A 57,671-nucleotide genomic window follows, 5' to 3' on the forward strand; every position below is an offset into this window, starting at 1 on the left:
CGTTCAGCTCGCCGTACGTCCATTTCGCGCCGTTGTATGCCACAGCCGGACGGTTCGCGTGGCCGGCGGCCGTTTCTTCAAAGAGACGGTGAACCGTTTTGTCCCGCGGCACAGAGAGTGTTTTTCCATTCCATGCGTCAAGGAGGGCTTGTTTTTCTGTTTCATTCACCAATGAAAGCTCAGAAAGCTTCGCGGCCGGATTTTCCGCAGCGGCTTCTAACAGATGAAGCCAATAATGCTTCCACGTCTCTGCCGTTTCCGGTTTAAACAGTGCAGTGTTATATTCAAGCACAAACGTTAAGCCTCCGTCTGTGTCATCAGCCGTCATCGTCAGATCAAACTTGGCTGTTTTTCTGTCAAACGGATGGTGCTTCAGCTCAATTCCTTCCATGACCAGATCTTCAGCATTTGCGTTTTGCATGGAGAATACCGCATCGAACAGCGGATTTCGGCTCGTATCACGCTGCACCTCAATCTTTTGCAGAAGGTCCTCAAGCGGATAATCCTGCGCATCAAATGCACGTAAAGCGGTTTGTTTTACTTCTTCAAGATAATCTGTGAACGTTTTGTCCGCTTCCGGATACGACCGAAGCGCGAGTGTATTCACAAACACACCGATGACGTTAGCGAGATCCGCATGTGACCGTCCCGCAACCGGAGAGCCGACAATGATGTCATGCTGTCCGCTCAATTTTGAGAGAAAAGCGCTGTATGACGCCAGCAGCACCATGTACATGGTAGAATCCGTTTGTTTCGCAAGACTGCGAAGAGCCGACGTCTGTTCTTCAGTCAGTGAAAAGACCAGCTTGTCTCCTTCAAAGGTTTGCACAGCCGGACGGCTGTAATCAGCCGGCAGCGTCAATACCGGAAGCTCGCCGTTAAGCTCCCGAAGCCAATGCTCCTCCTGCTTGCGGTACTGCTCTGATTGAATAAATTTCTGCTGCCATACCGCATAGTCTTTATAATGAATCCGCGGCTGCTCAAGCGTTTCGCCGCCATACAGGCGGGACAGTTCATCTATCAGCACGCCGACTGAAGCGCCGTCCGAAATGATATGGTGCATGTCAAACAGCAGCAGGTGATCATGTTCAGCCAGCTTAACCAGCCCCGTTCTGACGAGAGGAAGCTGATCCAGACGGAACGGCCGGATAAAGCTCTGAATAATTTGTCCAGCGTCTTCCTCAGAGGCTTCGTAATATTCCATGTCAATATCAGCTTCGGCCCATATACGCTGAACCGTTTCTCCATCCTTTATGTCAAACGTCGTTCTGAAGGCTTCATGGCGTTCTGTCAGCTGTTTCATGACAGATTTCAGCTTTTCTGCATCTAGCTTCCCTTTTAAGCGGAGCACAGACGGCATGTTATAGCTTGTTTCAGCGCCTTCCAGCTGCTGAAGCACGAACATCCGCTTCTGCGGTGAAGAAACCGGATACGTTTCCTGCACAGCCGCCGGTACGATGCTTTCAGCCGTCTTCCGCTCAGCGCCTTCAATCAGCTGCGTCAGTCCCGCAACCGTCGGAGAAGTGAACAGATCCTTTAATGTAAGCTGCACGCCGAATGTCTTCTGGATGAGAGCAAGCAGTTTCATTCCCGCTAACGAATGGCCTCCGATCTCAAAGAACTGATCGTGCACGCCGACCCGCTCCATTTGCAGCACCTCAGCCCAAATATCCGCCAGTTTTTGTTCTGTTTCATTGCGCGGCGCCGTATATGACACAGCATTCGCTGCGGTCACATCAGGCATCGGCAGCGCCCGTCTGTCGATCTTCCCGTTTCCTGTAAGAGGCAGTTCATCCATTTGAATAAAGACGGCCGGAATCATATAAGCCGGAAGATCCTTCGCCGTATGCTCCCTCAGCTCCTGGGAAGAGATTTCTCGGAGGCCGACAAAATACGCGCAAAGAAGTTTGTCACCCGCTCCCTGGTCCACAGCGAGCACGATGCATTCCTGAATCAGGTCATGGCTTTGGATCTGGTGCTCAATTTCGCCAAGCTCAATCCGCTGGCCGCGGATTTTCACCTGATGGTCGATACGTCCGATAAACTCGATATCGCCATTCGGCAGCCATCTGGCCAAGTCGCCCGTTTTATACATCCGTTCCCCTTCCTTAAACGGATGCTTTACAAATTTTTCTTCCGTCAGTTCAGGACGGTTGTAATAGCCTTCCACGAGACCTTCCCCGCTGACGCACAGCTCGCCCGGGATACCTGCCGGCTGCATTCGTCCGGCCGTGTCCATGATGAAGATTTCCGTATTGCTGACCGGTTTTCCGATCGGAACAGAGAGCGTATCCTCTTCAATCACATCCACCGGATGGTATGTCGCAAACACCGTGCTCTCAGACGGACCGTACATATGAAGCAGCTTTCCTTTTCCGACTGCCGCAAGCGCCTTTTTGACATGCTCAACAGACGCCCTTTCGCCCCCGAACATGATTTTCCGAAGCGTCGTCAGACAGGACGGCTCCATATCAACAAGCAGGTGGAACAGGGCCGTCGTAATCATCAGAATGCTTACATTCTCCCGTTTGATCACGCGGGACAAACGGGTCATGTCCAGCACCGTATCTTTCGGGACGATCACAAGCTTTGCACCGTTTAACAGCGAACCGAACATATCAAACATAAAGGCGTCAAAGACGTAGTTTGACAGTCCGAGCACAGTATCTTCTTCAGAAACGGTCAAATAGTTCGTGTTCTTTACCGTCCGCAAAATGTTGGCATGTGTGACGATGTTTCCTTTCGGCGTTCCCGTCGTTCCTGATGTATAAGTGAGATTGGCAATCGTCTTGGAGTCAAACGGCAATGCTGGATTATGAGAGTCCTTTTCATAGCTTTCCTCATCATCAGCAAGCACAATGACGCCTTGAAAACCGGCCTTTTCCGCAAGCGGCTTGAGGCTTTGCTGAGTCAGGAGCACATTCGCCCCGCTGTCGCGGAAGAAATGCTGAATCCGCTGAACCGGATGCTCAGGATCAATCGGCACATAGGCAGACCCCGCTTTTAACACAGCCATAATGGAAACAATCATGTCCATTGACCGTTCACATAAAACAGCCGCGGTTTTCCCGCCGCCTCCGACCGAAAGAATATGCCGCGCAAGCCTGTTGGCGCGTTCATTCAGCTGCTGATACGACAGGGTTTCCCCTTCGAACTGAAGAGCCGTCCGGTCAGGGTTCTTTCGGGCCTGTTCTTCAAAGATCTGCACGATCGTTTGCTCTTTCGGGTACACTGTGCGTTCCGGATTGAACCGCTGTAATTGATTCAAAGCCTCCCGTTCAGAAAGCAGATCATATTCTCTGATTTTCGCATCCGGCTGAGCTGCCGCACTCTCCAGCAGGCGGACATAGTGCGCAAGCAGGCGATCCGCCGTCGAACGCTTAAACAGCTTCGTGCAATAATCCAAATCGAGCGCAATGCCTTCCGCTGTTTCCCGGGCCTGCATTGTCAGATCGAATTTGGCGATATTGAAGTTGGTTTCATGAAGAGACAGCGTAAGATTGCCGATTTCCGGAATTCCGTTCGAAGCATTTTGCAGACTGAACATCGTATCAAATATCGGATGCCTGCTCATATCCCGGGGCACATTCAGCTCCTCGGTCAGCCACTCAAACGGATAGTCCTGGTGAGAAAACGCGTCCAGCACCTGCTTGCGAACATGACCTAACAAGTCTGTAAATGTCTGATCCTGCTTCACGGAGCTTCGCAGCGCAAGCGTGTTGACGAACATCCCGATCAGTCCCTCGGTATCGGAATGATTTCTTCCCGCCGATGGTGTTCCCACGATGATGTCTTCCTGTCCTGAATATTTAGAAAGCAGCGTATAATATGCCGATAACAGCACCATATACAGGGTGGCTCCGTTTTTCCCGGCGAGCTTCTGCAGCCGGTCCCGCAGCTCTTTCGGCAGCTTGACTGATACGCGGTCACCTTCAAAGCTTTGCACCTGCGGCCGCGGGTAATCAGGGAGCAGCTGAAGCACCGGCAGTTCGCCGCTAAAGACTTCTTTCCAATACGCCCGCTCTTTCTTGTAGCCTTCTTCCGCCCGTTCCGCTTGCCAGACGGCGTAATCTTTATATTGAATATGCAAGTCAGGCAGCTGTTTTCCGCTATAGATCTCTGCCAGTTCCTTCAGCATGATGGAAATTGATACTCCGTCTGAAATCAGGTGATGCATATCAAACAGCAGCATATGGCGATTGTGATCGAGCGTTTGCAGGCCGATTCTGAACAAAGGCGCCTCCGCCAGCTCAAAACGGCGCACAAAATCCTTCATTACCTGTTCATTCGTTCTCCCGCTCGCTTCGATCATTTCAATATGAAACGGAACATGCTCGTGAATCACCTGTCTCGGCGTGCCGTCCTCTGATTGAAACGATGTTCTGAGCGCTTCATGCCTGCTGATTAAGACAGAAAATGCACGCTCAAGTTTTTCACGGTCTAACGCGCCTTCGATAACGGCTGCTGCCGGCATGTTATACCCGACCCCCGCATCTTCAAATTGGCTCGCGATATAGATGCGCTGCTGGGCGAGCGAAAGCGGATAGCTCGCCTGCTTCTCAGCCGGCTTAATCGCACTGTAATCCGGCCCTTCGTTTCGGCTTACCGCATAATCGGCAAGCGCCGCGATTGTCGGATGCTCAAACAAGTATTGCAGCGGGATTTCCACGCCCATTTGCTTATGAATTTTCGTCAAAAGCGTCATTGCCTTTAAGGAATGACCGCCAGACTCGAAGAAATGGTCATAAATACCCGCCTTGTCCATTCCGAGGACTTCCTGCCAGATGACGGCGAGCGTTTTCTCCGTCTCATTTCTCGGCGCCGCATACTCTGACGAACTGACAGCCTGCACATCAAGCGCGAACAGCTTTTTGCGGTCTGCCTTCCCGCTCGGCGTAAGCGGAATTTTGTCCGTTTTTGTAAAGTAAGCGGGCACCATGTAATCAGGAAGGTGTTTGGACACATACTCCCGGTACTCGGCAGGGTGAAACTCAGTTCCTTTTTCTTGAACGATATATGCGCAAACATCTAAGCTGCCCTGCTGATCCGGCCGTGCCAGTACGACGGCCTCCGCCGCGCCCGGAGCTTTTCTGAGCACCGTTTCAATTTCTCCCAGCTCAATACGGTAGCCGCGGACTTTCACTTGATCGTCTTCTCGGCCGATATATTCGATTGTTCCGTCCGGCAGCCAGCGCGCCATATCACCCGTGCGGTACATGCGGCCGCTCTCGTTAAACGGATCCTGCAAAAACTTCTCTGCGGTTAAATCCGGAAGATTTAAATAGCCGCGGCCTACACCGTCTCCCGCGATATACAGCTCACCGGCCGTGCCGTCGGGCTGAAGCCGTTTGTGCTTATCCAATATATACAGCCGGGCGTTGCCGAGCGGTTTTCCGATCGGAACGTACGCCGCCTGCTGATTCATTCCGTTATCTTGTGACACCTCATGCACGGACGCATCTACGCACGTTTCCGTCGGCCCGTAGACATTTGTCAGCCGCGGCACTTTGCCCGATTGATGAAAGAGCGCCATCAGCTGTTCAGCAACAGCGGCGGACAGGCCTTCTCCCCCAATGAGCATGTGGCGCAGTTCAATTCCGCTGACATCTCCCGCCGCAACCATCATCTGCAGATGCGCAGGCGTTCCGTCAGTGGCTTCAATCCGGTTTTGACGATAATAGTCCAGCAGTGAAGAGCCGTTTGTTACAGTTGTTTTCGGCACGATATAAAGCGTCTGACCTAAAAGAAGCGAGGCGAAAATCTGTTTAACGGACGCATCAAAATGAAACGGGGCCAAAAGCGCCATTCTTAATGTCTGTTCACCGCACTGATAAATCTCCTGCTGCAGTGATTGAACCAGGTGATGAACTTGCCGGTGTTCAATCATCACGCCTTTCGGCCGCCCAGTTGTACCGGACGTATAGATAATGTAAGCCAGCCGGTCTGATTGTGTGCAGACACCGTCAGCGGCTGTCTCATATTGAACGGCCTCATCAAAATCAATCTGTTCGGCATTCGTTTCAGGCGCCTGTATTCCCGCCTCTGTCAGAACAGCCTTCGCTCCGCTGTCCTCCAAGATGTACTGAATCCGATCCGCCGGAAAGTCAGGATCAATCGGCACATATGCACCGCCCGCTTTCAAAATTCCCAATATTGCCGCAATAACACGGTCAGATCGGCCAAGCAGCACAGCGACAGGAGAATCGGCTGATATCCCGGCTTTAAGAAGGCGTCCGGCGATACGGCCTGACTGTTCATGCAATGTGCGATAGGACAATGTCCGGCCTTCATATACAACCGCGGGTTTGTCAGTCAGTGCCTTCGCTTTCTCTTCAAACAGCGCCGGAATCGTCATCTCCTTGCGATAAGCGACCGGATTGCCGGAGGCACGCTTCAGAAGCAGCTCTTTCTCGGATTCTGAAAGAAGAGCCAGCTCATCAATTACACGGTCAGGAGATGATATCGCATCTTCAATCAGCGTGATCAAACGTTCAGAAACAGAAGCAATTTCGTCCGCCTTAAATATGTCACTGCGATAGTCAAAATCAATCGTCAATTTCCCAGTGTCCCATCGTTCCTTCACGTGAATCGATATATCATTTGTTCCGCTTCCGCTAAAGATCGGGTCTGTCAGGAAGGACAGATTCTCTTTTTTCTGCCACTGCATCACTTGATACTCCAAAGCCACCGTAAACAATCTGCTCAGCGAACTTTTTGAAGCACGCAAATCATTGACAAGCAGGTTATATGGATACTTTTGGTGGCGGAGAATTTTCATCAGATCCTTCATCCGGCCTTTGACGAATTCCAAGAACGGCTGGCTTCCGTCAACGCTTGTCCGCACAGGCACCGTGGATACGAACATCCCGAGCATCTGCTTTTCTTTCGCATTCGTCCGGTTTCCCATAAACGTACCCGTGACGACATCATCCCGGCCTGTCACTTTGTAGAGATAAGCGATCAGAGCTGACTGGAACAAGGAAAGAACGCTGACTTTATGCTCCCCGCAAAATGTTTGAATCCGGCCGTACAGGTCATGAGGAATTTCTTGAGAAAACCGTTTCGCATCAAGACCCGCATCTGCCTGGCTCCGTTTTAAAGACACAAGCTCCGGTACGGTCTCAAACTGTCCGTTCCAAAAATCCCGATCCTTTTTAAACCGCTTCGACTGCACATATTCCTGCTCTGTCAGCACATGCTCGATAAAGGAAGGAATCTCCGCCTCGTTCTCACTTGCTCCGCCCGAAAGCTCCAAATAAATATCAGTAATCGTATTGCCCAGAATCGTCATGGAAATTCCGTCTGAAATAACGTGATGCACATTAACGTAGAACCAGACCTCATTTTCGCTGATGGTGTACACGGAAAAACGGAATAAATCCTGATCATATAACGCCAGAGGTTTGCTTGCCTCGTCACGTCCCCATTTTGACAGCTCTTCCGCAGAGCAGCCGGCTTGCCTGATGTCTGTATGCTCGATCGTCAGCGGATGGTATTCGCTCACATATTGAACGGGCTCTCCCTCATCATCAAGCCGAAGACGGATTCTCATCGACTCATGACGACGGACGAATTCCTGTATCGCTTTCTCAACGATATGAGCTTGTACGCCGTCCTCAGAAATGAGCTTTCCGAAACCCGCAAGATTTGAAATACTTGTGTTCGGATAGAATTTTTCTGTATACCAGATACGTTTTTGTGCATTTGTTAAAGGATAAAAAGTTATTTCCATATGTGTGCGCCTCCCCTTTTTAAGATAAATTTGTCAGTTCTCCCTTAGAAACAGCCTCCCTCAATGTCCCTAACTCATTATCAAGCCAAAAGAACCACTTACCTCCAAAACGATCCCTATTTAATCACCGCCGAAATCCGCAATCCATTCACCCGCACAGTCCGAAATTCGGCTCAAATTTATGAGAAATCAAGACAAGAATCCAATGTTTGTAAGCAACAGGGTTTACCTATTTCTTCATGAATTACTATATATCTACTTACGTTCACTTTATATGAAATTATTGTTTTTATCACCGAAAAATGGGTGAAAAGTTTCATGCGGCACACCGAAAAAAATTCCGACAATTCCAGAGGGTATTTTGCGGCATCCCGCAATTTATTTTCAAAAATATTATTTATGTAAAATTAAAAATCTTTAAACTATAGTATAAATCTTTCGAATATCCAGTTATGGCAGAATGAAAATAGTTTTCATATATTAGCTGACGGGGAAAAAACAGCGCAAGAACCGAAACAGGAGATTTAATCGTTCGCAATATGATTTCATTAAACCGCGCAAAAAAAAGCGCCCTATTTTCCATAGAGCGCTTCAAAAAGATTCCTTTATTGCAGTTTTATCAATGTTGATTAATTCCATATATTCTTTTCCCCACTTATACATAGCATCCAAAATCGGCATAAGGGTCTCTCCTTGCTCCGTTAATGAGTACTCCACTTTCGGGGGAACAACAGGGTAAACTTCCCTGTGAACGATCAGATCCTGCTCCAGCTCCCTGAGCTGATTCACAAGAATTTTGTGCGTAATATCAGGAATTAAAGCTTTCAGCTCATTAAATCGTTTTGTCCCTTCTTTTCCCAAGTGCCACATAATCAGCATTTTCCACTTCCCGCCTATCACGGCAAGCGTCAATTCCTTTTCGCAATTAAACGTTTTCTTATCCATTCGGCTCACGGGCTATTCTCCTTCCTCTCACTTTTCGTACGTTGATCATCTATAAACACTTGCTTACTTTTTCACAGAGCTTTCATCCATTTATACTACCACGCAGTTTTGCTGAGACAAAACACATTGCCTGCGGGGGACAGTATCCTCAAAGTAACTATTAGACTTTAAAGTGCGTACTTTTCAACATGCAGGGCACTCTATAGAATGTAGATACATTAAGAAGAGGAGTGAATATACAGTGGAATTACAGCTGGCATTAGACTTAGTGAATATCCCTGAAGCAATTGAACTTGTGAAAGAGGTCGAACAATATATAGATGTTGTAGAAATCGGCACTCCCGTCGTCATTAATGAAGGACTGAAAGCCGTGCAGGAAATGAAAACAGCCTTTCCTCACCTGAAAGTGCTTGCCGATCTTAAAATCATGGATGCAGGCGGTTACGAGATTATGAAAGCGGCAGAAGCAGGCGCCGACATCATCACCGTTTTAGGGGCGACAGATGATTCGACGATCAAAGGAGCGGTTGCCGAAGCAAAAAAACAGCAGAAAAAAATCCTCGTCGATATGATCAACGTAAAAGACCTTGAAACACGGGCAAAAGAAATTGACCAACTCGGTGTTGATTATATTTGTGTCCACACAGGTTATGATCTTCAAGCAGAAGGAAAAAATTCATTCGAGGAACTGACGGCGATTAAAAAAGCAGTCAAGAGCGCTAAAACCGCAATTGCCGGAGGCATTAAACTTGATACGCTTCCTGAAGCCATCAAACAAAACCCAGATTTAATCATTGTCGGCGGAGGCATTACGGGAGCTGACAATAAAGCGGATACTGCTTCTAAAATGAAACAGCTGATCACACAAGGATCATGAAAACGACGGAATACTTACATGAAATCCTAAATGAATTATCCCGTACTGCAGCGTTAATAGCCGACAATGAAGCTGACAAGCTTGCGGATCAGATTTTAGCTGCAGATCAGATCTTCACGTCCGGAGCGGGCCGTTCTGGTTTTATGGCTAAAGCGTTCGCCATGAGGATGATGCATATCGGGCTGAACGCTTACATCGTCGGTGAGACGCTTGCCCCTCCCCTCAAAGAAGGCGGTCTCGTCATCATCGGCTCAGGCTCAGGCGAAACAAAAAGCCTGCTTCATACCGCTGAAAAAGCCAAAAGCCTTAATGGCACCATCACTGCATTAACGATTAATCCTGACTCGAGTCTCGGCAGACTTGCGGATCTTACGATAACGATTCCCGGCTCTCCTAAGGATGAGACCGGCGGAGACAGAAAGACGATTCAGCCGATGGGCTCTTTATTTGAACAGACTCTCCTGCTGTTTTACGATGCGGTTATTCTAAAAATCATGGAGAAAAAAGAACTGAATTCGGCAGACATGTTTGCAAATCATGCAAATCTGGAATGATATACTGGCGGCCTTCTTATCAGATGGCCGTCTTTTTATCGTCCTGCGGCGCTCGATTACACCCGGCCAAGTCTTCACCCGGAAACTCGCTGACGAAGATACCCTGCCGGTGAGCTTATCGCTATAATAGCCAATTATTCAGACGGCCGCAATCATTCATTTCTGAATAGAGAAACTGCGAAAAAGACTTTCTGACCGATTTTTTATTGGATAAAACTGATTTGTGCAGACGGTTTTACAGATATTCAGTTGAATTAAGGTTGAAAAATATTTTTTAACAGCTTTACAGCGGGCCGATTCTGCTTTATTCTTGGACCAGCTTTACAGCAATTTAAAACTGGAGGTGATTGATACTCTTGAAAACATTAAAAGCACTGCTGCTTGTTCTTATCATCATTGCCGGAGCAGTTGCGGCCCTGATCAAGGGTGATATTTTCTCAGATAACGAGCAGACCGTTCAGAAAAGCGATTACGACAAAGTAATCCTATTTCCGTCCGATCGATATCCGGAAACAGCAAAGCATATTAAGGGCGCGATAAAAGAAGGACATCCCAGCATATGCACCATTGACAGAGACGGAGTACATAAGCGGCGTGAGCAATCTCTTAAACATGTGCCTGTAAAAACGGGGTACGATAGAGATGAATGGCCCATGGCGGTTTGTAAACAGGGCGGAAACAATGCCTCCGTAGAATATATTTCTCCGGCAGACAACCGCGGGGCCGGCTCTTGGGTCGGACACCAGCTTACCAATGATCCAGACGGAACGAGAGTATTATTTAAAATCAAGTAACGAAACAGGAGGAGCAGCGCATTGATTAAATCATGGAAACCGCAAGAACTTATCATTTCTTATCATCAATTTACAATCTTCCAAAAAGATTCCGAACCGCCTGTTATCGATTGGACGGATGAAGCTATTGAAAAAGGATTTGCGGAGGCTGACGGAGCTGTTTCATTTGAAGCAAGGAGAAATACGAAGGCATTTATTGTCCTCAGGCTTAATACAAATGAACCGGTACCATCCTATGAGAAAAAAGCGGCTGTTTCATTTGAAGCTGTAAAAGATGGAATTGAGATTGAAAGCGTGATGTCAAAACGGCTTTTCTTCGATCTTCCGAAAGGCCGATACAGCCTTACTTGTTATTCAGTGCCTGCCGAATTATCCGATCTGCATGCAGATACGTATATTATCGATGCGGCCTCAATGTAAAAGAAAACCCTGAGAGAAACATATTTCTCTCAGGGAACTCTTATAAACTCTTACCGTTTGTTTCGATCACGTTCCGATACCAGTAAAAACTTCAAAGGTTTTGTCTTCTGGGTGACTTGTAAGCGGATAAGCCGGTGAATAATCGAAGCTTGGAAAAATCCTCGGCCAGCTGACAGAAAAGCCGTAAGCTTTCAAACCCATTTCTGCCATCAAGGCGACATCTTCTTTATAACGTTCATAATGGCCGGCTGCTGTATCGCCGTTTGAGCCTTTAAACGTTTTACCTGATATTTTTGTGAAATGGTCCCAGACTAGGGACCCTTACCGTCTGTATTCCAGGCTCCCTGCAACCCGATAGGCAGTTGATGCCGATCCCCATAGAAATATATCCGGGAAAAACCCGTTTTTTCATGTATCATGTGTTTCATCCTCCTGATGCGTCTGATTTGATATCATAGGTGATGAAACGCGTTCCAGAGCAATCCCGATAAAACAAAAAAAAGCACCCATCTTGCCGGATGCTTAAGAATGATGATGCCGCTTCTCCAATTTATGAGGGGGAGGCTTCGGGATAAAGCCGTTTTGTTTCATCATGTTAAAGCGCCTGTCCATATGCTGTTTAATATGCTCTGCTTTTTCTTTCGGCAGGACACCGTATTCAACATATTTGGAAATGACATGTTTACGTTTTTCGAGTATTTCCTTTTCAAGAGATTCAATTTCTTTTTTCTGCTGTACTGTAAGTGACATTGTTGAAGGCATTTTTGTTTCAGCGGCATGTGCCGGCATTATGAAAATCATTGCCGTAATGAAAAACGCAGCCAATGATAACGCAGCTTTTTTCATGACTTTTTCCTCCTTTAGCGTTTGTTATATGTTGTGCCTCCATCCAGTTTTTATGCAAAAAAAGAGCGAAATTATTCGCTCTTTTCAATCGATTCGTCCGGCAATGCGTATGTAACATACGTTCCTGCCACAAAATCATGGATCGACCGTTTGTCTTCTCTCATTCCGACCATAAATGCGCTCACGATCACACCGATTCCTAACGTCACACCATAAATTAAGGCGCCCACAAGCACTCTTAAAATCATAGTGAGAAAGCCTACCTGAGTGCCGTCTTTTTTGACGATGCGGATACCGCAGATCTTTTTGCCGATAACATAACCGTTCCAGTATACAGGAAGCAAGATAGAATAAAGAGTCAAAATGATGCTGATCATTGCGCTCTCCTCCGGATCTTTTCCCGTTGCCAGCATATAAATAATCGCCAAAGGCACTGAAATAATTAAATAGTCGAGTACTGCGGCTCCCAATCTGATCCAAAATCCCGCCGGTCTGTAAATATTCATTGTGTTTCCCCTCGCTCTATGGCTTCAAAATCACTTTAATGTTGCCATCTTCTTTTTTGTCAAATATATCATATGCAGCAGGGGCTTCCGCAAGACTCATTTTGTGCGTAATAATATCCGTCGGATCAATTTCATTTTGTTCGACCATTTGATACAGCATCGGCATCAGATGGATAACGGGTGCCTGGCCCATTTTTAGAGAAACGTTGCGCGTGAAAAAATCACCGATCGGAAAACCGTCCGCTTCGGAAATATATGCGCCTGTGAGCTGAACAGTACCGAACTTCTTAACGGCTTCTGACGCTGTCAGAATCGGACTGATGGTTCCGAACTGATTCGGTTTTTGCTTTTCTTTTTCTTTTGAAAGCGGCGTGCCGTCCATTCCGACACAATCAATCACAACATCCGCGCCCCCTGACGTTTGTTCATGCAGCAGTTTCCCGATCTCTTCATGCTCTGAAAAATTGAAGGTCTCTGCTCCGTTTATGCGTCTCGCATGTTCAAGGCGGTGCGGGACTTGATCGACTGCGATGACCCGCTTTGCGCCTTTTTTCCAAGCGAATTTTTGCGCCATTAAACCGATCGGACCTGAGCCCAGAATAACGACTGTGTCTCCTTTTTTCACTCCGCTGTGCTGAACGCTCCAAAAGGCGGTCGGCATGACATCTGACAGAAGCAGTACCTGTTCATCTTCTAGCTCGCTGTCTGCCGGAACCAGAAAAGAAGAGAAATCAGCATAGGGCACTCGTAAATATTCAGCCTGCCCGCCGGGATAATTACCGTTAAACTCCGAGAAACCGAATAAGCCGCCGGCATCTGTATGAGGATTGGGATTTGATTCATCACACTGGCTTTCCATCTGGTGCTTGCAATAATGACATTCTCCGCAGCCGATGTTAAAAGGAATCACGACCCGGTCGCCTTTTTTCAGCTTTTTCACTTGACTGCCCGTTTCTTCAACAATTCCCATTGGCTCGTGTCCAACGATATAACCCGGATCAGCGGGTATTCCGTTTTTATATAAATGAAGGTCTGAACCGCAAATTCCGGTTGCGGTGATTCGAACGATGACATCCCTCTCATCTTGAATGACGGGTGCAGGGACTTCTTTCACTTCCATATGTTCTTTTCCTTGGTATGTCAGTGCTTTCACATTGTTCAGCTCCTTTTTCATCACTCCTTCCCTTCTCACATGCTTCTAAACTTGGCCGGTATGTTATTCAGCCCGCTGAATATCCCATTGAAAAGGATCTTCAAATTGAGACCAGTCAGAATCGAACTCAGACGGCGTGAGCAGACACTGATCTAATTCCTTTGTAATGGCTGCTTCATCTAAATCAATCCCGATAAATACCAGATTCGTATGACGGTCTCCGAATTGAGCGTCCCAATCCTCCAGAATCTCCGGTTCCTGCTGTTTGATCTGCTCCTGCTCAAGTTTCGGCATCGCCGCCACCCAATAAGAGACAGGCTCAACTGAGACCGCCGGACCCGCCCGAGACATCAGCAGCGCGAAGCTGTTGTGGGTTGCGCACCAGGCAATTCCCTTTGCGCGCACAATGCTGTCAGGCATTGAGTGATGCAGCCAGCTGTCAAAACGAACGGTATGAAACGGCAGACGCCGTGAATACACAAACGAAGTGATTCCATACTCTTCTGTTTCCGGAGTGTGCGCTTCATGGCCTGCCGTCAGCTCCTTTATCCATCCTGCTGATGAACTCGCTTCTTCAAACTCAAATAAACCGGTATTCAAAATGCATTCGGCAGGCACTTCTCCGCGGACGGATCGGATCAGCTTGGCACGGGGCTGTAATGCGCGAAGAACTGTTTCAAGCTGTTCAAGCTCTTTTTCGCCCACCATGTCGCACTTATTTAAAATAAGCACATCACAAAACTCAATTTGATCAATTAATAGGTCGGCAATCTCCCGTTCAGCCTCTTCTCCCGCAGCTTCTTTCCGGTCAAGGAGGCTGTCACCGGACTGGAAGTCATGCCAGAAGCGGTTTGCATCTACCACGGTAACCATTGTGTCCAGCCTGCAGAATGTTGTCAGATCAATGCCCATTTCTTCATCTATATAAGAAAATGTCTGGGCAACGGGAATCGGTTCACTGATCCCTGTTGATTCAATCACGATATAATCAAACCTGCCGTCTTTGGCGAGTTTCTCAACTTCGACTAATAGATCCTCACGCAGCGTGCAGCAGATACAGCCGTTGGATAATTCTACGAGTTTTTCGTCTGTCCGTGATAAGCCCCCTCCCTGTTTCACCAGGCCCGCGTCTATGTTTACTTCGCTCATGTCATTAACGATGACAGCAATTTTTAAACCGTTGCGGTTTTGTAAAATATGATTCAAAACTGTCGTCTTTCCAGCACCAAGATAGCCGCTCAATACTGTAACCGGAATTTTCTCCATAAAAATAGCCTCCTAATAAAATAGAATGATTACGATTTATTATCTGTGACTGTCTCTGTTCAACTAATATGTACAGTGTAGTAAATCGTAATTGTTACTATTTATTCTGTTGCATTCTCTGTTTAAAATCAAGTAAAAGTCAGACATCATACAATGTTTGTCCCCATCCATTGGTCTGACACGCAAAACGTCAACGATTTAATTGGTGAAGCCTTGAATCCGGACTGTAAAAATGCCCGGTTTTAAGATGTGCGCTGCACGTATCAGACCAATATATTTTTCATAAAATTTTTAGATTTTTTAGTATTTTTTGTTACATCTCATAACATGTATCTTAAATATCTGTTTTCGCTGTGCTACGCTAAAGAAAACACAGGTAAGGAGCGGATCATCTGATGGGAAAAAAACAGCTAGTCCTTGTTGGAAATGGAATGGCCGGGGTAAGAGCGATTGAAGAAATACTGCGTGTTTCAAAAGACGAATTCGAGATTACAATATTCGGGGCCGAACCTCATCCCAACTATAACCGAATCCTTCTGTCAAAAGTGCTTCAAGGCGATACAGATATTAAAGATATTACATTAAACGATTGGGACTGGTACAAAGAAAACAACATTCAGCTGCATACCGGTGAAACAGTCATCAAAGTGGACCAGGATAGCAAAACAGTCATTACAGATGCAGACAGAATCCAGCCCTATGATGAACTCATCCTGGCGACAGGCTCTGTCCCTTTTATCCTTCCGATTCCGGGCGCAGATAAAAAAGGCGTCACGGCATTCCGGGACATAAAAGATACCGACACAATGCTTGCCGCGTCAAAACAATATAAAAAAGCAGCCGTCATCGGCGGAGGACTGCTTGGTTTGGAAGCCGCTCGCGGGCTGCTGAATCTCGGAATGGACGTGTCTGTCATCCACCTCGCTCCATACCTGATGGAACGCCAGCTTGATCCAACTGCAGGGCGCCTGCTGCAAAACGAATTAGAAAAACAAGGCATGACCTTTTTACTTGAAAAGCAAACCGAAGAAATTGTCGGTACTGACCGTGTCGAAGGCGTACGCTTTAAAGACGGCACAAGCATCGAAGCTGATTTAGTCGTCATGGCGGTCGGCATCCGCCCGAATACACAGCTTGGCGCGGAAAGCAGCATTCCGGTTAACCGCGGAATCATTGTTAACGATTATATGCAGACTGAAATCCCGCACATTTACGCTGTCGGTGAATGTGCCGAGCATCGCGGAATCGCATACGGTCTTGTGGCGCCGCTCTATGAACAGGCAAAAGTGCTGGCCAAACATATTTGCGGCATTGAAACAAAACCGTATGAAGGCTCCGTTCTCTCCACTCAATTAAAGGTATCAGGCGTCGAGGTATTCTCTGCCGGTGACTTTAACGAATCAGAGGAGAAAAAAGCGATTAAAGTTTTTGATGAGCAGGACGGCATCTATAAAAAAATCGTCCTGAGAGGCAATCAAATTGTCGGCGCTGTTTTATTCGGAGACAGCAGCGAGGGCAGCCGCCTGTTTTCAATGATTCAAAAAGAAGCCGATATCTCCGAAACTTCCAAGATATCCATCTTACAGCCTCTTGACCAGGAAGCAGGCGCAAGCATGACCGCGGCGATGAGCGGCGATGAAATCATCTGCGGCTGCAACGGTGTATCAAAAGGCGCGATTATTCAAGCCATTCAGGAAAAAGGCTGCACATCAACGGACGAAATCAAAGCATGCACTGGGGCATCCCGTTCCTGCGGAGGCTGTAAACCGCTCGTGGAAGACATTCTTCAATATACACTGGGCTCAGAATTTGACGCATCCGCGCAAAAAGAAGCGATTTGCGGCTGCACCTCGCTTTCGAGAGATGAAGTCGTAGAAGAAATCAAAGCCAAAGGGCTATCACATACGAGAGAAATCATGAACGTGCTCGGCTGGAAAACGCCGGAGGGCTGCTCCAAATGCCGGCCTGCCCTCAACTACTACTTGGGCATGATCAATCCGTCTACATACGAGGATGACAGAACATCCCGCTTTGTGAACGAACGGATGCACGCCAATATTCAAAAAGACGGAACATACTCAGTCGTGCCCCGGATGTACGGCGGCGTGACCAACTCTCAGGATCTCCGCAAGATCGCCGATGTCGTCGACAAATATGAGATCCCGCTCGTTAAAATGACAGGCGGCCAGCGAATTGATCTCATCGGCGTCAAAAAAGAAGACCTGCCGAAAGTATGGGCCGAGCTTGATATGCCTTCAGGCTACGCGTACGGAAAAACACTCCGCACGGTAAAAACGTGTGTAGGCGAACAATTCTGCCGCTTCGGCACGCAGGACTCCATGGCACTGGGCATTGCGCTAGAGAAAAAATTCGAAGGGCTCAATACGCCTCATAAGGTCAAAATGGCCGTGTCTGCCTGCCCGCGGAACTGTGCGGAGTCCGGCATTAAAGACCTTGGTGTTGTCGGCATCGACGGAGGCTGGGAGCTTTATGCCGGCGGGAACGGCGGAACTCATTTGCGCGCCGGTGATTTGCTGATGAAAGTGAAAACGAATGAAGAAGTCTTAGAATATGCAGGCGCTTACCTTCAGTACTACAGAGAAACGGCTAACTACTTGGAGCGCACATCCGCATGGCTTGAGCGCATCGGTTTATCCCATGTCCAATCTGTATTGAGCGATCCGGAAAAACGGCAGGAACTCAACGACAGAATGAATGAAACACTCTCTGTTCACAAAGATCCGTGGCAATATTTCCTTAAAGATAAAAAAGCTTCTAAAGATTTATTTGAAAATGTCGTCACGACTTCATAAAACAGTAAGGAGGAACGGACATGGTTAATAAAGATATGACAAAGGTTTGCATAGGCAGGTTAAACGAATTACCTGAGGAGTTAGGAAAAACCGTATATATAGAAGAGAAAGAGCTTGCCGTATTTAAGCTTTCTGACGGAAGCGTCCGCGCCGTCGAAAACCGCTGCCCTCATAAAGGGGGCGTCCTGGCTGAAGGCATCGTCAGCGGAGAATACGTCTTCTGCCCGATGCATGACTGGAAAATTTCCTTAGAAGACGGAAAAGTCCAAGAGCCGGATCATGGCTGTATTAAAACATACGAAACACTGATCGAAGGAGAGAATGTATACCTCCTGTATTGATCAAAGTGTCGGATCACTTTTTAAACAGATGAAGGGATGACGTCATCATGAGAAACGGAATTGTATATTTTGTCGGTGCCGGACCTGGAGACCCGGGGCTGATGACAGTAAAAGGGAAACAGGTTCTGGAGAAAGCGGATATCATTTTGTATGACCGGCTTGCAAACCCAATATTTCTTGAATATGCCTCTCCAGACTGCCGGTTCATTTATTGCGGAAAACTGCCCGATCGCCATTTTATGAAACAGTCGGAGATAAATGCCCTGCTGATTGAAAAAGCGGCGGAAGGCTTCACCGTAGTCCGCTTGAAAGGCGGAGACCCAAGCGTGTTCGGCAGAGTCGGCGAAGAAGCGGAGGCGCTTCATCGGCACGGCATCCGCTACGAGATGGTGCCCGGCATCACCTCGGGAATCGCGGCGCCGCTGTATGCGGGCGTCCCCGTCACCCATCGTGATTGCGCTTCGTCCTTCGCCATGATCACTGCTCATGATACATCATTACAAGGCCGGCCGAATCTCGATTGGGAAGGGCTGGCTCGAAGCGTTCAAACGCTTGTGTTTTACATGGGGGTTAAAAATCTGTCATTTATATGCCGGCAGCTTATGGAGCACGGGAAATCCCCCTCCGTCCCCGTACTCGTCATTCAATGGGGAACATGGGGGCGGCAGCGCAGCGTAAAAGGAACGCTTCAGGATATTTATGAAAAAGTACAAAGCCAAAACATCACCAACCCCGCCATTATCGTCATCGGAGATATCGTAAATCTTCAAACATATAGCTGGTTTGAAAGCAAACCGTTCATCGGGCGGCATATCATGGTGGTCACTCATGGCGATGATGAACATACATTGACAGGCAGGCTGCGCGAGTATGGCGCTGATGTTATCGAATGGCCGAAGCGGATTGTTAAAAAAATGCCCGCTAACGAAAACATCCTGAAGCGGATCAGCACTTTTGAACAGATCTTTTTCACATCACGCCACGCGGTCTGTGAATTTTTTGACACACTGGCTTTCAAGCAGATTGACATCCGCCGGGTGACAGCAAGCCTGAATGCGGCGACTGAAGCGGCAAAGACGGAACTGACAAAACGGGGCTTCCGCCTATCCGGCCATCAAGGTGATTCTCCGCATTCGCTCATTGTCGGAAGCCGTCAAGCGGCAGAAAACATGCCAGACTCAGTATCATGCCCGTTTTATATCACTCATGAACATATCGCAGATGAGCGGTTCACTTCGATGATCGAACGCACAATCAGTGAGTCTCCTCTGCAAATGATTATCTGTCCGGGCAAAGAATCCGCTCAGCATTTGCTCAGCGCCGGAAAACAGATCGGCATATCACTGAATCCGACAGCAAACCGCCCTCCCGTCATCTGCATCGGTGAAGACATACCCGCCGGTTACGGATTTACCGCCGTGAAAAATCAGGAACAGTTATTTGCGTTTATACAAAATGAAATGAAAGACATGCTCGTTCACAGCTGACCCCCGGCTCAACATCGGGGGCCATTCCCTTTTTTATTGTGTCACCAATTTCTTATGATGAGTCGAATACATCGCCATCTGATCCGCCTGCGGGTCCAAATAGGCTTTGGCGCTGTTCACGGCGGTCGGTCCCTCCGTGAAGCCGCCGGCAATCAATCTGAGCTTGCTTTCATAATGGGCGGCGTCACCTGCAACAAACACGCCCGGAAGATTCGTCCGCATATGTCTGTCGGCTTTAATCCTGCCTTCTTCTATCTCAAGCCCCCAATCCTTCATCGGGCCGAGATCAATTTTAAACCCGTGATTGATAATGAGCTCATCAACCTTGATGTCTTCAGAATGGCCAGACTCGGTATGACAAACGGTGACGCTCTCGATCCGTTCCCCGGTGCCGTTGAGATGCTTCAGACGATACGGCGCAAACACCCGCACGGAAGACCGCTTCATTTTCGCCACGCTGCTTTCTAAACCGCCGAACTCCTCACGGCGGTGCAAGACGGTAACAGACGCCGCAATCGGTTCCAGCTCATTCGCCCAGTCAACCGCGGCATCTCCCCCTCCGGAGATCACGATATGCTTACCTTCAAACGCATCCAGCTTCTCCACTTTATAATGAAGGTTTTTCCCTGAATAACGGCTCGCATCCGCGCTGTTGAGCTCATTGACCTCAAGTGTTCCCATGCCGACAGCCAAAATCACGGTGCGTGTATAGTGCTTTTCCCCTTCGGAACTTTCCAGCACAATGGTCCCGTCATTCAGCCGCTCAAATCCGGTCACCCGCTGATTCAACACGATATCCGGCTCAAATGTCGCCGCCTGCTCCTTCAGCTGCTTAATCAGCTGTTCCCCGGTGATCCCCGGAATTCCGCCGATATCACGGATGATTTTTTCCGGGAAAAACATAGACACTTTCCCCCCGAGCCGCGGCAAAAATTCAATCACTTTCGTTTTCAGCTCGCGCATCCCGCAATAAAAAGCCGTAAACAGGCCGATCGGGCCCCCGCCTATAATCGTGACGTCATACACCTCATGATTTTCCGCCATTATTCTGCCTCCCGTTTATATCTATACTTCAAACATTTTCAATTGAGAATCAATATCAATAAAAGTATACCATACATCGGGAAACAGTGTTTGTTCAGTTCTCATCTTGCGGAAAAGGATGGAGATTCAAGAAGCACGGTCCAATGAGATGTTGAGGTTGAGGAGGGTATTAAAGCTGAAACCAGTACGGAGACTGGTTTCTTTTTTATTTCTTTTTCATCAGCATGATATCAAGATACAGCTGGCACCTTGTCCTGAAGTCGTTTAAATTAATTGATGTCATGTCAAGAATCTGTTTGATACGGTAGTTCAATGTGTTTTGATGAATAAAAAGCTGTTCTGCGGCTGGTTTTGTTTTGCAGTTATTGAGGAGATAGATTTCTAACGTTTTCAGCAGTTCGGTGCTGCTTTCTCTATCCTTGGCTTTTAATAAAGCTAAATCATGGTTTACATATTCCAGTGAGGCGTTTTTTTCTTCGATGCTTTCAAGATAGCGGTAGATCCCGAGCTTGCTGTATTCATACGGGATATTTTCCTGGTTTCCGGTAATTTCTGCGGCCTTTATGACTTCAAGGGCTTCTATATAACTTTTCCCGAGCTTCAGGATGCTGCTGTATTCATTGCCGATTCCGATATAGATGGGAGTGGGGATCTTCTGAAAGTGAAAATGAGTCAGCAGTTTGTGGATGAATTCAGATGCTGCCGAAGTGCCGGAGCTTTTTTGCGAGAAGCTTGCGACGACGATGACAATATTGGAATCAATGGTTAAGACGTGACTGACTTTATCCCGCAAATTCAAGTACGATTTGATATTTTCCTTCAAATCTTCGACTGCCTCCCCATCCCCATTTGCGGCATGCAGGACAACCACCGAGAAAACCGACGGCAGCACGGCGTTCATCTTTTCCGCCTCCCGCCTGAACTCCTTTTCAGACGAGAATTGCTGAAAGATCGCCCGTTTCACCAGGTCTTCCGCTCTCTCTTCCTTTTCCTGTTTCAGCCGGTTCGTTTTATAGATGATTTTTCCGACATGGAATGAGGTTTCATATAAAAAGTCGAGCTCCTCGTCCGTCAAGTCGCGGTCGAGCTCCTGAATCCAGATGTAGCCCATCACTTCCCCTTTATGTTTTGCGCTTACGACCACTCTCTGATTCAGCCCGATACTGTCTATTTTTTCAACACGGAACGGTTCAGGAACGGTTTTCAGTTTTTCGATCACCCCGTCCTTCAGAAACCTCTCAAAAATCTGCACGGGGCATTTTTTTGAAAATATCGTCTGCTGGTTGGCGGAGTCGAAGTGATTAATGTAATAAGAATTATAGGCAAGCAAAAAGAAATCCGCACTTTCCAGAATGACGGGCTTCTGCAATTCGTAACTGATGAAATCAATTAATTTATCAATGTCCGTAAATGAAAAAACTCTCTCTAAAAGCTCTTCCATACCTATTTCTCCTATGCTCTTTTTATCTTTATCATACTCTGAGGGGTGACTTTTTGTATAGAAAAAAATTCATATATTCCCAAAACGGCATAATCCGGAATTCTGTATCGTGAAAAGAGGAAAAAGGGCGGTCCCTTCTTCCTCTCGTTCCTTGCTTTTATTGAGAAAGTGTATCACGGTACTCATGAAACTGATCTGTGACATCTTTTGACGGAGCCTGTGTCAATAAGCTGACGACAAATACAGCGGCAAGGCTTACAGCAAACCCCGGAATGATTTCGTACAAAAAGTCTGAAAGACCGGCATTCGCCCAAATGATTACGGTAATCGCTCCCGCAATCATGCCGGCGAGTGCCCCCCATTTCGTCATCCGTTTCCAAAATAAACTGAGCAGTACGACCGGCCCGAATGACGCGCCGAATCCCGCCCATGCATAGCTGACAAGACCTAGTATCGTGTTGTTTTTCTCCCAGGCGAGCACCAAGGCGATGATTGACACCGCAAGCACTGCCATTCTCCCCAGAAATACGAGTTCCTTATCAGAAGCCGAACGTCTGAACATGGACTTATACAAATCCTCTACTAAAGAACTGGACGTAACGAGCAGCTGAGACGAAATCGTACTCATAATGGCCGCTAAAATCGCAGAAATGAGAAATCCCGTAATAATCGGGTGGAACAGAATGTTGCCGAGCTGAATAAAAATGGTTTCCGGATCAGCCAGCTTCAGTCCGTGCTGATGGTAATACGCGATTCCCGCAAGACCCGTAAACAGCGCGCCTAGTGCAGACAAAATCATCCATCCCATGCCGATCCGTCTGGCGCGTTTGATTTCTTTCACAGATGTGATCGCCATAAAGCGCACAATAATATGCGGCTGCCCGAAATAGCCGAGCCCCCACGCAAATAAAGAAATAATGCCAAGGACGGTCGTTCCTTTGAACATGTTAAACAGTTCCGGATTGACGGAACGGATATCGGCAACGGTTTCTCCCGGGCCGCCCGTATGAAAAATCGTCACAATCGGCACGAGAATAAGCGCCGCAAACATGATGATCCCTTGGACAAAGTCGGTCCAGCTTACCGCCAAAAAGCCCCCGAACAAGGTGTACGCGACAACGACGCCTGTCACAACCCACAGGCCGGTGTGATAGTCCAACCCTAAAATGCTGTTGAATAAGACGCCTCCTGAGACCATGCCCGATGATACGTAAAATGTGAAAAAGACGAGAATGACAAGACCCGAAAACAGTCTGAGAAGCTTCGTATGATCACCGAAACGATTTTCAAGGAAACCCGGAATGGTGATGGAATTCCCCGCTTTTTCAGTATACGTTCTCAGTCTCGGCGCCACGAAAAGCCAGTTCGCCCATGCTCCGAGCACAAGGCCGATGACAATCCAAGCGCCGCTTAATCCCGTCGAGAACATGGCGCCCGGAAGCCCCATCAAGAGCCATCCGCTCATATCCGCCGCTCCCGCGCTGAGCGCTGTGACGGCAGGACCTAAAGAACGCCCCCCGAGCATGTAATCCGTCAGATTTGACGTCCGTCTGTAGGCGAAATAACCGATAAACAGCATGCCCGCCATATAAATACAAATGGATATAATCAACTGAATGTTTGCTATGGCATTTCCTCCTCCGCTTTATATGTTTATGGTGAAATGGACACCCCCCGCGAGGAGGATGCCCATTCAGTCCCTCTTAAAACATTTCACTGATTGTTTTCGCCTGCATGTGGAGGGCCAAATAATCCGGGCCGCCCGCTTTTGAATCAGTGCCGGACATTTTAAAGCCTCCGAACGGATGGTATCCGACAATCGCTCCCGTACAGTTGCGGTTGAAGTACAGGTTGCCGACATGGAATTCCTGTTTCGCCCGTTCAATATGTTTGCGGTTATTTGTAATGACCGCTCCTGTCAAACCGTATTCAGTGTTGTTTGCCACTTCCAGCGCTTCATCAAAGTTTGATACTTTAGAAAACCCGACGACCGGCCCGAAAATTTCTTCCTGCATGAGTCTGGCTTTCGGATCAAGGTCAGCGAAGATCGTCGGCTTGATAAAGTAGCCTTTTGAATCATCGCCGGTGCCGCCGCTTACTAAACGGCCTTCTTCTTTTCCGATTTCAATGTAGCTCATGATTTTATCGTAAGAGCCTTGGTCGATGACAGGCCCCATATACACGTCAGCGCTGTCAGGGCTTGCCGTCACTTTTGATTCAGTGATTTCGATGACGCGCTCCAGAACGGCATCGTATACTTTTTCATGCACAACCGCACGGGAACCGGCAGAACATTTTTGTCCCGCGAAGCCGAATGCTGATGTGAAAATGGATTGCGCCGCCAATTCAATGTCCGCATCTTCGTCAACGACAACCGTATCTTTACCGCCCATTTCAGCAATGACGCGTTTCAGATGTTGCTGGCCCGGCTGCACTTTCGCCGCGCGTTCAAAAATTCTCGTACCGACTTCACGTGATCCCGTAAATGTAATGATGCTTGTTTTCGGGTGATCGACGAGATAGTCTCCCACTTCCGCTCCGCTTCCCGGCACAAAGTTGACAACGCCCTTCGGAAGGCCCGATTCTTCAAGCACTTCTACGAATTTCGCCGCGATGACCGGTGTCGCGCTAGCCGGTTTTAGAACGACCGTGTTGCCCGTTACGATCGGTGCCACCGTCGTACCCGCCATAATTGCAAAGAGGAAGTTCCATGGCGGAATGACGACCGTTACGCCTGTCGGTGTGTAGACATATTGGTTTTTCTCGCCTTCGCGGCTGTTGACCGGCTTGCCTTTTGCCAGTTCGATCATTTGGCGCGCATAGTACTCCATGAAGTCGATCGCTTCAGCGGTATCCGCATCAGCTTCGTTCCAAGGCTTTCCTGCTTCTTTTACAAGCAAAGCGGAGAATTCATGTTTTCTTCTGCGGACTTTGGCAGCCGCGCGGAACAGGACAGCCGCTCTTTCTTCAGGAGATGTGTATCTCCACTCTTCGAACGCTTTCGCAGCCGCTTCAATCGCTTGCTCAGCATGCTCTTGAGAAGCTTTTGACACTCTGCCGACAACTTCTTCTTTATCAGCCGGGTTGATTGAAACGATTTTCGCTTCTGTTTCCACTCTTTCACCGTTAATGACAAGAGGATAATCTTTTCCCAGATACTCGCTTACCTTCGCAAGCGCTTTCTTGAATTCTTCAACGTTCGATTGATCTTGGAAATTCGTGAATGGTTCGTGTTTATAAGGTGTAGTCATTGTCATCTCTCCCTTTTTACTTCTTAGTCATCCCTTTAAAGGCGAATGCGATATTTGAGGGGCGTTCAGCGAGCCGTCTCATGAAATAGCCGTACCAATCATCGCCGTAAGGCAGGTAGACTCTCATGTTGTATCCTTCTTCTACTAGGCTGAGCTGGGTTTGCGAACGCATACCGTACAGCATCTGAAACTCAAAGCGGTCGTTTGGAATGCCGTGCTCTTTGACAAGCTGCTTTGTAAACTCGATCATCTTGTCGTCATGCGTGGCAATTGCCGTATAATGTCCCTTTAAAAGCTGTTTGCGGATGAGTCTTTTATAATTTTCATCTACATCGCTTTTTTCAGGATAGGCCACCTTTTCCGATTCTTTATAGGCTCCCTTGACAAGGCGCAGAAACGGATTCAGCGGGTCAAGATCATCAAGGTCCTTCTCCGTTCTGTACAGATAAGCCTGCACCACGGTGCTTACGTATTCATACCGGCTTCGGAAGTCTTTAAAGATATCCAGCGTTTTCTGGCATCTCGTCTCATCCTCCATGTCAATCGTCACCATGACTTTATGTTTTTCCGCCGTCTGGAGGATTTTCGTCATATTTTCATAGACGAGATCGAGATCTATATCAAGACCTAAAGACGTCATTTTTAATGACACTTGGGAATTCAGCTGTTCATCAGCGATTAAAGCGATGGTCTGCATGCACTCCTCGGTGCGTTCTTTCGCGACATCACCGCTGTTGACAAATTCACCCAAATGATCGACAGTAACTGACAGCCCTTGGCTGTTCAAATGTCGGATTGTCGGGATAGAACTGCGGATATCCATTCCTCCGATGATTTTGCCGGCTGCCACACGGCTTCCCCAGCCTCGCGCCATCTTATTGAGAAAGCTGCTCTTGGATAAAAATAAGAAAAAATCTCTTGTAATCACTTCCAACCTTAACACCCCGCAATCTAAGAAGTATTTGTATGAGTCTATTGTAAATGGACAAAACATCCTCTCACAATATTCTAAAAATACAAAGATTCTGATAAATTTTTGTGGTTTTTCCACAATCAGCTTCTTAGAGAGCAGGCGGATCATGCCGAAAAAAGGCGGGCGGAAATGACAGAAATCGTCAATTCCCGCCTTTTTCTTCCCAAGCCTCTTCGAGAGTCTGAATCAAAAGCTGATTCAGTTCGTCCGTTATATCCTGTTTCGGTGTTTTGACCGTTTTGGCATACTGTCCGATGCGTTCTATTTCCTCTTCTATAAAGGCATGAATAATCGTATTTCCGGGTTCCGGAGCCAGTTCCTGTCCGCTTTTTTTCCTTGTAAGCAGTGTGCTGATTTCAGAAATGAGCGCTTCATCCGTCAATAGGGCATCTGCCATTACTGGAAATGACATCGGCGGTACGGTGCCGAACGTTTCAATCCACTTGCAGGCAAGGAGAGGCCGCAGGACATAAAAATACTTTTTAATCTTCACTGCACTGCCCCGCAATTCCGTTTTTTCATTCCGCTTTGCCATATTAAGATAATGATAGAGGGATGCTTCGGGCGAAAAGGCGCGGGTTTTCAGTTTTCGGAGCTTTTCAGCCGCTGTGAAAGCCTCATAATAGATCATCTCAGAAGAAAGCCATTCCAAAAGAGGCGGATTTGATTTTTTAAAGAGCCGCAGGGCTTTTCTCAGTTCCCAGCCGCTGATGTCAAGCATGTCATGGATCGGCTCTTCTATGACATCCCTATGCGGTTCAATGGAAAAGTACCATTCTTTTTTCGGCACATAGAGAAACCGTACATCGTAGTCGCTTTCGCTTGACGGAAATCCCCATGCGCGGCTTCCCGATTCTACGGCGTAGAGCACCTTAACGTCGTGCTTTGCCTCAATTCGTTTTAATTCTTCGATGATCCTTTGTTTCATTTGTATCCGTCCTTTTCCGTCATCATTCATGAAAAAAGCCCAAGTACTTGGGCTTTTCACTGCTGTCAGCCTTTCAGATGCGCTTTCAGAAAGGCCAGCTTCTCCGTATGGAAAGAAGGTATATATTCATGGCCGAAATACCGGTAAACCTTCAATTCTTTTTCCGTTTCCAGATGATTGTAGGCGGCAAATACCGTCGACGGCGGAGTCACCCGGTCAATCAGCCCGATGGACATGAGAACCGGCACCTTTACGCGGTCCGCCAGATTCATGATATCAAAATAGGCCAGTGTATTCATCGCGGCCTTCTCCGTTTCAGGGCTGCCGTTTTTTCTGAAAAAGGAGTTAATCTCAAGATACGGCTCATCAAGTGCGACGTCAATCGCCCGCTCAAAATTGCTTAAGTACGGATAATCAGCCGCAACCGCTCTCGGAATGTCGGAAAGCGCCGCCGCGGCGATGGAAAGCCCGCCTCCCTGGCTCCCCCCGATGACGGCGATTCTCGTTTCATCCACTTCATCAAAGCTGCTGATGACTTCAAGAGCCCTTACTGCGTCTAAGTACACACCGCGGTAATAATATGTATCTTTGTCTAAAATCCCTTTCGTCATCCAGCCGGGAACGTGTCCGTGCGGTGAGACGCTTGTATCTGTGCTGCTGTGCTGGCCGCGGACAAGCATCCCGAACGCGGCATATCCGTGAAGCGCCCAATTTACGATGTCATGTATGTCCCCGTCATAGCTTGCGTTGTAGCCGTGGTATTTCACGATGGCCGGATGCGGGCCTTTTCGGTCGGGAACGGCGTACCATCCCTCAATTTCCGCCTTGCCGAAGCTTCGGTATTTCAGCCGGAATACTTTCACGCCGTCAGCCGGATAGCTTTCAGGCGTCAAATCAGGCTTTGCCTCTTCCTTTGCAAGCTCATGTAATGATGATGCCCAAAAATCCGCAAAGTCATGAGGAGCGGTTTTATTTGGTTTATAGGTCTGCAGTTGGTCAAGCGGCAAGTCGTATAATTGCATATCCGATTATTCTCCTTTGTTTTATAAGATTTAATTTTCTGACTCTATCTTAACACGATTTTACACTTATTTTCTAAAAATTTTTATAAATGATCGGCGGACGCTTTCACTTTTTATCAAACGTTTGTTTAACAGAAAACAAAAAAGAGCTGTGCGCTCACAGCGGCACAGCTCTTTTACATCGGCTGATACAGGTCCCAGCCGATTTTTAACGTTTCAACGATATAATCGGCAATTTCTTCAGGTTCCAGATTATCCGTTGCCACTTTTGAATTATGTTTATCATAGATGCTTTGGCGCTCGTTAAAGAGCTGCTGCATTTCATCCATTGAACGGTTATGCAGAACGGGACGGCTTTCAATCAGCAGGTCAGCCCGCTGCTTCCAATTCTCCCATGATAAATCAAGATGAAGCACGAGACAGTTTTCCAGGCAGCACTGTCTGATTTCCTCTTGTTTAAACGAACCGCCCCCAAGAGACACGATCTTGAATTTCGTATTGCGGCAAATATCTAATATATAGTCCTTTTCAGTCTGACGGAAAAAGGCTTCACCCTTTTTCTCAAACATTTCCGGGATGGACATGTTGAAATCTTTCTCAATCTGCAAATCAATATCAATGAAGTCTCTGTATAATTTTTTAGCGACCAGCTGGCCGATTGTTGTCTTACCGACACCCATGAATCCGATCAGTACGATATTTCTTTCTCTTACGGGAATGGCACGTTTTGCGTTCATCTTCGGCGAAATCCTCCTAAGGAATGAAAAAGTTATGTTTATTATATGATAACTCCATATTGAAATATAGAGATAATGCGATGAGTTTTTCGATCTACCGGAGCGTAATGCGTTCCACCTTTCCGACAATGAAAATATAAGAAAACGCCCCGATAAAGGCGACAGCGCCGACAAACAGAATCGCTCCGTTGTATGAACCGGTCGCAGAGACGATAAACCCGATGATAAGCGGCGTAATAATACCGGCCATATTGGCGAAAAAGTTAAACACGCCCCCTGCCAATCCGATTGTCTCGCTTGGCGCCACTTCACTCAGCATCGTCCAGGAAATATTGGACATGCCCTGCGCAAAAGAAGCAATGGATAAGATCGCCAAAACCGCCGGGGAAGAATCCGTAACATTCGCGAGCACGATGGAGCCCGTCAGCAGAAGACCGAGGATAACGGGCGTCTTTCGGGCAACGTTCACCGATACGCCCCGCTTCATCATGCCGTCAGACCAAAATCCGCCGAACAATACGCCGAAAAAGGCGGCGATATACGGGATTGATGCGGCGAAGCCGACTTTTAAGAAAGCCATGTGCTTTGCCTCCGCCAGATAAGTCGGAAACCATGTCAAAAAGAAGAACAGCGTGGACGCTACGGCGAATTGGCCGATATACAAGCCGACAAGCTTGCGGTATTTAAGAAGCTGGACGAAATCCCGCCACGTGATCCTGCCGGCTGATTCAGACACCTCTGTCAGCCCGCCGCCTTCTTTAATATATTCAAGCTCTTCCCGGTTCACTTTTCGATACCGGTTCGGCTCCTGATACATCTTAAACCAGAAAACGGAGAAAACAAGCCCGAGCAGCCCTGAGGAAATAAAGACGGCTCGCCAGTCAAATGCCGTTAACACCCAGAATAAAACCGGTGTGGCGAATGCCAGTCCGACATATTCCCCCGCTGTGTAAACCCCAGTCGCAAAGGCGCGTTCCCTCCTCGGAAACCATGTCGTGACAATCCGGTTGTTTGCGGGAAAGGCAGGCGATTCAGCCAGCCCGATAATCAGGCGGCAGCCGAATAAAAATCCGAAACTGGCCGCAAAAGCTTGCACTCCGGTGAAAACCGACCAGACGAATAAAGAAACCCCGTACGTCCGTTTTGACCCGAATTTGTCCAAAATGAGCCCGCCGGGAATCTGCATACCCGTATAGGTCCAGCTGAATGCGGAAAATACGACGCCCAAAAGCGCGGGGCTTATGTTCAGCGAAGTCTGAATGGACGGGGCGGCGATGGATACACTTGCACGGTCTATATAATTAATCGCAGTGATAAAAAACAAAAGAATCAATATCACATAACGAGCGCGAGTCGGTTTATTGCGGACGGGCCTGAAGTCCGTCAGCTCCGTTTCATTTTTCAATGGCTTCTCCCCCTTACTCGAATGAAATTAATTGTACAACACTTCGAGCAATTATTTAATACTTTGACGCAAAAAAGCACTAAACAATTTGTGTGCTATACTGACCGGATGCACCGCTTCCATAAAAAAAGTGTTTACCCTTTTCGTCTGTTTATCCGCAGCTTATCCGGGGAAAAAACACATATAGGATAGACAGTTAACGGGAGGATTACCGATGAAACTGAGCTTTTGCACGACAGGGTTTAAAAAAAAGCATATTCTCGATGTCATTTCTTTCGCAAAAGAGCACTCCTTTGACGGAATCGAACTGTGGTACGGCCACGCCCAACAATATATAAAAGAAATCGGCCCGCTCGACAGGCTTGATCAACAGCTTCAGGAGGAAGGCTTCGAGGTGCCCGCTGTCAGCTTGTACACTGACTTTGCCACTCAGGATGAAAGGCAGGCGTTAAAGGATGTTCAAAGGGCATTAAGCGCGGCACGGCAGCTTCACAGTCCCCTGATCAGGGTCTTTGCGGGCAACCTGGCTTCTCGCCGCACATCACCAGAGAAGTGGCAGAGCGCCGTTGATCAATTTCAGGAGGCGGCACTGCTCGCAGATGACTATGACGTCAATATCGGGCTTGAGATTCATTACGATACGTACGCGGATACACCGGAAGCGGCGCTGGCATTTTTAGAGGATGTCGGACATCCGCGGGTCCGCATCATTTTTGACGGCTCCAACCTTCACGTCAATCACGTGGACCAAATGTCCGCTTTAGAAAAACTGTATCATACCGTCAGCCATATCCACCTGAAAAACTATCACTGGAATTTTGACAACTGGTATCTCAGCAGGCCGGTGTCTGTTCTGCAGGGCGACTTACGGCAGGAACCCTTTCTGAAAGAACTGTTGAACAGGCAGTACGGCGGATTCGTGTCACTCGAATACTTCGGCCGTCATGCTGAAGCGCATATGAAAGAATCTCTGAATGAGATCAGACACTGCTTTAAGAAATAAAAAACATCCCCTTTGAAGGGAGGTTTTTTTCAAATTAAGAAAAAAATTTTAGAAACAGAGAAGGAATTTTATGGATAATAGTCTAATTATTAACACTGTAATACATTTCTTTTGAAAAGGGAGTGTTCGAAATGAAATTCAAAAAAGTGTTAACCGGTTCTGCGCTGTCTCTTGCCTTACTGATGTCTGCCGCTCCTGCCTTTGCCTCATCACCAACAGCAACGTCATCCGTGGAAAATAGCCCAATCTCAACGAAAGCAGATGCCGGCATTAATGCCATCAAGCCCGTTCCAAGCCCTAACGGTATTTTCGCTGCTTCTTTCGAACTGAATGGTACAACATGGATTTTTAAATACAAATACTATGACAGCAGCAAGGGGTATTGGGTAGGCATTTATGAAAGTGTAGATAAATAAAAACGATAAACAAAAACCTCCCTTTCAAAAGGGAGGTTTTTTTATTTCTATTTCCACCAATCATCAAACATTGATGCCGGCACCTGACGCTTATGTTCCGTACTGAGATAGCGTTTTTCCAGCGCCTCAATCACTTCGGAAGAAACGTCCTTGCCTTCTAAATAATCATCAATGTCATTGTATGTGATGCCGAGCTCTGTCTCGTCCGTCTGCTGCGGCTTTTCATCGAGCAGATCGGCCGTCGGTAATTTCAAATACAGGCGTTCCGGTGCGCCGAGCTCTTCTAATAAACGTCTGCCCTGTCGTTTCGTTAATCCGGTCAGCGGCAGCAGGTCAGCTCCGCCGTCACCGTATTTCGTGAAGAAACCGGTCACCGCTTCAGCCGCATGGTCGGTACCGATGACAAGCAGCCCCTCTTGTCCGCCGATGGCATATTGCGCGATCATTCTCATTCTGGCTTTTACATTTCCTTTGTTAAAATCAGTCAGCTGATCGCCCGTTTCTTTTTTGTACTGATCGGCGAACGCGCTGACAGCGGACTTAATATCAAACGTCCATGATTTATCAGGCTTAATGAATTTAAGTGCCAATTGGGCGTCATCCTCATCCTGCTGTGCGCCGTGCGGAAGACGGACGGCGATAAACTCCGCGTCTCCGCCTTCCTCTCTGATGCGTTCAGCCGCCAATTGGGCGAGGCGTCCCGCAAGCGTGGAATCCTGCCCCCCGCTGATGCCGAGCACAAAGCCTTTGGCACCTGTTTTTTTCAAATATTGTTTCAGAAAGTTCACTCTGTCCTCAATTTCTTGTTTCGGATCAATTGAGGGTTTTACGTGGAGATCATTCATAATTTGTTTCTGGATGCTCATCCCAATCACTCCTCCTGCATTGTTTCTTTATGATTCATTTCCCGTTCATGCTGAAAATGAATCATGCCACTATGTACGACTCTCTGTTAAATATAGCACAGGTGCAGTTTTTAAGTGAATCAAATACACCGGGATCAGCTGATTTCCACCCGCAGCGCCGTAATGCTGTCTCCGTTGCATTTTCCTTTTTCGATCGGGCAGGATGAAAACGCGACGACGAGATCCATTTCCGCACGGAGCCGTACGTAATCACCCGCGTCAGACAGAGGCGTTTCGACTGACAAGTTCCCCTTCTCATCAAGCACCGTATTCATAAAGATGGCAAACGGGTAATGCATATGCGGCCGCGGCACCCCGAATGGTTCAAGCGCCCCGCTCATATTGTCATAGCACGTATCCTGGAGCTCGTCTTTATGCTTTCCGTATAAAAGCCTGTTCATATCCGGGCGGCAGGCGGGAAGCAGCAGGTCATGCTTGCCGACAGTATCTTCAATCAGCGTCAGCATCGGCTTATATAAATTTGAATAAATATGATCGCCTGTTTTTACATGAATGGACTGATTGGCATCAATCGTCGCGCCCTGATCAAGATGCTCATAAAAGTCTTTGGCATGATACGCCGTAAAATCAGCCACCTGCTGTCCTTCCACATCGACTACTTTTATAATCTGCCCTTTGTGAACCTTCAGGCCGAGCCCTTTTTTCGGCGGTACGATAAATTGCTGTGTCATCAGACTGCTCCTTTTTTCTTCTATTATGAACTCCGGCCGTTTGTTTCATGTAAAGCAATTTATTGGATGTATATTCCCGTTCTGCCGGCCGCAATCTAAGCTTTAATAAAGGGGTTGAATTACATGGGTAAATCACAGGACCAGCCTAAAGGAAATCTCGCTTGGTGGCAGCTCTCTTTAATCGGCGTCGGCTGCACGATCGGGACGGGCTTTTTTCTCGGGTCCAGTATTGCTATTGTTAAAAGCGGATATTCCGCGCTGATCTCATTTCTTATTGCCGGGCTCGGCACCTATTTTGTCTTTGAGCAGCTCGCGAAGCTTTCGGCTAAGCAGCCCGAAAAGGGGTCTTTTTGCGCTTATGCGAGAAAGGCTTTCGGCTCTTGGGCCGGTTTCAGCAACGGCTGGGTGTACTGGTCGTCTGAAATGCTGATTACGGGAAGCCAGCTGACAGCCATCTCGCTGTTTACGAAGCATTGGTTTCCGAATATGCCGCTGTGGATCCTCGCCTCCATCTATGCGGTGCTCGGTCTTTTAATTATTTTTACGGGGCTGTCCGTTTTTCAAAAAACGGAGAATGTGCTCGCTGTTGTCAAGACGGCGGCCATTTTTATGTTTATCGTCATCGCCATTTTGGCGCTGTGCGGTATATTTTCTCATAAACCGGATGTTCAGGTGCCGAATGACTCAAAGGATTTGTTCCCGCACGGAGCGATGGGTTTGTGGACGGGGCTGATTTATGCGTTTTACGCTTTCGGGGGAATTGAAGTCTTGGGGCTGATGACCGTACATTTGAAAAAGCCGGAGGAAGCCTCAAAATCAGGCAGACTGATGCTTATCGTTCTTGCGGTGATTTACGTCATTTCTCTCGGCCTGGCGTTATTGTTAGTGCCGCTGGGTAAATTCACCGAACAGGACAGCCCGTTTATTACATCTCTGAAAGGCTTTCATTTAGATATCATTCTTGATATTTTTAACGGGATTTTTATTATTGCGGGGTTTTCTACGCTCGTCGCCTCGCTGTTTGCCGTGACGACATTGCTTTGTACGATGGCTGATGACGGAGATGCGCCGAAATGCTTCAGATTGAAGGAAAATAAAAAAATCTGCTGGCCTGCGCTCGGATTGACATTCGCCGGACTCATCGTCTCCATCATCCTGTCTTTGGTGCTGCCGAAAAATATATATGAACACATGACCACCGCGGCAGGCCTGATGCTTCTGTATACATGGGTGTTCATTTTGTTCTCAGGCAAGAAACTGATCGAACCGACAAAAGTGGGAACGGCACAGATTTTTATCGCCCTGGTGCTGATTGCGGCCGCCGTCTCCGGGACGCTGTTTGAGAAATCGAGCCGGCCCGGTTTTCTGGTCAGCCTTTGTTTTCTCGCCGTCATTGCGATCGTGACATGGATCGTACAAAAAAAGCAGGGACACAGCCCTGCCGGATCATAGCTTAAACAATCTTTTCAAATAGGAAAAAGGACATTTTGACACTTGCGTCTCATCATCACGGAGGAAATATTGCTTCCATTCTAAATTATCTTTTCCTCCGTACCACCCCAATTGGGGATGAAGAGGGGCTTCGTCGTATGCCTCCAAACGTTTTCTGATCAGCCGGCTCATATTGCGTCCGAACGCGGTTGAATCATTTAACCCTTCGAAAACCCATCTCGGCTGAAACGCCAGCATAAAAAACGGGAAGCTTCTGCTTTGTCTCGCTTCATGCGCAGGCGTTGCGCACAGAATAAAATACGGCTCGCCGTCAAAGCAGAACTCCCATTTATAATGTTCAGGATCTTCCGGCATATCTTCCGGCCAGTCTTTCGGGTCGCAGCCGCTCAGCCGGTTTAAAAAAGACCAGAACAGCTCTTCATACGCCTCAATGGAATAATGCTCAGCTAAATCCTCAGGCGTATCAAAAATCACAAGCAGCGACGCGTATCTTCCGGTTTCCCTTGAGATTTTTCCGTATTCGGACAGCAGCATCCCCACTTCCTCCGGGGTTCCCTCTTCGCGGGGATCACCCGCAAAGGATATCCGAAGCTGATCTGTCAGAAATCCCTGACGTCCGGGTATGCACGGAAAGGTGTCCGCTTCATCGCCTACTTTTTCTGATAGAAGCTCAAAAGCGATTCTCTGCCAATTTGGCAGATCCAATAACTTTTCCTCAAGGCAACTTTTTGTGTACAGCCCGCTTGCCATCGGCCCACCTCCAGTATCGTCATGATACGTTATGATGGGGATAGGCGATGGGTGACAGTCCTTCTATTTATGAGATGAGCATTTGAATCCCCTGCCATCCGAAATAAAAACCAAAAACGATCAAAGACACACCTGCCGCTCCCGTCAGCCAGCGAAGCGCTTTTTCGTGGAGAAGATTTCTGAAAGTGCTTGCGGCAATCGCCATGCAGAAATCCCAGATCAAAATGCCGAGAAGAATGCCGGAGCTGTAAATCAAAAGCTGGTTTGCATCGAAGGATTCAGCGGTTTTGGCGAGAATGCTGCCGTATATGCCGAGCCAGAATAAAATGCTCAGCGGATTGGAAAGAGAAATAAAAAATCCCGCACCGAATGTTTTGTAAAAAGCCGGTTTTCCTTTTCCGCTTCTGACGTTCATGGCTTCCCTTATATTTTTTAACGTTTCGACGCCCGTGTAGGTCAGCACGAAAAAACCGAAAAGCCACAAAAACGTCTTCACGAAAGGCGCCGTCAAAAATTGAGACAGCCCGAAATAGATCAGAATCATATACAGCCCGTCTGCCGCCATGGCGCCAAGACCGAAAATCCATGCATGCCAAAAGCCGTTCTTGATGCCTTTGTCAATCTGCGCCGCATTGACCGGGCCGACAGGTGCTGACAATGACAGCCCGAGAACGATGTAGCTTAAAAAGATGTTCATTGGCTTCCCCCTCATTCATGCAACTTGTACAAATTATTCATGAATGGGCCGGGCTATGATATATTATTTTAATTTCTCAAGCTCATCTTCCATTATGTCCGTCACTTTTTTGAGAAAATCGAATATCAGGTGCAGTTCTTCTTCTTTATATTGCCGGCAAAGGCTGATGGTGGACTGGGATAAGGAGCTGAACAATTGTTTCACGTTCGCTTTTCCGGCTGTCAGCGGCACAATGATCACCCGCCGTTTATCTTCAGGATCTTTTTTCCTCATGACATATCCCGCTTTTTCGAGCCGGTCAATGAGCGCCGTTACCGAACCTGTGCTGAGGCCGGTTTTTTTCCCAAGCTCGCCCGCGGTCATCGGGCCTGCTTCATTTAAAATATCAGCTGATTTCAAATCGGTCGGAAACAGACCGAGAGATTGAGCGGCCGCCTGATGAAACAGGATCGTCCTTGTGGCCATCTTCCGGAATAACTGTATCGCGGTTTCCTCCGTCTCGCTTCTGGTATTTCTTGTTGACAACTGACAGGCCTCCCTATAAAATCAATTTATCTTGACGATCAAGATAATTTTCGGCAAATCTAATATGATCATAGCAAATTTGATGATCAAAAGTAAGTATAGGAGGAAAAAGCATGGAACAAACAGCCGCGAAGGACGCCTCGACGAAGTTTGTCGTCATCGGCCTTTTGCTGGGCATTTTAATGTCGGCTATGGACAATACAATCGTTGCCACCGCGATGGGAAATATCGTGGCGGACCTCGGAAGTTTCGATAAGTTCGCATGGGTGACGGCATCATACATGGTAGCCGTAATGGCCGGTATGCCGATTTACGGCAAACTGTCCGATATGTACGGGCGGAAACGTTTCTTTTTATTCGGTCTCATTCTTTTCTTAATCGGATCGGCATTATGCGGAATCGCCCAAACAATGGACCAGCTCATTATTTACCGCGTCATTCAGGGAATCGGCGGAGGCGCGCTGATGCCGATCGCTTTCACCATCATTTTTGATTTATTTCCGCCGGAAAAACGCGGAAAAATGTCGGGGATGTTCGGCGCCGTTTTCGGCCTGTCCAGCGTTCTCGGTCCGCTTTTAGGCGCGCTTATTACCGACTCCATCAGCTGGCACTGGGTATTTTACATCAACGTGCCGATCGGCATTCTATCGTTATTTTTCATTCTTCGTTATTATAAAGAATCACTTGAGCACAAGAAACAGAAAATCGACTGGGCCGGCGCAATTACGCTGGTGGTTTCCATTGTCGGTCTGATGTTCGCTCTTGAGCTCGGCGGAAAAACGTATGATTGGGACTCCGTCCAGATCATCGGTCTGTTCGCTGTGTTCGCCGTGTTCTTTATCGCCTTTTTCATTGTAGAAAGAAAAGCGGAAGAACCGATTATTTCTTTTTGGATGTTTAAAAACCGTTTATTTGCCACGGCACAGATTCTGGCGTTCCTTTACGGAGCCACATTTGTGATTTTAGCGGTATTTATCCCGATTTTCGTTCAAGCTGTATACGGCAGCACCGCGACAAGCGCGGGCTTTATTTTGACGCCGATGATGATCGGTTCTGTTATCGGAAGTATGATCGGCGGAATTTTCCAGACGAAAGTACGGTTCCGTAATTTAATGCTGATTTCCGTGGTCGCTTTCTTTATCGGAATGCTGCTGCTTTCCAATATGACTCCGGATACGGCGCGCACGATGCTGACGGTATTCATGCTGATCTCAGGGTTCGGCGTCGGCTTCAACTTCTCACTGCTGCCGGCCGCGTCCATGAACGATCTCGAGCCGCGCTACCGCGGGAGCGCCAACTCAACAAACTCGTTTTTGAGATCATTCGGCATGACGCTCGGTGTGACGATTTTCGGAACCATCCAGACGAATGTGTTTACCAACAAGCTGACCGATTCATTCAGCGGCATGAAAGGAGCGGGCGGCGCGATGCAGAACATCGGAAATCCTCAGGACATTTTCCAGGCCGGCACGCGCGCTCATATTCCGCCGCACATTCTGGATCAAATTATTGACGCAATGTCGCAGAGCATCACGTATGTATTCACGCTTGCTCTGGCGCCGATCGTCATCGCAGCCATCACCATTTTGTTTATGGGAAAAGCGAGAGTGAAAACCTCTCAGGAAATGGCGAAAAAAGCGAATTAAAAAAAGCAGTACATGGCATTTGCCATGTACTGCTTTTTTGTTTACTCCGCGAAATGCGGAGCGAGAATGTCTTTGAGCACGTTTGCGCTATGACTGAATTGACGCTGTTCTGTTTCGTTCAGTTCAAGTTCCGTCACACCGGCGATGCCGTTCCGATTGACGACGGCCGGAATGCCGATAAAGACGTCGTTTACACCGTATTGCCCGTCCAGATATGTGCTGACGGTTAAAATACTGTTTTCATTACGCAAAATCGCTTTTGTGATGCGGGCGAGGCTCATCGCCACTCCGTAATATGTCGCGCCTTTTTTCTCAATAATATGATAGGCGGCGTTTTTCACATCGTCCACGATCTGATCCAGCTCGTCCTGTTTGTAAGCTGCATTTTTCTCCAGCAATTGCTGCACCGGCACTCCGCCAATATTGGCGTGACTCCATACAGGAAGCTCGGTATCGCCGTGCTCGCCGATAATGTGGGCGTGTACGTTTTGCGGAGCGGCTCCGAAATATTCACTCAGCATATAACGGAATCTCGCAGAATCCAGTGTCGTGCCGCTGCCAATGACGCGTTCTTTCGGCAGACCGCTGAATTTCCATGTCGCATAAGTGAGAATGTCGACCGGGTTTGTGGCAACGAGGAAGATGCCGTCAAATCCGCTTGCCATGACTTCACCGACAATGCCTTTGAAAATGGCGAGATTTTTTTCGACCAGCTCAAGTCTCGTTTCGCCCGGCTTTTGGTTGGCTCCGGCACAGATGCACACGATATCGGCATCCTTGCAATCTTCATACGTTCCGTAAGACGTTTTCACCGGATGAGGCGCAAATGCCTTTCCGTGATTTAAATCCATGACATCTCCCATGGCTTTTTCTCTATTTACATCAATGATCACAAGCTCATCTGTGATCCCTTGGTTAATTAACGCAAATGCATAACTGCTTCCAACAAAACCTGCTCCGATTAATGCTACTTTGTTCACTCGTTCGTTCATCATGTATGCTTATCCTCCAGTGTTTCGTGGTGTCTGTTTTTATTGTGAAGTATTTCACATTTATATTGTGCACTATTTCACAAACTTTTGCAAGAGAAAAGTTTTGTCTTGAAAACCCCCCAGATTTTTGACAGAATCCTAAAACGGTTGGGTTTTAGGATTCTGTCATCTTTTCAGCTTGATTAAATCATTGAAGGCGGCGCTTAGTCAGGCATTCTGAGAAATCCTGATTTCTCTATTCATTAATGCCGAAGATAGCCATTCAAACCAGAATTGTTATACAAACCATTCTGCACATAATCAAAGCCGGGCTGGTTCTGTCCGGGCACTTGGGCGCTGCCATTGTTAAAAATCACTTTGGCGTTGGCCGTATCCGCATTCTCAGGCAGCGTCAGCGTGTAAATTCCATCTGCATTCTTAGTCATAGCTTTCCCCGGCCACGATCCGGTTAATTCTATGGCCCTGCCTCCATCATGTTTATAGATATAAGCATTTACCTGGCCCCAATGGTCCGGATTCTGATAGCCAATGATGTTGGCTTGAGACGGGTCTTTTTTGACAAACGTGTATTCTTGGGTTCTTGTTGCACCCTCGCTGTTCGTTCCGGTTAACTTGATGTCGTATGCCGTGCCGATTGGATCTCCTTTTCCGATCGTCAATCGGTCCCCGTCCTTAAACACCGTCTGCTGCCCATTATTGATCTGATAAACGGCTTTTGTTGTTTTCGCATTTGCACGCAGGGTGACCGTCAGCTGATCGTTGAAAGAATGGACTGTCCCCGTTTGATAATTCTCAAGGAAGACATGAGGCGCATTTCCGATATCGTCAGGATAAAGAACAGCCGCGGATCTGGCATTGATCGTGCCTGTCAGTTTACCGTTGGTTACTTGAAATGAACCGGTGCCGGCTCTATTATCATACCTGCCGTCAGGTAATTTCGTTGAAGTATTGACGGCAACGGCAGACGATCCTGCATTTGCCAGCACAACGCCTTTTGAGCCGCGCTGATTCATAAAGATTTGATTGTTTCCATTCGGATTCGAGAGTTCCTCAGGCTGACCGCCCATTACATTGTGAAAGATATTGACCGCAGCGATCGCCTGATCTTTAAATAAGGCGCTCCCGCGATCGCCTATTTGACTTTTTCCGGGAAATCTAACACCATTTCCTCCGCCCTCAGGTCTGGAAAAGAAAAGAGGTGTACTTCCTGAGCGGGAACCGATCACTGCCCAGCCTAAACGGATATCGTCATCGCTCATCCATGTAGACTCTTCCTCATCATTGGCATACGTATCATGGGATTCCACCCATGTGACCAACTTGTCCGCAGACACATCAGATGCATAATGAGAAATATTCGACACACTCAGATTGCGGTTCTTCAAGGCGGACCTGATGGAATGCCCATAATTTGAAGCGGTCACATTCATATAATTCGCATAAGCAGTATCTCTGGACGCGCTGTCTTGCAGGATTTCTCCGTATTGGAATTCCGCCGCTGTATTTGTGATATTCGGCCAAAATCGGCTGCCGTAATTCCCGTCATCCGGAAGCTCTATATGCTTGGCAGCATCATAACGGAATCCGTCCGCTCCGTCATTCAATGCTCTTTCCAAGAAGCGTTTCAGATAGGTTTGCACCTCAGTATTTTGAGTATTCCAATCATACAGCCCCAATAGTGAATTTTGAGTGACATCCCATCTGTCCGACCAATTTTTAATTTGTGTGTTTCCATGGGTCCAGTTTGGAATACGCTTAATCTCGTCAGAAATCGCGCCATAATCACTGGTCGTATGATTGATGACCGCATCGACAATGACTTTTACGCCATATTTTTCTGCGGCTGCGCACATGTCCTTAAACTCTTGTTCAGTTCCTAAGTAACGGTTGCCGATTTGGTACGATGTCGGCTGATACAGCCAGTACCAATTCCTCATGCTCTTATCTCCTTGGTTCCCTTCCTTTACTTGGTTAATCGGAGACGTCTGAATGGCTGCATAGCCTGCATCACGAATATCTTTCATATTTTGTGTTAACGTATTGAATGACCAATTCCAGGCATGAAGGATGGTTCCGCTTTTGACTGAAGATGCGGTCACCTCATTTGATTTGTCAGCGGTTTCAGCGTTTGCAGCCGCAGGCCCTGACAAAACCAAATGAAACAGCAATAAAAATCCGGCGAATAACGGCAGTAAAGAGGTTTTGAATCGTTTTTCAAACATTTTTGACACTCCTTATTTGATTTTTTGAAGACTGACTGCGGAGTCAAAAATTCCTCTTACCCTTTCTTCAGCTTCCTCCTTTCGAATGTTGTGAAGACTGGAGAATTTTGTTAACGCTTTCATTTCAACTTATCACACACTCTCTATCAAAGCAACGTGTCAGAGTGAAATCAAATCTATATTCCTATCAGATCAACAAAAAAAGAAACCACCTATCAAGATGATTTCTTTTTCACTTCTTTTATCGCTCTTCTGTAAGACAGCTTCACAATGACATACCGAAGCAAAAACAAAACGCCTCCGCAGACGATAAAAAGAAAGATCATTTTCAGCCAAGCAAAGAATGTATGGGGCAGCCCCCTGTCGTACATCGTAAGCGCAGCTGCCGCAAAAGCAACCGCAATTGAATCGATCCGCTGCTGCTTCACTCGTTTTCGCAGTTCTTCCTTGGTGTCTATTCTCGGCATGAGCATTCCCGCCGCTCCTGCTCTGATACAATAATAAACAATTATAATGAAGAAAACCGCCAAGCTTCCGGCCCATTCCCTAAACGGACAGTTCAGGACAAGCCCGCGAACGATGATATCAAGCAAAGACAGTGTCCCCACAAGCATTCCGACTTCTGACCAAATCATTCGTTCTTTCTCTTTCACACTCTCACTCTTTCCATTCACGTTTGAAAGTCGGTTCCGATGCTGATTCATGACTTCCTCCCGTACTTTTAAGAATGGCTTACAACTCCCATTATATCTTGCCGATTCATAATGATAAACCGAAATATCATTGACAAAAACGTTTAATAAGGACCCCATTTGATCAAAACGCCTATGCAGATAAACACCAGGCCGATCACAAACCAGATCAGCGCCAGCGGAACCATAAAGCGAAGCCACTTTACGTACGGAATACCGCTTGCGGCCAGTACGGCCATCAATACGCCCGATGTCGGATTGACACAGTTTACAACGCCTTCTCCGAGCATGACCGCTTCAACCGCCACCTGTCTCGTGATGCCCATCAGATCGGCAAGCGGAGCCAAAATCGGTATAAATACAACCGCCTCCCCCGATCCTGATGAAATCAGAAAATGAAGCAGAGCACTGGAAATATACATTCCGATTGCGCCTGCCATCGGGCTGAAACCGTGGAGCAGTGACGCAAGTCCATTGACTACCGTATCAAGCAGCTTTCCGTGTTCAAGGATAACGGAAATGCTTCTCGCCATTCCGACGATCAGCGCGCCGTAAACGAGACCCTGGCAGCCTGTGATAAACGTTTTTGCGATATCATTTGCCGCCATCCCCGCAATCAGTCCGGAGACGATCGAGATGAAAATGAACACGGCGGCCATTTCTGAATCAGACCAGCCAAGGGTTAGCGCACCGTACAAAAAGCCGGCAAGCGACAAAGCCGCAACAGCCAGAATCAGCTTATGGCGGACAGTAAACGGGACATGCTTGTCCTCCTGATCAGAAACCTGCCGGATTGAGCCTGCCGCCGGAAACCAATCGTTCCCCAGCAGACTGGCGTCCTTTGCTTTTCTGAGTCTTCTCGTATACCGATAAATATATAAAATAGATGATAGCAGAAAACAAATGTAGACGGCAATCCTCAGGCCGATGCCGGAAAACATCGGCAGCTCCGCGATGCTTTGTGATAACCCGAGCGGTGAAGGTGATAGAATCGTCGCGTTAAACCCCGCATAACAGCCGATATAAATGACGGCTGCTCCGGCCACGGCATCCCATTTCAGCGAACGGGCGACGATCAGGCCGATCGGAATAAAACCGATCACGGAATTGACGACGATGCCGGTTGTGCCGAGAATCGAAAATAGAGATCCGACAATCGCAATAAACAGCAGCTGTTTTGTGCGGAACGTACTGATCACGTTATTAATCAATCCATTGATGGCGCCCGTTTTCTCTAAAATCGCAATGGTGCCGCCCGTAAACAGGATCAGAAAGATAATCGGTGCGGAACTTGTCATCCCTTCCTGAATCGCGGTAAAAAAGGCGATCGGGCTGACAGGGGACTGATCCAGAGAATGATAACTTCCAGGGACGGCAGACGTCACACTGCCCTTTGTCACCCTGTCGAATTCTCCAGCGGGAACGATGTACGACGCTATCGCGCAAAGTAAAGCGACAATGAACAGCAGCACATAAGCATCGGGCATGACAAACATTTTTTTCTTTTTCAATACAGGTTCGGTCTTCGGCACAGCCATAACATCACCATCCCGCTTTAAATTTATAAACTATTCAGAAAATACAGATATGTGCTATATTATATACAGACCGATTGCCTGTTTTCAATATCAAAATAAAAAACAGACAGCTTTTGAAGGAGGACTTACGGCATGAACAGACTCACAGAGCATGACAAACAAGTCATTATGGATATTTTTAACCACCTGCACGCCCATCCCGAAGTAAGCTGGAAAGAATATCAAACGACTGAATATCTGGCTGAAAAACTGAAAGCGTCCGGCTGCCGGACCCGCACGTTTGATGATTGTACCGGAGTTGTCGGCGAAATCGGAGAAGGCTCCCCCGTTGTGGCTGTCCGGGCGGATATTGACGCGCTGTGGCAGGAAGTGGACGGTGTTTTTCAGGCGAACCATTCATGCGGACATGATTCACATATGACGATGGCGCTCGGCACGATGATGCTTTTAAAGAGTCAGCCGAAGCTTCCGAAGGGAACCATCCGCTTTATTTTTCAGCCGGCAGAAGAAAAAGGCGGCGGGGCGCTGAAAATGATTGAAAAAGGCGTGCTTGATGATGTTGACTACTTATACGGTGTGCACGTACGCCCCGTACAGGAAACGGCAAACGGCCGATGCGCCCCCTCCATTCTGCATGGCTCAAGCCAGCATATTGAAGGCCTGATTATCGGAGAAGAAGCCCACGGCGCGAGACCGCATCTCGGGCTTAACAGTATTGAAATCGCCGCCCTTCTCGTGCAGAAACTCAGCTTCATTCATCTCGATCCCGGCATTCCGCATTCGGTGAAGATGACAAAGCTTCAGGCAGGCGGAGAGAGTTCCAATGTCATCCCGGGAAAAGCCTCCTTCAGCCTTGATCTCCGCGCGCAAACCAATGCCGCCATGGAGAAATTAACCGCCGAAACCGAAAGAGCCTGCGAGGCGGCGGCTGCCGCATTCGGCGCAAAAATCGAACTGCAAAAAGAACACAGCCTCCCGGCAGCCGAGCGAAACAAAGAAGCGGAAGCCATCATGGCGTCTGCGATAAGCGGCATTCTCGGAGAAGAACATGTGGATGAGCCTCTCGTGACAACCGGAGGAGAGGATTTTCATTTCTACGGACTGAAGGTGCCGAACTTGAAAACGACGATGCTCGGCCTTGGGTGCGGGCTTCAGCCGGGGCTTCACCATCCTCATATGACATTTGACCGAAGCGCCATCTTTACAGGTGTTGAGATATTAACAGCCGCCGTCCTCGCATCGTTTGAAGCATAAAAAAAGCAGCCCGTTACAGGGCTGCTTTTCTTCGTTATTTCTTCAAATCTTCAATTGAATTGACGTTTTTCATATACTGAGGAACGACCAGACCCATCTTGACGCCTGTCAGACTCGTTCCCACATCTTCATATTTGCCTTTATATTTAGACGCATATGCTTTATGAGTGTTCGGAAGCCAAGCAGACAGTGACGCATCCGCGCTGCCTGTCGCAATCGCAGTCCACATCGGGCCTGCCTCCACTTGCGTCAGCTTCACGTCATAGCCGAGGTCTTGAAATACTTTTCCGATCACGTTCGTACTTGCGATTTCACTGTCCCACGCCACATAAGCCAGGTTGATTTTATCACCTTTTACTTTATGAGCGCCTTTTGTCCATTGAGCTACTTGATCTTTATGTTTTTTCACATATTCAGCAGCGGCTTTGGCCGGCTTTTCGCCTTCTTCAACGGCAATCATGACTTCTCCCATATCGTCCTGCGTCCAGTTGAACTGGCTGAGAACCTTGGCCGCGTTAGGCTGTTCCTTACTGAAGCCGGTTCTTGTAATCGTATGAATCTGCTCGGCAGTTCCGTACGTCTTTTTCGGATCATCGAGGAACTTCAGCTTATATCTGGAAAACATCCAGTGCGGCGTCCAGCCCGTTACGATGATCGGCTTTTTCCGGTCATATGATTTTTTCAATGTCGCCGTCATGGCGGCGCTTGATGCTGTGACGACATTCCAGTCTTTCAATCCGTAATCGTTAACGGCCTCATCCGTCAGGGCCATGATTCCCGAGCCCGGATCAATACCGATAATGGTTTTGTTCACCTGATCCGCAGCCGTTGCCTGACCATCAGTCTGCGAACCGCAGGCAGCCAAAGAAAGAGCCAGCGCAGCGGTAACGCCGACACCGATGATTTTCTTAAGCATCAGGCATTCCCCCTGCTCTTTTTCTTCACTTTAATGTTTTGCGTGATACGGTCGAGTGTAATCGCTACGATGACGATCGCGATACCCGCTTCCACTCCGACACCGGTTTTCAATTGTGTCACGGCGCTGTATACTTCAGAACCGAGACCCGGCGCTCCGACCATGGCCGCGATAACGACCATTGACAAAGCAAGCATGATGCTTTGGTTAATACCGGCAAGAATGGTTTTGGTGGCAAGCGGAAGCTGTACCTTGAACAGACGCTGAGACGTCGTTGAACCGAATGCTTCCGTCGCTTCAATCAGATCAGCCGGAACTTGTTTAATACCGAGAACCGTCATGCGGATCGTCGGAGGCATCGCGAAAATAACAGATGCCACAACGCCTGGCACAACCCCGATATTAAAGAAGAAAATGGCAGGCAGCAGGTATACGAAAGCCGGCATGGTCTGCATTAAATCCAGAATCGGTGTGACAATGCGGCGGACCGTTTCTTTCTGAGACGCCCATATGCCGATCGGAACCCCGATAATAATGGAAATCAAAACAGATGTGACGACAAGCGCCAGCGTTTGCAGCATCGGCGACCAATAACCCAAATAATCAATAACAAGGAATCCGATTAACGTAAAGAGTGCAATTCCTCTCGTACTGATCCACCAAGCGAGAGCTGCAAAAATAACAGTCAATAAAATAGACGGGATGAAACCCAATCCGCTCACAATCGCGTTTACGAAAGCGGCCAAACCGTTTGAGATTCCGTCAAAGAAACCTCCGAACGTCATGGTAAGCCAGTCAACAAACCGGTCAACGATATCTGCTAACGGAATTCTAGGCAATCTGTCCATTTACTTCACCCCCTGAACAGAAGAATCCTGAGCTTGTTCAGCAGAATCTTCAACATTTATATAATCGTTATTACCTGAAAGCGCGCCGATTAATGCACCTTTTACGACAATGCCTTTCATGCGGTCCTTATCGTCCGTGACGGCGATCGGAATATTCGCATCAGACACGACATCGAAAATTTCCGTCAAGTAGGTGCTTTCGTGCACAGTCGTAAATTCAGTATTTAAAATATCCTGAAGCGATAAGTCGGATTCCACCGCTTTTTTCGCATCCGCCGCATGAATGACGCCGAGAAGCTGTTTCTGTTTATCAACGGCGTAAATAGAAGAAATACCCAAGTTCTTCATCAGCTGCAGCGCTACACGAGGCCCTTTGTCAATCCGCACAGTTTCAGCGCGCTTCATGATATGGCCCGCTGTCAGAACTTTTGATAAATCTACATCTTCAACGAATTTTTCAACGTATTCATTGGACGGGCTCATCAGAATTTCTTCAGGTGTCCCGATCTGAACGATATTTCCGTCTTTCATCAGCACGATTCTGTCGCCGATGCGCAATGCTTCATCAAGGTCATGCGTGATGAAGATGATCGTTTTGCCGACAGAGTCATGAAGGTCTAAAAGCTCATCCTGCATATCTTTACGGATCAGCGGATCAAGCGCACTGAAAGCTTCATCCATCAGAAGAATGTCAGGATCATTCGTTAATGCGCGGGCAAGGCCGACACGCTGCTGCATTCCTCCGCTGAGCTGATCGGGGAATTGGTGTTCAAAGCCTTCAAGACCGACAAGCTTAAGCGAATCAAGCGCTTTTTGCTCACGCTCTTTTTTGTCAACGCCTTGAAGCTCCAAACCGTATTCCGTATTTTCAAGAATCGTTCTGTGCGGAAACAGCGCAAATTTTTGAAAGACCATGCTGATTTTTTTCCGGCGCACTTCCCGGAGCTGGTCTTTTGACATATTTGTTATCATGTCACCATCAATATAGATATTCCCGGCAGTCGGTTCAATAAGCCGGTTTAACAGCCGAACTAAAGTTGATTTACCGCTCCCCGATAGACCCATGATGACAAATATCTCCCCATCATAAACATCAAAGTTTGCTTGATTGACACCAACGGTTGATCCGGTAGCTTTCAGGATCTCTTTTTTGTTTTTTCCGCTGGACAGCATCTGAATGGCTTTTTTTGTCTGTTTTCCGAAAACTTTAGATACATTTTCGACTTTTATCTTAATTGGTTTCTCATCTACACTCATATTTTCCCTCCATAATAAGCAATCCTTAATACCGTAACACGTTTGTAATAAGTCAAACAAACATCATAATCCCTGTTATTTTGTATCATTACTTTAAAAACATCCATGTGTCTGATTTTCCTCTGGTATGCTTCTAAATACTCTCTAATCCTCCTTAATGAGGATAAATTACAAAGGAAACCGGGCTTTTATCAGGCTTGAGAACGTTTCCATCGAATCTGCTGCAAACTGATTTCCTATCCTTTTTTTACAATTACAAGAATTTCTTTGAGACATTGTCCTAGTTAAAGGAGTTTCCTCCTCCCAAAAATAAGGAATATCAAGGTAAAATATAGGTCTCCAAAAAAAAAGCACCCCAAAAGGGTGCTCATTGTGCAAGCTCTGTCTGTTTCGTTTCTTTACCGAGAATGAGAATGGTGATGACGGCAATCAGAATGGCCGCACAAAAGATGGCAAAAATAGCTGTAAACGAAACGTTCCGGGCTGCAAGAGATCCGACGAGAAGCGGGCCGAAAATACCGCCGATTCTGCCGACGGCCGCCGTTGTCCCGGAGCCGGTCGCACGGATCGCCGCAGGATACTGCTCCGGTGTATAGGCATAAAGCACGCCCCACGCGCCGAGATTGAAGAAGGACAGCAGCATGCCGGCCGCCAATAACATACCCAATGAATCTGCGGCACCGAAGAAATAAGCGCTGCCCGCCGTTCCGAGCAAATAGATGACTAAGATGGTCTTCCGCCCCGCTTTTTCGATCAGCCATGCAGCGGAAAAATAGCCCGGAAGCTGAGCAAGTGTCATCAGCAGCACGTATTCAAAGCTCTCAATCATGCTGAAGCCTTTCATCAGCATCACGCTCGGCAGCCACAAAAACATGCCGTAATAGGAAAAGACGACGCAGAACCAAACGACAGACAGCAGCACCGTCGGCCGAATATACGGTTTCACCCAGACACTTACCGCCTGGCCGCGTATACTTTTTTTCTGCGATAAAGCCTGATGCGCGGGTGATTCCGGAAGGCCTCTCCGCAAATACAGCGCATAAAACGCCGCCAGCGCCGTTAAGAGCAGCGCGGCCTGCCACCCGAATGCCGGTATGACAAAGTAAGAAATAACCGCCGCAAGAAGCCAGCCCGCCGCCCAAAAGCTCTCAAGCAGCACGATGATCCTCCCCCGCTTTTCAGGGGCGGACGCTTCTGATACGAGCGTCGAGGCGACAGGCAGCTCCCCGCCAAGCCCCATTCCGATCAGAAAACGCAATATGAGAAAAACGGTCAATCCCGTTGCGAAAGCGGATATGCCGCTTCCGACAGAAAAGAGCAACAGCGTGATCATAAACACTTTTTTCCGGCCGATCCTGTCAGCCAGCATTCCGAATACAAAGGCGCCCGCTGCCATACCGATGGAATTGACGCTTCCGATCCATTTCATTTGATCAGGCGTTAAATTCCAATCAGCGTGAAGCGCGGCGATAATAAACGATAAAATTCCGACATCCATTGCATCAAACAGCCAGCCCATTCCGGCGATGGCCAGAAGTTTGCGCGGAGTAACGGCAGGTTGTTTGTTCATAAGCAGCACCTCAAATCGAAAATGATTACCGTATAAGTTTACATCTGTCTTTACACATTGTCATTATCTTTTTCACAAAAAAATCCCGCTTGCCGTAAGCAAGCGGGGTGCGTGTTAATTCTTTAAGACTGCGTTTTTAATATTATCCTGGAGCTGTTGAATCCGTTTCGCTCCGTCTTCTCTGATACGTCTGTTCTCTTCCTCGATCTGTTTTGTTTCCTGCATACCGCTGACAATCGTATTCCAAGACGTTTCGATCGTCTCAATGTCAATGCTCGGACGGCCTGCCATACGGGCGATCTCCACGCTTTGGTTTGAAATATTTTCAGCGTTGCGCTTCAGCATTTCATTCGTGCGGCGGTCCAGTTCGCTCATTGAATCAGCCACAAGCTTTTGGCGTTTGACGGTGACAGCCTGAATGATGCCGTTTTTGAAAATCGGAATCGTAATGACGAATGCGGAATTGATTTTCCCGATGAGCTTCGTATTCCCGCGCTGAAGGAGGCGGATCTGCGGTGCCGTTTGCAGCGCCACCATCCGCGCCATATCTAAATCATACACACGTTCCTCAAGCGCTTGAAGCCCGTCGCGCAGCGTATCGAGCTGCATTTGCGCAAGCTGGTTCCCGCCGGCCGCTTTTTCTTCATAAGAAGGAATGAGCGCCTGCATTTCCTCAAGCTTCATCTGCCCGGCAACGACATATTTTTCAAGCTCCATGTAGTAGTTAATGTTGTTTTCGTACATCTCTTCAAGTGTATGGTTCGTCTTTGCCATTTCATCTTTGTATTTCGAAATTTCAACATGGATTTTTTCAATTTCTCCGCCCAGGGTGCGGTACTTCTGAAAGATCTTTTCAATCATGCTGTTGCCGCGTTTGAACATTTTAGCGAGAAAACCTTTTGGTTCATCGAAATCATTTTTGTCGAAACGGTCCATGATTTTTCCGAGCTGCGTCAGCATTGTGCCTGAATCTGTGACACTTGTTGTTTTCATCATATTTAAGATGCGGTCGGAAAACTTCGAGATCTCAACTGCCGGTTCTTTTCCGTACTCCAGCAGTTCCATTTGGTTTTTCACGTCAATCTGCTGCGCAATGCGCTGCACCTCAGGGTCTTGGCGCAGCTGCAACCTGATGTCATCTGCTTTTTGTTCAGAAATCTCTTCATTTTTATCAAGAACAAGCGGATTTTGATTTTCTGTCATGTTTATTTACTCTCCCTGCTTTTGCGTAATGGTTCTAAACAGCTTTCTTACGAGTGACGGCTCTTTATATTCCTGCCGAAACACCATGTCCTCCAGCCAATGGACATCGAATTGGCTTTCTTCTATATAATGCTCGATGTCTTGATGCCCCGGCGGATTATACAAGATGATATCAACGCCGAATTTATTTAAAAACAAAAGAGCGGCTGCGTCCGAACGTGTGAGTTCGCCATTTTGTTCGGTATGATATAAAACGAGTTTCGGAACGGTTTGGGCGTAATCAAATGTCTGAATCAATTGCAGCAGCGAGGCGGGCAGGTTCGTCGCCTGGCGGAACAAATAGATAGCAGCATCCCTTGCCTGCTCCCCGGGCAAAGCCTTCAGTCCGGGGTTTCTGCACATGTCAGAAATCACATTGGCGATCGCGCTCTGCACACCTGAAGGCAGATGCTTGTACTGCCAGATGTTGCTCCTTTTCAGCCTGTCCGCGTCAATCGCTCCTTCTTCGTTCAAAACCTGACTGTAGTGATACTGGTAGTTGGCTTTCAGCTCTTCCGTAAACGGAAAACTGCGGATCATATGTGTCTCCTGATAGTCCGCGGCGGTATGGAGTCTGTTCCAATATTCCTTCGTATCTTTGGAAACCCCCATCACCTTCGCAAAAAGGTTCGGAACGGCCACCCGCTCCCTGTCCGCTTTAAATTGCGGCCGGATAAACGCCCGCTCCTTCGCAATGAGAAATAACTCATCATACGTCGTTTTTAAGGTTACGGACTGCGGGGTGTGCTCCCTGAACTGCCAAGGCTTATACATCATGGATTCCTCATGGTTCAGCACATGCTCAATTTCTTTCGTTGACCGGTAGGCCGTCGTGGACGTTCTGTCCGGCTTTTCTTTCGGAAAAGGCTGAAGGCCGCCTGTTGCGGGGAGCTTTATCACAAGACTGAGCTCCTCATCCGGATCAATCATGCTGAACGGATCTTCCGCTGACGGATGAAACAATAGGACATCACAGCCGATCAGCATAAGATAATAGAGAAAATAGAGCTGGCTTTTGGTAGCGTCTCCATACCACACCACCTTCGGCATCTCACGCTCTATATCGGCTTGTTCGAGCCATGGATTCAGGTGGTTCAGCGAAAACTTTGACACATCTAAGAGCACACGCCGGAAATCGGGATGATTCAGCCCGTTTTCATGCCGGTCCGCAAAAGTTTCCAAAAGCGTCATAAACGCGGTTCTCAGCCGGCGGTGCATAAGCGGATCAGCATGTTTGGCAAGCAGCCTGCCCCCGTCGAGAAACGCGACAAATCTGGAAACAGAAAGGCCTTTTTCCTTTTGATTGACCGAATGAATGTGCTGCAGCGCCTGAAACGTTTCCGGCGCGATGGTCTTATCCAGTGTCTCGCTCAACACATGAATGTTTTCATGAGAAGACAGCTCGAAAAGCTTATTGTAGTACTCCGTCTCATCATAAGGAGTGCCTAGAATCCGGACGGCTAGACGGGTAAACGCCAGCCCGTTTTCCCGCTCGTAACCGGGGCGTTCCGGAAGCGTCTGCATCAGAAACGTTTCCCAGTCATCGTTTTCCGGCTCGGCTTTTCGGATCACCAATTCTTCCTGCCTCATGATCTTCCTCCTTTCTCTTCATGATAATCGGTACAAAAAAGGAAGGAAATGAACTCTCCCTCCTTTTTTGGTTTTATTCTTCTTTAGATGCAGCCGTCTGCTCCTGAACCTGCTTTTGTTTGTTGAAATAGTGGATGATAAACGTCACCACAAACGCAGCGATGATGATTCCGAAGAACACCACGTGCGGCATTTCATAATCAAAAGCGCTCGCCGCCATTTTCACGGCGATAATCCCGATCAGCACGAAAGCTGTGTTTTCAAGCTCAGGGATTTTATCAATTAAAACAAGGAATACTTTTGCGACTGTACGCATCATGAGAATACCGAGCATACCGCCGATCAAAAGCACCCACACTTTTTCCGATACCGCAAACGCGGCCAAAATGCTGTCCACAGAGAAAGCAAGATCCATCAGTTCCACTGAAACGACAGTGGCCCAGAAAATCCCGAACGTACGGACCATCCATGAATTTTTCTTCATGCCTTCCGTATCGTCATCACCTTCTCCGATCCAGAAATGCTTAATGACGAGCCAAGCCAGGTACAGCGCGCCAAGCACTTTGATCCACCAGAACTTAATGAGCAGCATTCCGATTCCGATAAAGATAAAACGGAAAATATATGCTCCGAACAATCCGTACGTTAATGCTTTCTTCCGCTGTTTTTCCGGCAGATGCCTTACCATAACCGCAAGCACTAACGCATTGTCGGCCGACAGCAGCCCTTCCAGCAGAACCAGAGAACCGATCAGCCCCCATGATACAGGGTCAGTCAGCACCTCACCCCACATTTTCCAATCAAAAAAGGAAGCGTAGGTCGACATAATATGATGTAGAAAATCCAAGTTTTTTCCTCCTATTTAGTAAAACGGTAATTTCCTGCTTACACCTGCAAGCCGTAATTCCGGCAAAGTGATGCCAGACCGCCGGAAAACCCGCTGCCGATGGCGTTAAATTTCCACTCAGCCCCATGGCGGTAAAGCTCACAAACGACAACCGCCGTTTCAATCGAGAAGTCTTCCCCTAAATCGAAACGAAGCAGTTCATTCTGGCTGTTTTCATCGACGACGCGCACGAACGCGTTGGAAACTTGTCCGAAATTTTGGCCGCGCGCTTCCGCATCATGAATCGTGACGGTAATACCGATCTTTTCAATATTTGCGGGTATTTTTGAGAAGTCGACGATAATTTGTTCATCGTCTCCCTCGCCCTCGCCCGTCCGGTTGTCTCCCGTATGGATGACGCCGCCGCTCGGGTGTTCCAGGTTATTGTAGAAAACAAAATCAAGATCATTTACACAGTTGTCATGGGCATCGACCAGAAAAGCCGACGCGTCAAGGTCAAAGTCATGCCCTCCGGAGTACTTGTTCGTATCCCAGCCTAAGCCGATCACCGCTTTTGTAAGGCCGGGGTTCGTTTTTGTCAGATCAACACGCTGTCCTTTCGCCAATTGAATAGCCATGTGCCGTCTCTCCCTTCTGTGTTTGATATGGTTCAGCCGATTTGCAGACCGTAATCTGTCGCAATACGGGCCAGTCCGCCTTGATAGCCTGATCCGATCGCGGAAAATTTCCATTCGCCGTTATGTCTGTAAAGCTCCCCTGCGATAATGGCTGTTTCAATTGAGAAATCTTCAGCCAGATCATAGCGAATCAGCTCTTCATTTGTTTCTTCATTGACAATGCGCACAAACGCGTTGGAAACTTGTCCGAAGTTTTGGCCGCGCGCTTCCGCTTCATGAATCGTGATGACGAATGAAATTTTGTCAATAGCGGCAGGCACTGCGCTCAGGTTGACTCTTACGCTTTCATCATCGCCCTCGCCCTGGCCTGTCAGGTTGTCGCCTGAATGTGCGACAGAGCCGTTTCCGCCTTCAAGCTGATTGTAGAAAATGAAATCATCGGGCGACGCGCATCTTCCTGCTTCATTTAATAGAAAGACGCTGGAATCTAAATCAAAATCATGTCCGCCGTCGTATTTGTTTGTATCCCAGCCAAGGCCGACAACGACTTTAGTAAGCCCCGGATTTGTTTTAGTCAAATCTACTTTTTGTCCTTTTGCCAATGAAATTGCCATGTGTGCACTCTCCTTTTTTTTCGTTTAGGCGTATCGGTTAACGATATCGCCGATTTTCGTATCGTTTGTGCCTTCACCTACCGCGGCGAATTTCCACTCGCCGTCCTCGCGGTAGATTTCAGCCGCGATCAGGCTCGTTCTGCCTGAATAGTTATCTCTTAAATTGTAAGTCACCAATTCTTCGCGGTTAGCCTGATCAACGACGCGGATGAACGCGTTTTGAATCATGCCGAAGTCCTGTTTTCGTCTGACGCAGTCGTAAATATTGACGACAAACACAAGCTTATTAATCTGAGCGGGCACTTTCGCCAAATCGATGAGAATTTGTTCATCATCGCCGTCGCCTTCTCCCGTCAGGTTGTCACCCGTGTGTACGACACCGCCGCATCGGCTTTTCAGATTGCCGAAATAGACGACATTTTTACTGTCTGTCATTTTATCATTTTCAAGCATCAGTACGGAAGCGTCACAGTCGATATTGGCACCGCCTCCGCCGAACAGTTTTCCGAAAAAGCCTCCGGATGATACAGGGTCCCAGCCGAGTCCGACCAGCAGTTTTGACAGGCCGGCTTTTCCTTTTGTTAAATCAATCCGCTGGCCTTTTTGTAAAGAGATCGCCATATGATTCACTCCTATTCTGTAAGGGTGCCGCTAAGCACGCCGCAAGTGCGCATTTTCACAAAATGTCGGGACATGAATCCCGGTATTTATTAAGATATACGTCTTTTATTATATCAAAGTTTCATAAAACATAAGAATTTTTGACGAAAATCGGCGAAAAATCACTTCCTATATTCTCCTTCGTTCCGGAGAGAATAGAAAAAACAAAGAAATTGACGGGGACTGAACATTTTTCCTATCCTTGTATCAAAACATGTCAGGAAAGGGGCAGACGAGTGATTGATTTAAGCATACTTGATCAGGCGCCAGTATCAAAAGGAAAAGGGCCGCACGAGACGCTCCGCCATTCCGCGGAGCTCGCCCGCCTCAGCGAAGGATGGGGCTATAAGCGGTACTGGTTTGCCGAGCATCACGGCACAAGAGGGCTCGCAAGCGTTTCGCCGGAAATTATGATCGCTCATACCGCCGCAGCCACAACGACTATCCGGGTCGGCTCAGGCGGCGTTCTGCTGCCGCAGTACAGCCCCTATAAAGTCGCGGAAACATTCCGCCAGCTTGAGGCGCTCCATCCGAACCGGATTGATCTTGGGGTCGGACGCTCACCGGGCGGCACGACGAAAATCCGGCTCGCCCTCACAGACGGGGTAAAGAAAAGCATGACCGAGTTCAACAGGCAGCTTCAGGATCTGTCATCCTTTTTGACAGATTCCGTCCCCTCGGACCATGCTTATGCCGGAATAAAAACAGCGCCTTTGATTGAAACAGCCCCGCAGCTTTGGGTGCTCGGCCTCGGGGAAAACAGCGCCAGGCGCACCGCTCTTCAGGGTGCGGGCTATGTCTTCGGCCATTTCATTAATCCGGAACGCGGGGAAAAAGCTTTTCAGATCTATCGGGACCATTTCCGGGCCTCCGCCCATTTCTCCGCTCCCGCCTCGCTCTGTGCCATTTTCGTCATATGCGCGGCTACGGATGAGAAAGCGGAAGAACTCGCGTTAAGCCAGGATTTATGGCTGCTTCGTGTCGGGAAAGGTGCCGACAGCCGCGTGCCGAGTGTGGAAGAAGCAAAGGCTTACCCGTATTCGCCGGAGGACCGTAAGCAGATTGAAGAAAACAGGAAGCGGATGGTGATCGGCTCTCCTGCCGCAGTCAAACGCCGTCTGCTTGAACTTTCCGAACGTTATCAGACAAAAGAGATGATGGTGCTGTGCAACGTCTTTGATTTCGAAGCCAAAAAAGAGTCATATGAACGTCTCGCTGATTTATTTCTGTAAAAAAAGCCGTCAAACGGAGCAGCAGATGAGCCTGCTGCACCGCTTAACGGCGGTTTTTTCGTTCTTTTCCTTTTTTAAACGCATTCCAAATCCCCTGCAGCGTAAAGCCGAGCAGAAGCAGAATGATTAACAGTAAAGTGATTGACGGCCCCGGAGGCGTTCCGAGCTGGTATGAAGACGTCAGCCCCGTGAATACACTGAACAAAGAAATGGCAATGGCTGCCGTAAACACCCATTTAAATCCTTTGGCGATACGGATCGCAAAAGCCGCGGGCAATACGAGGAGCGCGGAAACAAGCAGCACGCCGATAATCGGAATAATGACCGAAATCGCAAGCCCCGTCACGATGCTGAAAGACATTGACAGAAGATTGGTGTTAATGCCGGATGTCTTCGCCGTCGCTTCATCAAAGGTAAGCAGATAGAGCGGCCTGTTTAAAATAATGAAATAAAGCAGGATCAGCAGGGTAATTCCGCCGATAATATAGACTTGCTGCTGGCTGACCGTCACAAGCGATCCAAATAAATATTGATCGATGCTCATCGACGCGCCGCCTTTTGACAGGCTGATCAGAAACATCGCAAACGACAGCCCGGCCGCCATTAAGATTGCGATGGATACCTCAGAATATGTACGATATGCCCGCCGCATATATTCGATGCCGATGGCCCCGATCGTGACGACAACGATGCTCGCCGCCGTAATATTGGTACTGAGAAAAAAACCGATGGCGACGCCCGACAATGAAATATGAGACAGCGTATCCGCCATCAGCGCCTGTCTTCTCAGCACGAGATATACGCCTAATATCGGCGCCATAATTCCGATCATGCTTCCCGCTAGAAAAGCTCGTCGCATGAATTCCAAGTCAAACATTTCCATCCGCCTTTTTCCCCCCTCTCAAGCCGTATGACTTTATCCAAATACTGCTGTACTTCGTTTTGTTCGTGTGTCACCA

The 57,671-nt window shown here is 47.8% G+C and carries 49 protein-coding genes and 2 pseudogenes (1 of these 51 running past the window's edge); 14 read left to right on the forward strand and 37 right to left on the reverse strand.

The window, feature by feature from the left end:
* Window positions 1-7,732: surfactin non-ribosomal peptide synthetase SrfAA (srfAA, locus tag Y79_RS0105575; protein ID WP_016936794.1), on the reverse strand; the 7,732-nt coding region annotated here is incomplete at its 3' end.
* A 591-nt stretch (window positions 7,733-8,323) separates the two neighbouring features.
* On the reverse strand, window positions 8,324-8,686 hold the full coding sequence (gene hxlR, locus Y79_RS0105580) for a transcriptional activator HxlR (RefSeq protein ID WP_016936795.1): 363 nt from the start codon (window positions 8,684-8,686) through the stop codon (window positions 8,324-8,326).
* Window positions 8,687-8,918: 232 nt separating this feature from the next.
* Here hxlR and hxlA point away from each other — a divergent pair, with 232 nt between their 5' ends.
* The 4 genes from hxlA (at window position 8,919) to comJ (ending at window position 11,322) form a co-directional block, all read left to right on the forward strand.
* The gene (hxlA, locus tag Y79_RS0105585) at window positions 8,919-9,554 is read left to right on the forward strand and encodes a 3-hexulose-6-phosphate synthase (RefSeq protein ID WP_016936796.1); all 636 of its coding nucleotides are present in this window, start codon (window positions 8,919-8,921) and stop codon (window positions 9,552-9,554) included.
* Window positions 9,551-10,108 (forward strand): 6-phospho-3-hexuloisomerase, encoded by a 558-nt coding sequence (gene hxlB / locus Y79_RS0105590; RefSeq protein WP_016936797.1) that lies wholly within the window; start codon window positions 9,551-9,553, stop codon window positions 10,106-10,108. Before hxlA ends, hxlB begins: the two co-directional genes overlap by 4 nt.
* Before the next feature lie 356 nt (window positions 10,109-10,464).
* Complete coding sequence (locus Y79_RS0105595; RefSeq protein WP_016936798.1) at window positions 10,465-10,902, forward strand: NucA/NucB deoxyribonuclease domain-containing protein; 438 nt, start codon at window positions 10,465-10,467, stop codon at window positions 10,900-10,902.
* Window positions 10,903-10,923: 21 nt separating this feature from the next.
* Complete coding sequence (comJ, locus tag Y79_RS0105600; RefSeq protein WP_016936799.1) at window positions 10,924-11,322, forward strand: competence protein ComJ; 399 nt, start codon at window positions 10,924-10,926, stop codon at window positions 11,320-11,322.
* 150 nt (window positions 11,323-11,472) lie between these two features.
* Here comJ and Y79_RS1000000120680 read toward each other — a convergent pair.
* The 5 genes and pseudogenes from Y79_RS1000000120680 to Y79_RS0105630 all read right to left on the reverse strand — a co-directional run.
* A pseudogene (locus Y79_RS1000000120680) lies at window positions 11,473-11,709 on the reverse strand (family 1 glycosylhydrolase); the annotation flags it as partial.
* A gap of 135 nt (window positions 11,710-11,844) precedes the next feature.
* Window positions 11,845-12,123 (reverse strand): YckD family protein, encoded by a 279-nt coding sequence (locus Y79_RS0105615; protein WP_411810548.1) that lies wholly within the window; start codon window positions 12,121-12,123, stop codon window positions 11,845-11,847.
* Window positions 12,124-12,239: 116 nt separating this feature from the next.
* Window positions 12,240-12,674, reverse strand: a complete 435-nt coding sequence (locus Y79_RS0105620) for an RDD family protein (RefSeq protein WP_016936803.1) — start codon at window positions 12,672-12,674, stop codon at window positions 12,240-12,242.
* 16 nt (window positions 12,675-12,690) lie between these two features.
* Window positions 12,691-13,827 (reverse strand): zinc-dependent alcohol dehydrogenase, encoded by a 1,137-nt coding sequence (locus Y79_RS0105625; RefSeq protein ID WP_029575240.1) that lies wholly within the window; start codon window positions 13,825-13,827, stop codon window positions 12,691-12,693.
* A 63-nt stretch (window positions 13,828-13,890) separates the two neighbouring features.
* Complete coding sequence (locus Y79_RS0105630; RefSeq protein ID WP_016936805.1) at window positions 13,891-15,093, reverse strand: GTP-binding protein; 1,203 nt, start codon at window positions 15,091-15,093, stop codon at window positions 13,891-13,893.
* Window positions 15,094-15,240: 147 nt separating this feature from the next.
* Here Y79_RS0105630 and Y79_RS1000000121670 point away from each other — a divergent pair.
* The 4 genes and pseudogenes from Y79_RS1000000121670 to cobA all read left to right on the forward strand — a co-directional run.
* Window positions 15,241-15,379, forward strand: a pseudogene (locus Y79_RS1000000121670) (hypothetical protein); the annotation flags it as partial.
* 109 nt (window positions 15,380-15,488) lie between these two features.
* A complete protein-coding gene (gene nasD / locus Y79_RS0105635) occupies window positions 15,489-17,906 on the forward strand; it encodes an NADPH-nitrite reductase (protein ID WP_016936806.1) in 2,418 nt (805 codons plus the stop codon).
* Window positions 17,907-17,926: 20 nt separating this feature from the next.
* Window positions 17,927-18,247, forward strand: coding sequence for a nitrite reductase small subunit NirD (gene nirD, locus Y79_RS0105640; protein ID WP_016936807.1), 321 nt, complete (start codon window positions 17,927-17,929; stop codon window positions 18,245-18,247).
* A 47-nt stretch (window positions 18,248-18,294) separates the two neighbouring features.
* Window positions 18,295-19,734, forward strand: coding sequence for a uroporphyrinogen-III C-methyltransferase (gene cobA, locus Y79_RS0105645; protein ID WP_016936808.1), 1,440 nt, complete (start codon window positions 18,295-18,297; stop codon window positions 19,732-19,734).
* Window positions 19,735-19,767: 33 nt separating this feature from the next.
* Here the strand turns inward: cobA and Y79_RS0105650 are convergent, their stop codons facing one another.
* The 9 genes from Y79_RS0105650 to Y79_RS0105690 all read right to left on the reverse strand — a co-directional run bounded on the left by Y79_RS0105650 (window position 19,768) and on the right by Y79_RS0105690 (window position 30,535).
* On the reverse strand, window positions 19,768-20,778 hold the full coding sequence (locus Y79_RS0105650; protein WP_016936809.1) for an NAD(P)/FAD-dependent oxidoreductase: 1,011 nt from the start codon (window positions 20,776-20,778) through the stop codon (window positions 19,768-19,770).
* A gap of 205 nt (window positions 20,779-20,983) precedes the next feature.
* Window positions 20,984-22,219 (reverse strand): proline utilization transcriptional regulator PutR, encoded by a 1,236-nt coding sequence (gene putR / locus Y79_RS0105655; RefSeq protein ID WP_016936810.1) that lies wholly within the window; start codon window positions 22,217-22,219, stop codon window positions 20,984-20,986.
* 157 nt (window positions 22,220-22,376) lie between these two features.
* On the reverse strand, window positions 22,377-23,831 hold the full coding sequence (gene putP, locus Y79_RS0105660) for a sodium/proline symporter PutP (protein ID WP_016936811.1): 1,455 nt from the start codon (window positions 23,829-23,831) through the stop codon (window positions 22,377-22,379).
* A gap of 91 nt (window positions 23,832-23,922) precedes the next feature.
* Window positions 23,923-25,470, reverse strand: coding sequence for an L-glutamate gamma-semialdehyde dehydrogenase (gene pruA, locus Y79_RS0105665; protein ID WP_016936812.1), 1,548 nt, complete (start codon window positions 25,468-25,470; stop codon window positions 23,923-23,925).
* A gap of 16 nt (window positions 25,471-25,486) precedes the next feature.
* Window positions 25,487-26,398 carry a proline dehydrogenase family protein gene (locus tag Y79_RS0105670; protein ID WP_095241879.1) on the reverse strand — a complete coding sequence of 304 codons (912 nt, stop codon included), beginning with the start codon at window positions 26,396-26,398 and terminating at the stop codon, window positions 25,487-25,489.
* A gap of 187 nt (window positions 26,399-26,585) precedes the next feature.
* Entirely contained in the window at window positions 26,586-27,371 is a 786-nt protein-coding gene (locus tag Y79_RS0105675) for a nucleotidyltransferase domain-containing protein (protein ID WP_016936814.1), read from the reverse strand.
* 65 nt (window positions 27,372-27,436) lie between these two features.
* Complete coding sequence (gene cah, locus Y79_RS0105680; protein WP_016936815.1) at window positions 27,437-28,393, reverse strand: cephalosporin C deacetylase; 957 nt, start codon at window positions 28,391-28,393, stop codon at window positions 27,437-27,439.
* 176 nt (window positions 28,394-28,569) lie between these two features.
* Window positions 28,570-29,130 (reverse strand): shikimate kinase, encoded by a 561-nt coding sequence (locus Y79_RS0105685; protein WP_003156609.1) that lies wholly within the window; start codon window positions 29,128-29,130, stop codon window positions 28,570-28,572.
* 94 nt (window positions 29,131-29,224) lie between these two features.
* Window positions 29,225-30,535, reverse strand: a complete 1,311-nt coding sequence (locus tag Y79_RS0105690; RefSeq protein ID WP_016936816.1) for an MFS transporter — start codon at window positions 30,533-30,535, stop codon at window positions 29,225-29,227.
* Between the two features lie 214 nt (window positions 30,536-30,749).
* Here Y79_RS0105690 and Y79_RS0105695 point away from each other — a divergent pair, with 214 nt between their 5' ends.
* Together Y79_RS0105695 and Y79_RS0105700 are read left to right on the forward strand one after the other, a co-directional pair.
* Window positions 30,750-31,538 carry a sugar phosphate isomerase/epimerase family protein gene (locus Y79_RS0105695; protein WP_016936817.1) on the forward strand — a complete coding sequence of 263 codons (789 nt, stop codon included), beginning with the start codon at window positions 30,750-30,752 and terminating at the stop codon, window positions 31,536-31,538.
* A gap of 131 nt (window positions 31,539-31,669) precedes the next feature.
* Window positions 31,670-31,954 (forward strand): antimicrobial peptide LCI, encoded by a 285-nt coding sequence (locus Y79_RS0105700; RefSeq protein ID WP_016936818.1) that lies wholly within the window; start codon window positions 31,670-31,672, stop codon window positions 31,952-31,954.
* A 47-nt stretch (window positions 31,955-32,001) separates the two neighbouring features.
* Here the strand turns inward: Y79_RS0105700 and nadE are convergent, their stop codons facing one another.
* Window positions 32,002-32,820 carry an ammonia-dependent NAD(+) synthetase gene (gene nadE / locus Y79_RS0105705; RefSeq protein WP_016936819.1) on the reverse strand — a complete coding sequence of 273 codons (819 nt, stop codon included), beginning with the start codon at window positions 32,818-32,820 and terminating at the stop codon, window positions 32,002-32,004.
* Between the two features lie 134 nt (window positions 32,821-32,954).
* Window positions 32,955-33,551, reverse strand: a complete 597-nt coding sequence (locus tag Y79_RS0105710; RefSeq protein WP_011996295.1) for a DUF1989 domain-containing protein — start codon at window positions 33,549-33,551, stop codon at window positions 32,955-32,957.
* A 123-nt stretch (window positions 33,552-33,674) separates the two neighbouring features.
* On the opposite strand from Y79_RS0105710, the gene Y79_RS0105715 reads away from it, so the two are divergent.
* Window positions 33,675-35,003: an amino acid permease gene (locus tag Y79_RS0105715; RefSeq protein ID WP_016936820.1), complete on the forward strand. Its 1,329-nt coding sequence runs from the start codon at window positions 33,675-33,677 to the stop codon at window positions 35,001-35,003.
* Here the strand turns inward: Y79_RS0105715 and Y79_RS0105720 are convergent.
* The 3 genes from Y79_RS0105720 to Y79_RS0105730 all read right to left on the reverse strand — a co-directional run bounded on the left by Y79_RS0105720 (window position 34,998) and on the right by Y79_RS0105730 (window position 36,975).
* Window positions 34,998-35,753: a YqcI/YcgG family protein gene (locus tag Y79_RS0105720; protein ID WP_016936821.1), complete on the reverse strand. Its 756-nt coding sequence runs from the start codon at window positions 35,751-35,753 to the stop codon at window positions 34,998-35,000. The genes Y79_RS0105715 and Y79_RS0105720 overlap by 6 nt on opposite strands.
* 67 nt (window positions 35,754-35,820) lie before the next feature.
* The gene (locus Y79_RS0105725) at window positions 35,821-36,450 is read right to left on the reverse strand and encodes a LysE family translocator (RefSeq protein WP_014469715.1); all 630 of its coding nucleotides are present in this window, start codon (window positions 36,448-36,450) and stop codon (window positions 35,821-35,823) included.
* A 63-nt stretch (window positions 36,451-36,513) separates the two neighbouring features.
* The gene (locus Y79_RS0105730) at window positions 36,514-36,975 is read right to left on the reverse strand and encodes a MarR family transcriptional regulator (RefSeq protein WP_016936822.1); all 462 of its coding nucleotides are present in this window, start codon (window positions 36,973-36,975) and stop codon (window positions 36,514-36,516) included.
* A gap of 113 nt (window positions 36,976-37,088) precedes the next feature.
* Here Y79_RS0105730 and Y79_RS0105735 point away from each other — a divergent pair, with 113 nt between their 5' ends.
* Entirely contained in the window at window positions 37,089-38,621 is a 1,533-nt protein-coding gene (locus Y79_RS0105735; RefSeq protein WP_016936823.1) for an MDR family MFS transporter, read from the forward strand.
* A 41-nt stretch (window positions 38,622-38,662) separates the two neighbouring features.
* On the opposite strand, the gene Y79_RS0105740 is transcribed toward Y79_RS0105735, so the two are convergent.
* The 4 genes from Y79_RS0105740 to Y79_RS0105755 all read right to left on the reverse strand — a co-directional run bounded on the left by Y79_RS0105740 (window position 38,663) and on the right by Y79_RS0105755 (window position 44,065).
* Window positions 38,663-39,616: an L-lactate dehydrogenase gene (locus Y79_RS0105740; protein ID WP_016936824.1), complete on the reverse strand. Its 954-nt coding sequence runs from the start codon at window positions 39,614-39,616 to the stop codon at window positions 38,663-38,665.
* A gap of 239 nt (window positions 39,617-39,855) precedes the next feature.
* Entirely contained in the window at window positions 39,856-41,835 is a 1,980-nt protein-coding gene (amyE, locus tag Y79_RS0105745) for an alpha-amylase (RefSeq protein ID WP_016936825.1), read from the reverse strand.
* A gap of 215 nt (window positions 41,836-42,050) precedes the next feature.
* Window positions 42,051-42,539 carry a DUF6773 family protein gene (locus Y79_RS0105750; RefSeq protein WP_016936826.1) on the reverse strand — a complete coding sequence of 163 codons (489 nt, stop codon included), beginning with the start codon at window positions 42,537-42,539 and terminating at the stop codon, window positions 42,051-42,053.
* Between the two features lie 92 nt (window positions 42,540-42,631).
* The gene (locus tag Y79_RS0105755) at window positions 42,632-44,065 is read right to left on the reverse strand and encodes a YfcC family protein (protein ID WP_016936827.1); all 1,434 of its coding nucleotides are present in this window, start codon (window positions 44,063-44,065) and stop codon (window positions 42,632-42,634) included.
* Window positions 44,066-44,197: 132 nt separating this feature from the next.
* Here Y79_RS0105755 and Y79_RS0105760 point away from each other — a divergent pair, with 132 nt between their 5' ends.
* Window positions 44,198-45,319, forward strand: coding sequence for a M20 peptidase aminoacylase family protein (locus Y79_RS0105760; protein WP_016936828.1), 1,122 nt, complete (start codon window positions 44,198-44,200; stop codon window positions 45,317-45,319).
* A gap of 34 nt (window positions 45,320-45,353) precedes the next feature.
* Here the strand turns inward: Y79_RS0105760 and Y79_RS0105765 are convergent, their stop codons facing one another.
* From Y79_RS0105765 to Y79_RS0105810, 10 genes are all read right to left on the reverse strand, one after another.
* Window positions 45,354-46,235, reverse strand: coding sequence for a glycine betaine ABC transporter substrate-binding protein (locus Y79_RS0105765; protein WP_016936829.1), 882 nt, complete (start codon window positions 46,233-46,235; stop codon window positions 45,354-45,356).
* The gene (gene opuAB / locus Y79_RS0105770; RefSeq protein WP_003156639.1) at window positions 46,235-47,083 is read right to left on the reverse strand and encodes a glycine/proline betaine ABC transporter permease subunit OpuAB; all 849 of its coding nucleotides are present in this window, start codon (window positions 47,081-47,083) and stop codon (window positions 46,235-46,237) included. The genes Y79_RS0105765 and opuAB overlap by 1 nt, the downstream gene beginning before the upstream one ends.
* Window positions 47,084-48,340, reverse strand: a complete 1,257-nt coding sequence (gene opuAA, locus Y79_RS0105775) for a glycine/proline betaine ABC transporter ATP-binding protein OpuAA (protein WP_016936830.1) — start codon at window positions 48,338-48,340, stop codon at window positions 47,084-47,086. It abuts the gene before it with no gap.
* A 367-nt stretch (window positions 48,341-48,707) separates the two neighbouring features.
* Complete coding sequence (locus Y79_RS0105780; protein ID WP_016936831.1) at window positions 48,708-49,910, reverse strand: MFS transporter; 1,203 nt, start codon at window positions 49,908-49,910, stop codon at window positions 48,708-48,710.
* Window positions 49,911-50,024: 114 nt separating this feature from the next.
* Window positions 50,025-51,113, reverse strand: coding sequence for a toxic anion resistance protein (locus Y79_RS0105785; protein ID WP_016936832.1), 1,089 nt, complete (start codon window positions 51,111-51,113; stop codon window positions 50,025-50,027).
* A 6-nt stretch (window positions 51,114-51,119) separates the two neighbouring features.
* Window positions 51,120-52,742, reverse strand: a complete 1,623-nt coding sequence (locus tag Y79_RS0105790) for a YceG family protein (protein ID WP_016936833.1) — start codon at window positions 52,740-52,742, stop codon at window positions 51,120-51,122.
* A 73-nt stretch (window positions 52,743-52,815) separates the two neighbouring features.
* Window positions 52,816-53,589, reverse strand: coding sequence for a TerC family protein (locus Y79_RS0105795; RefSeq protein ID WP_003156644.1), 774 nt, complete (start codon window positions 53,587-53,589; stop codon window positions 52,816-52,818).
* Window positions 53,590-53,627: 38 nt separating this feature from the next.
* Window positions 53,628-54,206 carry a TerD family protein gene (locus tag Y79_RS0105800; protein WP_003156645.1) on the reverse strand — a complete coding sequence of 193 codons (579 nt, stop codon included), beginning with the start codon at window positions 54,204-54,206 and terminating at the stop codon, window positions 53,628-53,630.
* 32 nt (window positions 54,207-54,238) lie between these two features.
* On the reverse strand, window positions 54,239-54,820 hold the full coding sequence (locus Y79_RS0105805) for a TerD family protein (protein ID WP_016936834.1): 582 nt from the start codon (window positions 54,818-54,820) through the stop codon (window positions 54,239-54,241).
* 24 nt (window positions 54,821-54,844) lie between these two features.
* Window positions 54,845-55,441, reverse strand: a complete 597-nt coding sequence (locus tag Y79_RS0105810; RefSeq protein WP_016936835.1) for a TerD family protein — start codon at window positions 55,439-55,441, stop codon at window positions 54,845-54,847.
* Window positions 55,442-55,716: 275 nt separating this feature from the next.
* On the opposite strand from Y79_RS0105810, the gene Y79_RS0105815 reads away from it, so the two are divergent.
* Window positions 55,717-56,712, forward strand: coding sequence for an LLM class flavin-dependent oxidoreductase (locus Y79_RS0105815; protein WP_016936836.1), 996 nt, complete (start codon window positions 55,717-55,719; stop codon window positions 56,710-56,712).
* 43 nt (window positions 56,713-56,755) lie between these two features.
* Here the strand turns inward: Y79_RS0105815 and Y79_RS0105820 are convergent, their stop codons facing one another.
* Together Y79_RS0105820 and Y79_RS0105825 are read right to left on the reverse strand one after the other, a co-directional pair.
* Complete coding sequence (locus tag Y79_RS0105820) at window positions 56,756-57,595, reverse strand: metal ABC transporter permease (protein ID WP_016936837.1); 840 nt, start codon at window positions 57,593-57,595, stop codon at window positions 56,756-56,758.
* A protein-coding gene (locus Y79_RS0105825) for a metal ABC transporter ATP-binding protein (protein ID WP_016936838.1) crosses the window boundary here: on the reverse strand, window positions 57,553-57,671 show its end. The gene runs 577 nt beyond the window's last position; the window shows 119 of its 696 coding nt (coding positions 578-696); the start codon falls outside the window, past its right edge — the gene reads right to left on this strand; the stop codon is at window positions 57,553-57,555. Before Y79_RS0105825 ends, Y79_RS0105820 begins: the two co-directional genes overlap by 43 nt.

Origin of the sequence: Bacillus siamensis KCTC 13613, assembly GCF_000262045.1 — a bacterium.
In the GTDB taxonomy this organism is placed as follows: Bacteria; Bacillota; Bacilli; order Bacillales; family Bacillaceae; genus Bacillus; species Bacillus siamensis.

What these genes read in the sequence shown, in the direction of transcription:
- Y79_RS0105675 (WP_016936814.1), bottom strand. Translation starts at nt 27,371, where the DNA reads ATGAAACAAAGGATCATCGAAGAATTAAAACGAATTGAGGCAAAGCAC.
- Y79_RS0105720 (WP_016936821.1), bottom strand. Translation starts at nt 35,753, where the DNA reads ATGGCAAGCGGGCTGTACACAAAAAGTTGCCTTGAGGAAAAGTTATTG.
- Y79_RS0105750 (WP_016936826.1), bottom strand. Translation starts at nt 42,539, where the DNA reads ATGAATCAGCATCGGAACCGACTTTCAAACGTGAATGGAAAGAGTGAG.
- Y79_RS0105695 (WP_016936817.1), top strand. Translation starts at nt 30,750, where the DNA reads ATGAAACTGAGCTTTTGCACGACAGGGTTTAAAAAAAAGCATATTCTC.
- Y79_RS0105630 (WP_016936805.1), bottom strand. Translation starts at nt 15,093, where the DNA reads ATGGAGAAAATTCCGGTTACAGTATTGAGCGGCTATCTTGGTGCTGGA.
- Y79_RS0105755 (WP_016936827.1), bottom strand. Translation starts at nt 44,065, where the DNA reads ATGGCTGTGCCGAAGACCGAACCTGTATTGAAAAAGAAAAAAATGTTT.
- Y79_RS0105620 (WP_016936803.1), bottom strand. Translation starts at nt 12,674, where the DNA reads ATGAATATTTACAGACCGGCGGGATTTTGGATCAGATTGGGAGCCGCA.
- Y79_RS0105810 (WP_016936835.1), bottom strand. Translation starts at nt 55,441, where the DNA reads ATGGCGATCTCTTTACAAAAAGGCCAGCGGATTGATTTAACAAAAGGA.
- opuAB (WP_003156639.1), bottom strand. Translation starts at nt 47,083, where the DNA reads ATGGACAGATTGCCTAGAATTCCGTTAGCAGATATCGTTGACCGGTTT.
- nirD (WP_016936807.1), top strand. Translation starts at nt 17,927, where the DNA reads ATGGTTAATAAAGATATGACAAAGGTTTGCATAGGCAGGTTAAACGAA.
- Y79_RS0105790 (WP_016936833.1), bottom strand. Translation starts at nt 52,742, where the DNA reads ATGAGGCAGGAAGAATTGGTGATCCGAAAAGCCGAGCCGGAAAACGAT.
- Y79_RS0105760 (WP_016936828.1), top strand. Translation starts at nt 44,198, where the DNA reads ATGAACAGACTCACAGAGCATGACAAACAAGTCATTATGGATATTTTT.
- Y79_RS0105765 (WP_016936829.1), bottom strand. Translation starts at nt 46,235, where the DNA reads ATGCTTAAGAAAATCATCGGTGTCGGCGTTACCGCTGCGCTGGCTCTT.
- nadE (WP_016936819.1), bottom strand. Translation starts at nt 32,820, where the DNA reads ATGAGCATCCAGAAACAAATTATGAATGATCTCCACGTAAAACCCTCA.
- Y79_RS0105735 (WP_016936823.1), top strand. Translation starts at nt 37,089, where the DNA reads ATGGAACAAACAGCCGCGAAGGACGCCTCGACGAAGTTTGTCGTCATC.
- Y79_RS0105725 (WP_014469715.1), bottom strand. Translation starts at nt 36,450, where the DNA reads ATGAACATCTTTTTAAGCTACATCGTTCTCGGGCTGTCATTGTCAGCA.
- hxlB (WP_016936797.1), top strand. Translation starts at nt 9,551, where the DNA reads ATGAAAACGACGGAATACTTACATGAAATCCTAAATGAATTATCCCGT.
- Y79_RS0105785 (WP_016936832.1), bottom strand. Translation starts at nt 51,113, where the DNA reads ATGACAGAAAATCAAAATCCGCTTGTTCTTGATAAAAATGAAGAGATT.
- Y79_RS0105715 (WP_016936820.1), top strand. Translation starts at nt 33,675, where the DNA reads ATGGGTAAATCACAGGACCAGCCTAAAGGAAATCTCGCTTGGTGGCAG.
- cobA (WP_016936808.1), top strand. Translation starts at nt 18,295, where the DNA reads ATGAGAAACGGAATTGTATATTTTGTCGGTGCCGGACCTGGAGACCCG.
- Y79_RS0105710 (WP_011996295.1), bottom strand. Translation starts at nt 33,551, where the DNA reads ATGACACAGCAATTTATCGTACCGCCGAAAAAAGGGCTCGGCCTGAAG.
- cah (WP_016936815.1), bottom strand. Translation starts at nt 28,393, where the DNA reads ATGCAATTATACGACTTGCCGCTTGACCAACTGCAGACCTATAAACCA.
- Y79_RS0105700 (WP_016936818.1), top strand. Translation starts at nt 31,670, where the DNA reads ATGAAATTCAAAAAAGTGTTAACCGGTTCTGCGCTGTCTCTTGCCTTA.
- Y79_RS0105740 (WP_016936824.1), bottom strand. Translation starts at nt 39,616, where the DNA reads ATGATGAACGAACGAGTGAACAAAGTAGCATTAATCGGAGCAGGTTTT.
- Y79_RS0105820 (WP_016936837.1), bottom strand. Translation starts at nt 57,595, where the DNA reads ATGGAAATGTTTGACTTGGAATTCATGCGACGAGCTTTTCTAGCGGGA.
- Y79_RS0105805 (WP_016936834.1), bottom strand. Translation starts at nt 54,820, where the DNA reads ATGGCAATTTCATTGGCAAAAGGACAAAAAGTAGATTTGACTAAAACA.
- nasD (WP_016936806.1), top strand. Translation starts at nt 15,489, where the DNA reads ATGGGAAAAAAACAGCTAGTCCTTGTTGGAAATGGAATGGCCGGGGTA.
- Y79_RS0105650 (WP_016936809.1), bottom strand. Translation starts at nt 20,778, where the DNA reads ATGGCGGAAAATCATGAGGTGTATGACGTCACGATTATAGGCGGGGGC.
- Y79_RS0105615 (WP_411810548.1), bottom strand. Translation starts at nt 12,123, where the DNA reads ATGATTTTCATAATGCCGGCACATGCCGCTGAAACAAAAATGCCTTCA.
- putR (WP_016936810.1), bottom strand. Translation starts at nt 22,219, where the DNA reads ATGGAAGAGCTTTTAGAGAGAGTTTTTTCATTTACGGACATTGATAAA.
- Y79_RS0105800 (WP_003156645.1), bottom strand. Translation starts at nt 54,206, where the DNA reads ATGGCTATTCAATTGGCGAAAGGACAGCGTGTTGATCTGACAAAAACG.
- opuAA (WP_016936830.1), bottom strand. Translation starts at nt 48,340, where the DNA reads ATGAGTGTAGATGAGAAACCAATTAAGATAAAAGTCGAAAATGTATCT.
- Y79_RS0105685 (WP_003156609.1), bottom strand. Translation starts at nt 29,130, where the DNA reads ATGAACGCAAAACGTGCCATTCCCGTAAGAGAAAGAAATATCGTACTG.
- Y79_RS0105780 (WP_016936831.1), bottom strand. Translation starts at nt 49,910, where the DNA reads ATGAACAAACAACCTGCCGTTACTCCGCGCAAACTTCTGGCCATCGCC.
- amyE (WP_016936825.1), bottom strand. Translation starts at nt 41,835, where the DNA reads ATGTTTGAAAAACGATTCAAAACCTCTTTACTGCCGTTATTCGCCGGA.
- pruA (WP_016936812.1), bottom strand. Translation starts at nt 25,470, where the DNA reads ATGACTACACCTTATAAACACGAACCATTCACGAATTTCCAAGATCAA.